The following is a 42,426-nucleotide window of genomic DNA, read 5'->3' on the forward strand; positions in this document are numbered from 1 at the left end:
AGGCCCTGCAAGAGACGGCGCCAACGGCCTCCAAAACCCTCAACCCTGAGACTTTGGCCCGGCACCGCAGCTTTCCCGGCAACCGGCCCAGTACGATGCTGGTGCTGGATCAACTCACCCCTAGCTCCCTGGGCGCATTGATCGCGCTGTACGAGCACCGCGTGTTTGTCAGCGGCGTGCTGTGGGGTATCAACAGTTTTGACCAGTGGGGGGTGGAGTTGGGCAAGGCCCTGTGCAGCAAGTTGCTGCCCCGGCTGGCCAGCGGCGACAGCGCCGGACTGGATTCATCTACCGCTGGTTTGTTGAGTTACTTGCGCGCATGAACAACGATAAAAACGAAAAGCCCCAAAAGCCTGAAAACATTGTTTTTGACTTTGGCGGCGTGCTGTTCCGCTGGCACCCTGCGTCCTTTTTGGCGCGGGTCTGGCCGCATAGGGCGGCTGACGTGGCCCAGGGGGCGGCGCTCGCCACTGACTTCTTTCAGAATTACAGCGGCGATTGGGGGGCGTTTGATCAGGGTTTGATCGATGCACCCACCGTGACGCAGCGCATTGCTGACCGCACCGGTTGGCCGCTTGCGGAAGTGGCGCAGGTGGTGGCCGCGGTGCCGGATGAATTGCAGGTGTTGCCTGACACCGTGCGGCTGATTGAAGACTTCAAGCGGGCAGGGCATCGCTTGTTTTTCCTCTCCAATATGCCGGAGCCATATGCCGATCATTTGGAGCGTCACTACCCGCTGCACGATTGGTTTGAGGGCGGCGTGTTCTCAGGCCGCGTGAAGGTGTCAAAACCTGACCCGACGATCTTCGAGCTGGCGACGGCACAGTTCGAGGTGCCAGCCCAGAGCTGCTTGTTTCTCGATGACCATCCTGCCAATATCGTTGCGGCGCGGGCGCACGGCTGGCAAGCTGAACTGTTCACGACGGCGGCTGAATTGCGGCCCCGTGTGGCGCACCTGGTCTGAGTTACTGGCTCAGTGCGGCAGGTCTTGTGGCAGCGCGTCGGGGTCTTGGTCTTCCAGTGGCGGGCTGACCTCGACACGAAAGCTCTCGCTGGCCCAGGCGCCCAGGTCGATTTGCCTGCAGCGCTGGCTGCAAAAAGGGCGCCAGCTGTTGCTGGGCGCAAAGATGCTGTCGCCGCCACAGGTGGGGCAACGCACGATGCGTGGGGTACTGCTCATGGTGGGTTCCGGTTCAATCGCGCGCTGATCGACTCAATCAGGTGTTCAATCAGGCGCACAGTGTCAGCTCGAAGCTGGCGTCTTGCAGGGCGGGCTTCAGGCGGCCTTCTTCGTCTTGCCGCATCATCCGTATCGAAATCATCAGGCGATGGCCGCTGATCTCAGGGATCAGGCCCAGGCAGGGATCGATGCGCATGCGCAGCAGTTGGTAAACCCGCCCAGCCGGCAGGCTTTGTTGAAATTGCCCGTGCGTGGCGGCCACTTTGTGCGGGGAGCCAGAGTCGCGCAGCAAGCCCAGGAGCACCTGCAGCGCCTCAGCCAAAGGCATCAGGCTCTGGGTCCACTGCATCAGGTCGTTGCGTCGGCGCACGGGCAGGAATTGCTGCCAGGTGTAGTACGCCGGCAGATCGAATTCGCAGGTGCCACCAGGAATGCTGATGCGGCTGCGGATGCTCATCAACCAGTCGTTGGAGGTGAGCGATGCCCCTGCCTTGCCGACCAATTTGTTGAGGCCGTCGTAGGCGTGGTCAATGCGTGTGACGACTTGGTCCAGGGCCGCCTCGGAAACCCCGGGGTTGCCGCGGTAGCTGTTGAGCTGCGCTTTGTGACGCTCCAGCTCTTTGAGCAAGTCGGATTTGAGGTCGGCACGCGAGGCCACGTCCATGATTTCGAACACGGTGACCAGCGCGAAATGATGGTCGAGCGGCGTTTCCCGCTCCATCAGCTGACCCAGACGGTCGAACAGATGTTCCAAGCGCAGCATCGTGCGGATGCTTTCATTGAACGGATATTCGTATAAGACCAAGGCGGCCATCCCTGTCGGTCAGCGTGGATGCGAGCGTTGCGACTCAGAATTTGTCGGCAACTTGATGTTTGGCTGATTGTTTCACAGCCGGAGCCCTTGCTAACGCCGCCCCGACATGGAATCGCTCAGGTCCAACGCCTAAAAAGGCTCAAGACCTGCGCCTGGAGGGCGGTGAGTTCGAGTTGTTCATTGAAGATCACGCCGTCGGCGCAGGCGCGGCGTGCCTGGCGCGAGGCTTGTTGGGACAGCACGGCCAAGACCGCCTCGCGCGGCCAGCCATTGCGCCGCATCACGCGTTGAATCTGGGTTTCTTCTTCGCAATCAACCACGAGCACCCGGTCCACCCGCTGGCGCCAGCGGCCGGATTCAACCAGCAGTGGCACGTCAAACACCAGCGTGGTGTGTGGATTGGCGGTGGTTGCGGCGGCGGCCAGTGCTTCCGTTTGAGCGCCAATCATGGGATGCAGGATGCGCTCTAGTTGCTGCTTGATTTCGGGGTTAGCAAAGACTTGCCCACGCATCCAATCCCGGTTCAGGGCGCCATCAGGTGCGACCGCTTGTGCGCCAAACTGGGCCGAGATGGTCTGCATCGCGGCGCCCTGTGGCGCCGTCAGAGAGCGGGCGATGGCGTCAGTGTCAATGACGGCGGCGCCGAGCTCCTGCAGGCATCTTGCAATGGTGCTCTTGCCGCTACCGATGCCCCCGGTAAGGCCAATACGCAGGCGTGTGGCGCCTTGCTTCAAGCCCATCCCAGCCAACCCAGAACGCGTTGCGATCCGGCAAACAGCACCACAAATCCGCCTCCGGCCAGGAAGGGGCCGAAGGGCACGTAGCGGCCTTCGCGCAGCTTGGCGTTCATCTTGAGCGCGATGCCCACGCCAGCACCAATCACCGAGGCTCCCAGGACAATGGGCAAAATCATTTGCCAACCCAGCCAGGCGCCCAGGGCGGCCAACAGTTTGAAGTCGCCGTAGCCCATGCCCTCTTTGCCGGTCAGCAGCTTGAACAACCAGTAGATGGACCACAGCGACAGGTAGCCGGTCAAGGCGCCGATCATGGCTTCATGCAAGGGTACGGTGAGGCCGGCCAAGGCAGCGGCCAGGCCTGCCCACAGCAGCGGTTGGTTGATGGCGTCCGGCAGCAGGGTGGTATCCCAATCGATGGCAGCCAGGGCCAGCAAGGCCGCGCTGAACCCGCACCACAGTAGGGTGCTGGGCTGGGCGCCAAAGTGCCAGGACAGGGCCGCGAACATCAGCGCGGTGCTCAGCTCGATCAGCGGGTACCGTTTGGAAATGGCGGTTTTGCAACTGGCGCATTTGCCGCCCAGGCGTAGCCAGCCGATCAGGGGCAAGTTCTCATGCCAGGCCAGTTGATGGCCGCAAGCGGGGCAGCGTGAGCGGGGCAGGGCGATGCCCAAGGGCGGCAGCTTTTCCATGTGCGCGCCCAGGGCGGAAGCGGCTGCGGCCAGTTTGTCGGTTTCGGCTTGAGGTCGGCCTGTGGCCCGCGCCAATTCTTTGCCGTCGCTCAGCGTGTGCGTGGCGTCCACCAGCCATTGGCGCTCCATCATCTGGGGCAGGCGGTGGATCACCACATTGAGAAAACTCCCCACGCACAAGCCCAGGAGGCCCAGCGCAAGCGGCGAGAGCAGCCATTCGATTTCAGCAGCGGACATGAAGAAATGTTCTGTAGAAAGGTAAGGTGAGGTGAGGTGAGGTGAGGCGCGGTACTCAGACCACCTGGCCCAGTTTGAAGATCGGCAGGTACATGGCGACCACGATGCCGCCAATGATGGTGCCCAGAATGACGATGATGAAGGGCTCCATCAGGCTGGACAGGGCTTTGACGGCCTCGTCGACTTCGTCTTCAAAGAATTCGGCAGACTTGGACAGCATGTGGTCCAACGAGCCGGACTCTTCGCCGATCGACGCCATTTGCAACACCATGGTCGGGAAGATGCCGGTACTGGTCATCGAGGTGGTCAAGGCGGTGCCGGTCGACACATCACGTTGAATTTTTTCGGTGGCTTCGGCGAATACCGCGTTACCGGCGGCCCCCCCCACGGAGTCGAGTGCCTCCACCAGGGGCACGCCTGCGGCGAACATGGTGGACAGAGTGCGCGTCCAGCGCGCCACGGCCGATTTGTACAGCAGATCGCCGAACACGGGGATCTTGAGCAGCAGTCGGTCCATGGTCTTTTGCATCTTGACCGAGCGCTTCCACGACTGCAGGAAGAAGTAGATGCCGCCGCCGATGCTGCCAAAAATGGCCCACCAGTAGGACACGAAGATCTTGGACATGGCGATCACCATCATGGTGGGCGCTGGCAACTCTGCACCGAAGGACTTGAACACGTCCTCAAAGGCCGGTACCACGAAGATCATGATCACGGCCACCACGATGAAGGCCACCACCAGCACGCCAATGGGGTAGGTTAGCGCGGACTTGATCTTGTTCTTCAGGGCAACGGTTTTTTCCTGATAGATGGCCAAGCGGTCCAGCAGCGTTTCAAGAATACCGGCGGCTTCACCCGCCTCCACCAGATTGCAGTACAGCGCGTCGAAGTACATCGGATGCTTGCGCAAGGCCGTCGACAGGCTGGTGCCTGTTTCCACATCGTTCTTGATGTCGTTGAGCAGACGGGTCAGGCGCGGGTTGGTGCTGCCACGCCCCACGATTTCGAATGATTGCAGCAGTGGCACACCGGCCCGCATCATGGTGGCCAATTGCCGGGTGAACACGGCGATGTCTTTTTGTTTGATGGATTTGCCACCGCTGATCCGGCGCTTCTTGACCTTGGACACCAGAATGCCCTGGCGCCGCAGCGAGGCGCTGACCATGGCTTCGCCACCGGCGCGCATCTCACCCCGCACGAGCTTGCCGTTACGGTCCTTGCCCTCCCATTCGTAGGTGTACTCGGTCGTTCGTCGGGCCGTTGCTGTTGCTGTCGCCATTTCACCTCCGGGGGCCGCTTGTGGCCTTGTTATTCATTGGTCGCCGCCAAGACTTCTTCCAGGGTCGTGACCCCGGCGCGCACTTTCACCAAGCCGAATTGGCGCAGATCCCGTACCCCCTCCTTGGCCGCCTGTGTGGCGATGTCCATGGCGGAGCCTTGGTTCAGGATGATGCGCTGGATGTCTTCCGTGATCGGCATGACCTGATAGAGACCGACCCGTCCACGGTAGCCGTTATTGCAATTCGAGCAGCCGACTGCCCGGTACTGCTTCCAGGAGCCGTCGAGCTCTTCTTCGACAAAACCGGCGCGAAGTAAAGCGTCGCGCGGGTACTCTGCAACCGCCTTGCAGTTCTCGCACAGGCGCCGCACCAGACGCTGGGCCGTGATGAGCAGCACGCTGGACGCGATGTTGAAGGGCGCCACGCCCATGTTCAGCAGACGGCTGAGCGTTTTGGGCGCATCGTTGGTGTGCAGGGTGGACATCACCATGTGGCCGGTCTGAGCGGCCTTGATGGCAATGTCAGCGGTCTCCAGGTCGCGGATTTCGCCGACCATGATGATGTCGGGATCTTGCCGCAAGAACGACTTCAGCGCCGCCGCAAATCCGAGCCCCGCCTTGTCATTGACGTTGACTTGGTTGATACCGGGCAGGTTGATTTCGGCGGGGTCTTCCACCGTTGAGATGTTGACGCCCGGCTGGTTCAAAATGTTGAGGCAGGTGTACAGGGACACGGTCTTGCCCGAGCCGGTGGGCCCCGTCACCAGCACCATGCCGTAGGGGCGAGAAATGGCGGCCAGCAGCCGATCTTTTTCGATCTTTTCGTAGCCCAAGGCGTCAATGCCCAGCTTGGCCGAGGACGGATCCAGGATACGGATCACGATTTTTTCGCCAAACAGCGTGGGCAGGGTGCTGATCCGGAAGTCGATGGCCTTGGCACCGAACTTGAGCTTCATGCGCCCGTCTTGCGGCACCCGCCGCTCCGCGATGTCGAGGCGCGACAGCACCTTGATGCGCGAGGCCAGCTTGTCTTTGATGGCGATGGGCGGCTGCGTGATTTCGCGCAGTTCACCGTCTACGCGAAAGCGCACCCGGTAATGAAATTCGTAGGGTTCGAAATGCAAGTCAGAGGCGCGCAGATTGATGGCATCTACCAGCATCTTCTGCAGAAAGCGCACCACGGGTGCATCTTCCACGTCGGCCAGTTCGGCGGCTTCTTGCTGGGGTGCTTCTTCTTCGGCAATGTCGAAGTCAAAGTCGCCGCCGGCCATCGACTCCAGGGTCTCGCTGGCGCTGCTGCCCGAACCCTGCAACATGCGCGTGAGCTTGTCGTGCTCGACGATGACCCATTCCGGACTCAGCTGGGTGGCGAATTTGATCCGCTCCATCACGTCCTGGTCGGTCGGGTCGGCCCCGCCGATGAAGAGTCGGCTGCCGCGCCGGCCCAGCACCACCACCTGATACTGGTGGGCCAGCTTGGCGTCGACGATGTCGCGCGGCATCCGCTGCGGGTCCATGGCGCTGAGGTCGAGCAGCGGCAACGCCAGAGCAGACGACAGCGTGTGCGCCAAGTCTGTGGGACTGATCACGCCTGCCGCAATCACCGAATTGACGAAGCTGGCCTTTTTCTCGCGGGCCTGGCGAATCAACTCTTCGGCCTGCTTGGGTTGCAGCTTGCCGGCATGCACCAGCATGCGTGCCACGCCGGAAAGGGCAGACTGAGGCGACTCGGCCAGGGTGGGTTCCACAGAGCTTCTCTAGTTTGATGATGCCAATGCGTGTGATTGTCCAGGCGACGGGCCTGGGCGCGAGACTTCAATCGAGCACTGTAAACCTTGCGATCAAGCGCTTGACGGCAAAAAACGTGCGCTTGCGCACGCGGGGTACTGTCCTGAACTTGCACGCGGCGTACAGGCCACCTTGTGTCTGCGTGATTGTCGCTGTTGATTTGTGGCGAATAGACCCTGAAAAGCAGGTAAATCACCTGAAATATCGCCGCGTCGGTTTGTCGCGGTGCCATGGTCGATGGCTGCTAACTGACAATTCAAGCGGTGTAATTCTTTGGCGTAACAGTGCGTAAATCTGGCTGATTTGCGCAGGACTTCCATCGTTCGGGTGGCCATGAAAAAAGGCGCGGGCAGTTTGCCGGCGCCTTCTTGAGTTTTGACTGCGTACGCTGCCCGACGCGTTGCCAGGCACTTATCGTGCGCTGACGGGCAGAAAATACTCAGTACTTTCGCGGCGCTGGCTCGTTCATGGGTGCGGCGGTAACGGCCGGAGCGCGGCTTACGCGCGTTTTGCCGCCAGTCGTCACCAGAATCACCGCCTCGCCGGGCTGCAGATTTTCTTGGCCCTTGGCTTGCACCACGGAGCGGCGTTCGCCATTGCGCAACTGCACAATGATTTCGACCGCGTCTTCGCGGGTGGTGGCACGCTCTACTGCATTGCCGGCCACGGCACCGGCCACCGCACCCAGCACACCGACGATGGCGTTTTCACGCTGTCCGCCCACGGACGAGCCGGCAATGCCGCCGACCACGCCGCCTGCGACGGCGCCGATACCGCTTTGCGAGCCGTCCACCGTCACGGTGCGAACCGACAGTACGGTGGCGTCTTGAATTTGCGCCATGCGTTGGGCGTCTTCACGCTTGATCACATCGGGGCTGGTGGTGGAGCAGGCGCTCAGGGTTGCCAGGGCCACGAGTGTGGTGCTGAGGATGATTTTTTTCATGACGAACATTTCAATTTCTCCGTGGGCAGACCGCTGCCCAACGCCTGTCATTGTGCCGAGGTTGACGGCTTGACACTATTTAACGCAAGGGAGGCGAGCATTCGGCGCTTGATTCAGTTGCCCAAAACGCCCAAAACGCGCAGCCGAGGCCCTTTGTTCAGCCATGCAGTCGGCTTGAGCGCGGCACGCTGGCGAGTAAAAACTCCATTTGATCCACCAAAATGCGGCGCCCGCGCAGAATCATGTCTTCATGCAAATTGGGGACATAGGGCAGGTAGAGCAGGCTCATGTTGGCCTCTTCAGGCATGCGGCTGCCTTTGCGGCCGTTGCAGCCCTTGCAGGCAGTGATGCAGTTCATCCAGTTGTCGCGCCCGCCACGGGAGGTGGGGTGAATGTGCTCCCGTGTCAGGTCATCGGCATGAAAGCTGTGGCCGCAATAGGCGCAGACAAAGCGGTCGCGGGCGAACAATTTGGGGTTGGACAAGGACGGCGCTTGGCGCCAAGCCCGACTTGGCACCGAGCCGCGCACGGCGATGATGGGGTGAACCTCAATGCGGGATTGCTGGCCGGTGCGCCGCTGCAAGCCGCCGCGCAAGGTCTGGCAGGGATCGCCAAGCGTCCAGGCCACACCGTCGCAGGCATAGATGACGGCCGCTTCACGGGTCGAAATCCAAGCTTGCGGTCGACCTGAGCAATCCAGTTGAAGTACATCCACAGCGTGAGACCTCCAAGGCGGAGCGTACTGCAAGTGGCCGCGCCGATTCAAGTTTTCGTCGCTTTCGTGGTGGCCCCGTGCGCGCTAAGCGACAGCGGACGCCCTGCCGGGCGGTGGTGAGGGGGGCTGTCAAGGCGTTGTCATTGCAATTGACCAGACTGTTCGATTTTGTGGGGGTATGCACTGCGCCATGCCGGGGTTTGTGCGCCTGACGGACGTTTCGGTGCCTAGGCAGGGGCCTCTAAAAAAACAGCAAAAAAACTCTCGGTGAACCAAGCAAAAGTTGCAAACTTTCTGCAAAATAGAACGATCGTTCGTTTTATTATTCGCCGCAATTCATTCGCTGTTTCTCCCCGTCCAACCGAAGCCTTTCCGGAATTCGCCCGTGTCCATGACCCTTCCCATCAAACCTGATGTCGACCTGACCGCTGCTGCTGTGGTCAAGCCTGGGCGTGGTGTGCGTACTCTGCAAAAAGGGCAGCACACCCGGGCCGTGATTCTTGAGGCCGCTTTGGGGCTGGCCTCGCACATGGGCTTGGAGGGGCTGTCGATCGGCGCGCTGGCGGACGTCACGAAAATGAGCAAGTCGGGCGTTTTTGCCCACTTCGGCTCGCGTGAAGAATTGCAGATTGCCGTGGTGATGGAGTACCACGCCAAGTTTGAAGAAGAGGTCTTTTTCAGCGCCATTCTCGAAGCCCGTGGCCTGCCGCGCTTGCGTGCTTTGTTCGAGCGCTGGGTGCGCCGCGTTTCGCTGGAACTGGATGCGGGTTGCATCTACATCAGCGGCGCCGTTGAGTTTGATGACCGGCCCGGCCCGGTACGCGACGCCTTGGTCTCGATGGTCAAGGACTGGCATGCGGCCCTGTACAAGGCCATTGTGCTGGCGCAAGAGGTGGGTCATCTGCAAGCTGACGCCGATGTTGAGCAGATTCTTTTTGAGTTGCACGGACTGATTCTTTCCCTTCATCACGATGCGCGGTTCTTGCGCAATCTGGGTGCGCTGGAGCGGGCAAGACTGGGTTTTGACCGTGCGGTGCAATCCTATGCAACCCCTGCCGGCCTGGAGGCGGACGCCTCGGCCAAAAAAGCTGTCACCGCTGCGAGCACTAAGAAGCCGCGACGCTGATTTTCTTCACCTATTTCGTCTTTTTCACCCGGAGTTCGACATGCCCATCTATAACCCGCCCCTGCGCGACATGCAATTTGTGATGCACGAAGTGCTCAACGTGGTGGACCAACTCAAGGCCTTGCCGCAGCATGCTGACATGGACGTTGACACCATCAACGCGGTGCTGGAAGAAGGCGGCAAGTTCGCGGCGGAAGTGCTGGCGCCCTTGAACCTCAGCGGCGACGCTGAAGGCTGCTCGCTGGACAAAGTGACGCACGAAGTCAGCCCCCCAAAGGGCTTCAAGGAAGCCTACGCCCAGTACGTGGAAGGCGGCTGGCCCTCGCTGGGTTGTGATCCCGAGTTTGGCGGCCAGGGCCTGCCCTTGGTGCTGAACCAGGCTTTCTACGAAATGATGAACTCGGCCAACCAGGCCTGGACCATGTACCCCGGCCTGAGCCACGGCGCCTACGAGGCCTTGCACGCGCACGGCACCCCTGAGCAAAAGGCGATTTACCTGCCCAAGCTGACCAGTGGCGAGTGGACTGGCACCATGTGCCTGACCGAGCCGCATTGCGGCACCGATCTGGGCATGCTGCGCAGCAAGGCTGAGCCTTTGGCTGATGGCAGCTACAAGATCAACGGCGCCAAGATCTTCATCTCCGCCGGTGAGCACGACATGGTGTCCAACATCGTGCACTTGGTGCTGGCTCGCCTGCCTGATGCGCCGGAAGGCTCCAAGGGTATCTCGCTGTTCGTTGTTCCCAAGTTCATGGTGAACGCCGACGGCACCCTGGGCAAGCGCAATGGCATCTTCTGCGCCGGCCTGGAGCACAAGATGGGCATCCATGCCAACGCCACCTGCCAGATGGTGCTGGAAGATGCCGTCGGTACGCTGGTGGGGCAGCCCAACAAGGGCCTTGCTGCCATGTTCGTGATGATGAACGCTGCCCGCCTGGGTGTGGGTAACCAGTCACTCGGACTGACCGAGGTGGCGTATCAGAACGCCGTGGCCTACGCCAAGGACCGCATCCAGATGCGCGCCCTGAGCGGCCCCAAGGCGCCCGAGAAGGCCGCCGACCCCATCATCGTGCACCCCGATGTGCGCAAGATGTTGCTGACCGCGCGTGCCTATGCCGAAGGCGGCCGTGCCCTGTCCACCTACGTGGCCGTCACGCTGGACCGCTCCCTGAGCGCCGCCGACGAAGATGAGCGCAAGGAAGCTGATGACGAAGTCGCGCTGCTGACCCCCATCATCAAGGCTTTCATCTCCGACAACGCCTGGATTGCGACCTCGCATTGCATGCAGGTGTTCGGTGGCCACGGTTTCATCCATGAGTGGGGCATGGAGCAATTTGTGCGCGATGCCCGCATCAACATGATCTACGAAGGCACCAACACCATCCAGTCGTTGGACCTGCTGGGCCGCAAGATCCTGGGTGACAACGGCGCCAAGCTCAAGAAGTTCGGCAAGAAGATTGCTCAGTTCGTCGAAGAAGAAGGCACCAACGAGGCGATGCAGGAGTTCATCAACCCGTTGGCTGACATTGGCGACAAGGTGACCAAGCTGACCACCGAGATCGGCATGAAGGCCTTCCAGAACCCCGATGAAGTGGGTGCTGCGGCCGTGGATTACCTGCGCGTCGTGGGTCACATGACGTTTGCCTACTTCTGGGCCCGCATGGCCAAGGTGGCGCTGGAGAAACAAGCCAGCGGCGACACCTTCTACACCGCCAAGTTGTTGACGGCTCGTTTCTATTTCGCCAAGTTGTTGCCTGAAACGGCTTCGCTGATCCGCACCGCGCGTGCCGGTCTGCAACCGTTGATGGCCATGGACGAGGCGCTGTTCTAAACACTTTCGTTGTTGTCAGTGTGAGTGGGCCATCGGTTGGTGGCCCGTCTTTCGGTCGGGAATCATTTCAAATCAAATCAGGAGACGCCCATGAGAAAGTTTGTTGCTGCCGCTGCCATGACCCTTGTTGCCAACCTCGCACTGGCCCAAGCCAGTCCAGTAGGCTTGTGGAAGACCATTGACGACGACGGCAAGACCGAGAAATCGCTGGTGCGCATCACCGATGGTGCAACTGGTCTCACGGGTGTCATTGAAAAGGTTTTTGATCCCACCAAGCAAGATGCCAAGTGCGAGAAGTGCACGGATGATCGCAAGGACAAACCCGTGGTGGGCATGACCATCATCCATGGGCTCAAGCAGGACGCCAGCGACAAGTCTTTGTGGGAGGGCGGTGAAATTCTCGACCCCAACAACGGCAAGTCCTACAAGACTCGTCTCAAGCCGATTGAAGGCGGCAAGAAATTGGAGATGAGAGGCTATATCGGTTTCTTCTACCGCACCCAGACCTGGGTGCGCGTCGAGTAAGCCATTTTTACGGTGGAGTTGCCGCTGAACCGGGCAGCTCTACCTTGTTGTTTTTTTAGGGAGAAGGTTGTGAGTCGATTCCAAGTTCGCAAAGTCGCCGTTCTCGGCGCTGGCGTGATGGGCGCGCAGATTGCTGCGCATCTGGTCAACGTCAAGGTGCCTGTGGTCTTGTTTGACCTGCCCGCCAAGGAAGGTCCCAAGAACGGCATCGTCACCAAGGCGATCGACGGCCTGAAGAAGCTCAAGCCAGCTCCCCTGGGCGACGCCGCCGACGCGGCGTTGATCCAGCAAGCCAATTACGAAGAACATCTGGACCTGCTCAAGGACTGCGACCTCATCATCGAGGCCATCGCCGAGCGCATGGACTGGAAGCTGGACCTGTACCGCAAGATTGCGCCGTTTGTGGCGCCGGGCGCCATCGTGGCCTCCAACACTTCGGGTCTTTCGATCACGAAGCTGGCCGAAGTGCTGCCAGAAGAGTTGAAGCCCCGTTTCTGCGGCATCCACTTCTTCAACCCACCGCGCTATATGTACCTGGTGGAGTTGATCAACACGCCCACCACCCGTCCGGAAGTGATCGACCAGCTGGAAAGCTTCGTCACCAGCGCCGTGGGCAAGGGCGTTGTGCGCGCCAATGACACCCCTAACTTCGTGGCCAATCGGGTCGGCATCGCCGGCATGATGGCTACGATGATTGAAGCTGAGAAGTTCGGCCTGTCCTGCGATCTGGTGGACGACCTGACCGGCAAGAAGCTAGGCCGCGCCTCCAGCGGCACCTTCCGCACCGCGGACGTGGTCGGTCTGGACACCATGGCCCACGTGGTCAAGACCATGCAGGACAATCTGAAGGACGACCCGTTCTTCTCCACCTACGCCACACCCAAGGTGCTGGCGGGCCTGATCGAGAAGGGCGCACTGGGCCAGAAGGCCGGTGGCGGCTTCTACAAGAAGGTGGGCAAGGACATCCAGCGCCTTGACTTCGCCACGGGCGAATACGTGGCCGGCGGCAAGAAGGCTGACGACATCGTCGCCCGCATGCTGAAGAAGCCCGCAGCCGAGCGCATCAAGCTGCTGCGCGAATCCACCAACCCGCAAGCCCAGTTCCTGTGGTCCATCCTGCGCGACAGCTTCCACTACGTGGCGGTGCACCTGGACACCGTGGCTGACACCGCGCGCGAAATTGACTTCGCCATGCGCTGGGGTTTTGGCGCCTCGCAGGGCCCCTTCGAGCTGTGGCAGCAAGCCGGCTGGAAACAAGTGGCCGAGTGGGTGCGTGAAGACATCGCTGCCGGCAAGACCCTGGCCAGCGCTGCGCTGCCCGCCTGGGTGTTTGAAGGCCCGGTCGCCGACAACGGCGGCGTGCACAGCAAGGCCGGCTCGTGGAGCGCCGCTGAAGGCAAGTTCAAGACCCGTGCCGAGTTGCCCGTGTACCAACGCCAGGCCTTCCCGGAAGCGCTGTTTGGCGAAGGTGCGCCCGAGCCGCTGAAGGCCGGCACCGAGTTGTTCAAGAACGAGGAAGTGCGCGTCTGGACGATGGACAACGAAGTGGTCATCGCCTCGATCACCGCCAAGTTGCACCTGATCAGCCCGACCGTCACGGAAGGCCTGATCAAGGCCGTTGAGATCGCCGAAGCCGGCTACAAGGGCCTGGTGGTCTGGTCGCCCGATGAGGTGTTCTCCGCCGGTGCCAACCTGGAAGCGCTGATGCCGGTCTTCATGACCAAGGGCGCCAAGGGCATTGCCCCGGAAGAGAAGAAGCTGCAAGACGCGATGCTGCGCATCCGCTACGCCACGGTGCCCGTGGTGGCGGCTGTGCGCGGCCTGGCACTGGGCGGCGGCTGCGAGTTGGCGGTGCATTGCGCCCGCCGCGTTGCCCACATGGAAAGCTATGTCGGCCTGGTCGAAGTGGGCGTGGGCCTGATCCCCGGCGCCGGCGGCCTGACCTACATCGCTCGCCGTGCCGCTGAAATGGCTGCTGCTGGCAATGCCAATGCCGACATCTTCATGTTCCTGAAAGACGGCTTCACCACCGCGGCCATGGCCAAGGTGGCGACTTCGGCGCTGGAAGCCAAGAAGAACGGCTTCTTCCTCGACAGCGACATCATTGTCCCGAACAAGGACGAACTGCTGTACGTTGCGACGGCCCAAGCCAAGGCCATGTTCGACTCCGGCTACCGTGCGCCGCTGCGTGCCAAGTTCCCGGTGGCCGGCCGTTCGGGCATCGCCACCATCAAGGGGCAACTGGCCAATATGCGTGACGGCGGCTTCATCAGCGCCCACGACTATCACCTGGCCAGCTTGATCGCCGATGTGCTGTGCGGTGGCGCGGTGGAAGCCGGCTCGCTGGTGGATGAGGAATATCTGATGTCTTTGGAGCGCAAGCACTTCTGCTCCTTGCTGGAGCATCCGAAGACGCAAGAGCGGATCATGGGCATGCTCCAAACCGGCAAGCCCGTCAGGAACTGATGGCGCTACTGCGCGAACGCCTGGCGTCGTTGGGCGGTGCACGGAATCCTCACGACCAGGGAGGTCGTTCCGGGTCCTGTGCCCCGCCCGCCCAGCCTGTCGTCCGCTCGCGGCGCTCCCTCAATCCCTGACCCGGCCGTGTGGCCGGGGTACTGAATACAAAGAAATTTACTGGTCATGAAAGGATCAGGATCATGAGCAAGCAAGTTCAAGAAGCCTATATTTGCGCCGCCACCCGCCTGCCTATCGGCAAGTCGGGCCGGGGCTATTACAAGAACACCCGTCCAGACGAGATGCTGACGCGCGCCATCCAGGCTGCGCTGGCGCAAGTGCCGGGCTTGGACCCCAAGGCGATTGAGGATGCCATCGTTGGCTGCTCCTTCCCCGAAGGCGAGCAAGGCATGAACATCGCCCGCGTGGCGGCTGTGTTGTCAGGTCTGCCCAATACCGTGGGCGGCGTGACGGTCAACCGTTATTGCGCTTCCGGCATCACCGCCCTGCAGATGGCGGCCGACCGCATCCGCGTCGGTGAAGCCGAGGTGATGATCGCCGCCGGCGTTGAGTCGATGAGCATGGTGCCCATGGGCGGCAACAAGCCGTCCATGCCGCCTGCGATTTTCGAGCGCGACGAAAACATCGGCCTGGCCTACGGCATGGGCCTGACGGCCGAGAAGGTCGCCACGCAGTGGAAGATCAGCCGCGAAGCGCAAGACGAATTCGCGGTGGAATCGCATCGCCGTGCCATGGCCGCTATCGCTTCGGGGGCCTTCGCCGCTGAAATGACGCCGTTCGAGATCATCGAGCGCACGCCCAATCTGCTGGACGGCTCGATCACCGAGCGCCGCCGCACGGTCAGCATCGACGAAGGCCCACGCGCTGAAACGTCGATGGAAGGCCTGGCCCGCTTGAAGCCGGTGTTTGCTGCCAAGGGCAGCGTCACCGCCGGCAACAGCTCGCAAACCTCTGACGGCTCCGGCGCCCTGATCGTGGCTTCTGAAGCTGCGGTCAAGCGCTTTGGCCTGACCCCGCTGGCACGTTTTGTCAGCTTCGCCGTGCGCGGCGTGCCGCCCGAGATCATGGGCATTGGCCCGATCGAGGCGATCCCGGCAGCGCTGAAGCTGGCCGGCATCACCGCCGCTGATCTCGATTGGGTGGAATTGAACGAAGCCTTCGCCGCCCAGTCGCTGGCCGTGCTGAACGACCTTGACAGCAAGGGCATCGTGATGGACCGCAGCAAGGTCAACCCCAACGGCGGCGCGATCGCCCTGGGCCACCCGCTGGGCGCTACCGGCGCCATCCGCGCTGCCTCGGTGATCCACGGCCTGCGCCGCACCGGCGGCAAGTACGGCATGGTGACCATGTGCATCGGCGCCGGCCAGGGTGCTGCCGGCATCATCGAGCGGCTCTGATCGGCCGAAAAAAAGCGCGGCTCCGGCCGCGTTTTTTTCTTTGCTGGCATGATCTTGCATCTGGAGAGTTTTCTATGAGCATCAAAACTGCAATCGTCAACGGCGTGGCAAGTATCGAAATTGCGCGTCCGGAGAAAAAAAATGCGCTGACCCGCGCGATGTACCAGGAGATGGCGGACATCCTCGTCGCCGTCAACACAGACAAGAGCGTGCGTGCCGTGCTGATCCAGGGCCAGCCCTCGATCTTCACCTCGGGCAATGACATCGAAGACTTCATGGGCAGCCCGCCGCGGGACGAAGACGCCCCGGTGTTCCAGTTCATGCGGGCGCTGCTGGGCTGTGAGAAGCCGGTGGTGGCCGCTGTCACGGGTGCCGCCATCGGCATCGGCACGACGCTGCTGTTGCATTGCGACCTGGTCTACGTGGCAGACGACAGCCGCTTGGCCATGCCTTTTGTGGGCCTGGGCCTGGTGCCCGAGTTCGCCTCCAGCCTGGTCGTGCCGCGTTTGATGGGCCACGCCAAGGCGGCTGAAAAGCTGCTGCTCGGCGACCCCTTCACCGGCGCTGAGGCGGTGGAGTGCGGCATCGCCAACGCAGTGCTGCCGTCTGGCGAGGTCGTGAACCACGCCCGCCGCGTGGCCGAACGTTTCAACACCCTGGCCCCCGGTGCGGTGCGCGACAGCAAGCGCTTGATGCGCCGCCACAGCCAGGAGCAGGTGCTGGAAACCGTGCGCGTGGAAGCCGAAATCTTCGGCGCCCGCCTGCGCTCCCCCGAAGCCATGGAAGCCTTCCAGGCCTTCTTCCAGAAGCGTGCGCCGGATTTTTCGAAGTTTGATTGAGACTTGAGACTTGAGTCGCGAGGCTCAAAAATGAAAGGACCTGTGCCCATGGCCAGGTCCTTTTTTTTATTCCTTTCCGCCGTGCCAGGCACGGCGGAAAGATCAGGCGGCCGCTGCAGCCGCTCCAAAGGGGCGAGGCTTGCCCGTGGCGTCGATCGCCACAAAGGTCAGGTTGGCCTGCGTGACTTTCACCACTTCGGGGGCGGCCGGGTTGCGCTCGGCTTCTACATCCACATGCACGGTGATAGACGTGCGGCCGATGCGGGTGACCTGGGCGTAGAAGGACAGCAGGTCGCCCACCGTGACCGGTTGCTTGAAGATGAATTCATTGACAGCCACCGTGGTCACGCGCCCGCGTGAAATGCGGGCTGGCAACACCGAGGCGGCCAAGTCGACCTGGGCCATGATCCAGCCGCCGAAGATGTCGCCATTGGCGTTAGCGTCCGCCGGCATGGGCATGACGCGCAAGACCAGTTCGCGCTGGTGACCGGGCAGCGCTTGGATGCCGTCTGTTTTGTTGGGTTGGTCGTTGGGCATGGGCTTCCCTGAGAGAATTGACCTCTATTCTCGGTGACATCCGGCCCGCGGCCCGGTGACCCAGCGAAAAGCCCTTGCCTCTTGAACCCTGACCCCCCGCCCATTCATCCCCATGCGAAAACACCCCCCATCACCAGCACCCAGCGGCACCGACCTGAACAGCAGCCCGCGTGGTGACTGGGACACGGTGCGCAAGCTGCTGCCCTATCTGTGGCGCTACCGCTGGCGGGTGGGTATCGCCCTGGGCTTCATGCTGTGCGCCAAGCTGGCCAATGTGGGCGTACCGCTGCTGCTGAAGTCATTGGTGGACAGTTTGGCCATCAAGCCGGGCTCGGTGCAGAGCATGGCGGTGGTGCCCCTGGGGCTGCTGCTGGCATATGGCGCGCTGCGGTTGTCGACCTCCTTGTTTACCGAGTTACGTGAGCTGATCTTTGCCAAGGCGACCGAAGGCACCGCGCGTTCGATCTCGCTACAGGTGTTTCGTCATCTGCACGACCTGAGCTTGCGCTTTCACCTGGAGCGGCAGACCGGCGGCATGACGCGCGATATCGAGCGCGGCACGCGGGCTGTGCATTCGTTGATCTCGTATTCGCTCTACAGCATCGTCCCCACCTTGATCGAAGTGACGCTGGTGCTGAGCCTGCTGGCGATCAAGTTCGACGCGTGGTTCGCCTGGATCACCCTGGCTGCGTTGGTGGTCTACATCGCCTTCACCATCACGGTGACTGAATGGCGCACGCAGTTCCGCAAGCAGCTCAATGAGTTGGATTCGGTGGCGCACAGCAAGGCGATCGACTCGCTGTTGAACTTCGAGACGGTCAAGTACTTCAACAACGAAGACTTCGAGGCGCGCCGCTACGACGAAAGCCTGGAGAAGCTACGCCGTGCGCAGCTCAAGTCGCAGTCCACGTTGTCTCTGCTCAATACGGGGCAGCAACTCATCATCGCCACTGCGTTGGTGATGATGCTGTGGCGTGCCACCGAGGGTGTGGTGGCCGGGCGCATGAGTTTGGGTGATCTGGTGATGGTGAATGCCTTCATGATCCAGCTCTACATTCCGCTCAATTTTTTGGGGGTGATCTACCGCGAGATCAAACAGAGCCTGACCGATCTGGAAAAGATGTTTCTCTTGCTGTCACGCGAGCGAGAGGTGGCAGACCGGCCCGATGCGCAAGTCTTGCAGGTGGGCGCGGGCGCGGTGCGCTTCGAGCACGTGAGCTTCGCCTACGACAAGGCGCGACCCATTCTGCATGACGTGAGCTTCGAGATTCCCGCCGGCAAGAAGGTCGCCGTGGTGGGCCCGAGCGGTTCGGGCAAGAGCACGCTGGCGCGCTTGTTGTTCAGGTTCTACGACGTGGATGCCGGGCGCATCACGATCGATGGCCAAGAGTTGCGCAGCGTGACGCAGTCCAGCCTGCGGCGCGCCATCGGCATCGTGCCGCAAGATACGGTGCTGTTCAATGACACCGTGGCCTACAACATCGCCTACGGCCGCCCAGGCGCCACGCAAGAGCAGGTGGAGGCGGCGGCGAGCGCGGCGCACATCCACCAATTCATTGCCGCTACGCCTAAGGGTTATGCCACCATGGTGGGCGAGCGTGGCCTGAAATTGTCAGGCGGAGAAAAGCAGCGCGTGGCGATTGCACGTACGCTGTTGAAGGACCCGCCGGTGATGATTTTTGACGAGGCCACCTCGGCTCTGGATTCCAACAACGAGCGCGCCATTCAGGCCGAGCTCGACGCAGCAGGCCGAAACAAGACTGTGCTGGTGATTGCGCACCGCCTCTCCACCGTGGTGGACGCCCATGAGATATTGGTGCTGGAAGCGGGCCGCATCAAAGAGCGCGGCCACCATGAACAACTGCTCGCGCAGCAGGGCATTTATGCGCGCATGTGGCGCTTGCAGCAGAGTGGAGGTGCTGCGGCGGAGGCGCCAACGGACACGAGTTCCGCGGTGGCTTGATCCCTGGGCCCCTTGCCGGGCGGGTACGGGGCCTCAGCCCTTGCGTTGCTTGCGGCTCCAGCCCAGGGCGCCCAGAGCGGCCAGGCTCAGCGCCACACTGCTGGGCTCCGGCACATTGCCGCCGCCATCGGCACCCAGGCGAATGTCGTCAAACCAGAAGGCGTTGTTGGTGCCCGAGATGACCACCGATTGGGCCGTGCCGGAGAAATTGATGTCCACGGTGCGCCAGTTGCAGACGAAACCGGTGACAACTTGCTGGGTATCTGGATTCAGACAGGCGCCCGTGCTGCCCAGGCTGACGACGCTGAGGCGACTGCCATGCCCGCCCACATCGTCATAGACAGAAATCGTGCCGGTGGCCTCGCCAGCCGCATACAGCAACTTCAACTCGCTAGAAAAGCCGGCATTGACATCGAAGACCAGGCGGGTCGTTGCGTCATTGCCGCCCGACATGAACATTGCCCCCTTGGTCACCGAGCCATACACGGCCGGATCTCTGAAGAAGTTGCCATCCGCCGTGGGGTCCAGCCAGGCGCTGGTCATGCTCAGGGCGTTGCTGAGGAAGGTGACGTCAGCCGCGTAGGGGTTGTTGGCGGCGACGGTCAGGTCGTTCACCGCGTTGGGAACCGTTTCAAAGTCCATGAAAACGGGCGCCGCAGCCGCGGGCAGGGTGCACGCGGCCAAAGCTGCTGTGATCAAGAAATTGAGGGTCTTCATGATCCTTGTGCTCCAAGATTTGATGCGATTGAACGGGCTTGAACGGGCCACCACAAATGGGCGCTTATCTACTTTAGCCAGCTAAGCGTCAAGCCGGGGTGGCGCGATCCCCTGCAAGTGAGGGGGGGGCAGAGCAATTAAGAGGGCGACAAGGGAGACTTGGGGGGCCTAAAGCGCATCTCAGACGTATCTAAGACGCCTCTGAGGCGCACCTCTTTGGCGCGCGGCTACACTCCCGGGCGTGGAAACCAAATGGTTTGAAGATTTTGTGAGCCTGGCCGAAACGCGCAGTTTTTCGCGCTCGGCTCAACTGAGGCATGTCACCCAGCCCGCCTTCTCGCGCCGCATCCAGGCGCTGGAGGCGTGGGCAGGGACCGACCTGGTGGACCGGTCGTCCTATCCCACCCGGCTCACCGGCGCGGGCCAGACCTTGCTGGCCCAGGCCGTGGAGATATTGGGTCAGTTGCAGGCCACGCGCAACATGATGCGCAGCCACCAGGGTACGGACGAAGACATGATCGAGTTCGCCGTTCCGCACTCCTTGGCGTTCAGCTTTTTCCCGCATTGGTTGATGGACTTGCGCCAACGCTTCGGCGCGCTCAAGTGCAGGCTCAACGCGTCCAATGTGCACGACGCCATGTTGCAACTCAGCGAAGGCAATTGTGATTTACTGATCGTCTATCACCACGCTAGCCAGCCACTGCAGTTGGACCCCGATCGGTATGAAATGGCTTCGCTGGGCCAGGAGACGCTAGCCCCTTACGCCAAGGCGGACGCCCAGGGGCGGCCTTTGTTTCAGTTGCCTTCATATGCCGGGCTGCGTGGCCGCTCCGCGGGGCCTAGCGGCCCGCGGATACCTTTTCTCAGCTACGCATCGGGGGCGTATCTGGGGCGCCTGGTAGAGCTGATCGCCAAGGCCTCGCCGGTGCCGCTGAATCTCGACGCTATCTATGAAACCGACATGGCGGAAAGCCTGAAGGCGATGGCCCTGGAAGGCCATGGGCTGAGCTTTTTGCCGGCCAGCTCGGTTCAGCAAGATTTGCGGGCCGGGCGCCTGGTGCAGGCGTCTGCTGCCGGTGAGTTCGAGCTGACCATGGAGCTGCGCATTTACCGTGAGCGACCCGAGTTATCCCGCCGCAGCAAACCGTCAGCGCTGGCACTTTGGGACTTTCTGGCCGTCGTGTGACGGCGCGGTCATGCTGAAATTCGTGTAATCACGTATTCGGACATGCTTGTCTACGTGTTCTGCTTCGGGTTGTGCCGCTTGTTGAAAGCGCGACTCATTTTTGCGGGTAGCCGCGACCTTGACTTTGGAGTGTTTATGACCAAGAAATCTCTGCTTGTTCTCGCCCTGGCTGCGGCCGCGTTCAGCAGCGTGCATGCTGAAGAAGCCTTGAAAAAGATCAAGAGCAGCGGGTCTGTCACGATGGGTGTGCGCGAGTCGTCAGGCGCCTTGTCCTACACGTTGGGCGATGGCAAGTATGTGGGCTACCACGTCGAAATCTGCCAACGCGTGCTGGCCGATGTGCAAAAGCAGTTGGGCATGCCCAAGCTCGACATCAAGTACCAGCCGGTGACGTCGCAGAACCGCATTCCCTTGGTGCAAAACGGTACGGTCGATATCGAGTGCGGCTCAACCACCAACAATGCCACCCGCCAGAAGGACGTGGCGTTTGCCGTGACCACTTTCGTGGAAGAAGTGCGCATGGTGGTGAAGGCCAGCTCTGGCATTACCGCGGTGAGCCAACTGGCTGGCCGCACAGTGGCCACTACCACCGGGACCACCTCGGTGCAGACGCTGCGCAAGCACGAACGTGCTACGGGCATCGACTTCAAGGAGGTCTTCGGCAAAGACCATGCCGACAGCTTCTTGCTGCTGGAGTCGGGCCGGGCTGACGCTTTTGTGATGGACGGCTCGTTGCTGGCGGGACTGGTGTCGCGCTCGAAGAATCCGGCCGACTACAAGATCGTGGGCGAGGTGTTCTCCGTAGAGCCCATCGGCATCATGTTCCGCAAAGATGATCCGGCTTTCAAGAAGGCCGTGGACGACAGCATCAAGGCCATGATCAAGTCGGGTGAAATCGCCAAGCTGTACGACAAGTGGTTGATGCAAGCCATCCCGCCGTCGAACACCAAGGTGGGTCTGCCCATGAGCGAGAGCCTCAAGGCCGCCCTGGCCAACCCGAACGACAAGCCCGCAGAAGACTACGCCAAGAAGTGATTCCGGGCGTGGTTTGAGCCCTGTTGAAGGCCGCCGTTATGCGGCCTTCATTCTTTGATTGGAGTGAGCCGTGGCGACATGGGATTGGCAGGTGTTCTGCAAGGACACCATCGACGGGGAGGTGGTGCCGCGCTGCTTGGGCAGTGGTGGGTCTGTCACCTATCTAGATTGGTTGATGTCTGCATGGGGCTGGACCTTGAGTGTCTCCGTGCTGGCGCTGTTGGTGGCGCTGCTGGTGGGGTCCTTGATGGGCATCTTGCGGACCACGCCTCACAAAGGCCTGGTCTTCATTGGCGATGCCTGGACCGAGATGTTCCGCAATATTCCGTTGCTGGTGCAGGTTTTTCTCTGGTACCACGTGCTGCCCTCGTTGATCCCGCCCTTGCACGGCGTCCCGAGCTTTATTTTGGTGGTGCTGGCGCTGGGCTTTTTCACCTCGGCACGCGTCGCTGAGCAGGTTCGCGCCGGGATTCAGAGCTTGCCCAAGGGCCAGCGCTATGCCGGCTTGGCCATGGGCATGACCTTGCCGCAAACCTATCGCTACGTGCTGTTGCCGATGGCGTTTCGCATCGTCATCCCGCCACTCACCAGCGAGAGCATGAACATCATCAAGAACTCCTCGGTGGCCTTCGCCGTGAGCATCGCGGAGATGACCATGTTCGCCATGCAAGCGCAGGAAGAAACCTCCCGCGGCATCGAAATTTATCTGGCTGTCACGGGCTTGTATTTCATCTCCGCCTTTGCGGTGAATCGCGTCGCCTTGTTCATCGAACATCGCATGCAGATCCCGGGCACCGCTGGAGTCGGCAAATGAGCCGCGCGCACCTGACGTTGGCGCTGACCGGACCTTGCCGCCACCCTGAGTTCAGCCGACAGGAGGCCACAGCATGAATCTGGACTTCGCGTTTCTCAACTGGGGCGTCGTTTCCAGTTTCATCGTCAAAGGGCTGATTTTCAGTATCGAGCTGACGATGTTGGCCACCCTGGGCGGCATCGTGCTGGGCACGCTGCTGGCACTGATGCGGCTGTCAGGCAAGAAGCTGCTGGTCTGGCCCGCGGCGTTCTACGTCAACACCCTGCGCTCCATTCCCTTGGTGATGGTGATCTTGTGGTTCTTCCTGCTGATCCCCATGCTGGTGGGCAAGCCCATGGGGGCGGAGATGTCGGCCTTCATCACCTTCACGGTGTTTGAGGCGGCCTATTTCTCCGAGATCATGCGCGCCGGCATTCAGTCGGTACCGCGTGGGCAGGTCAGCGCTGGTTACGCGGTCGGCATGACCTATGCCCAGACCATGCAACTGGTGGTGTTGCCGCAAGCGTTTCGCAATATGTTGCCGGTGCTGATGGCGCAGACCATCATTCTTTTCCAAGATACCTCGCTGGTTTACGCGATTGGCGCCTACGACTTGCTCAAGGGTTTCGAGGTCGCGGGCAAGAATTTCAACCGCCCGGTGGAAACCTATCTGGTGGCGGCCGTCGTGTACTTTGTGATCTGTTTTAGCTTGTCGATGCTGGTGCGTCGCCTGCAGAAGAAGATCGCCATCATTCGCTAGAACATGAAGCCCCCCGGGCCAGCGAGTACGCTGGTCCGACCCTGAAGATAGCAGAGCCATGATTGAAATCAAGAACGTCTCCAAGTGGTACGGCCCTTTCCAGGTGCTGACCGATTGCTCCACCCAGATCGACAAGGGCGAGGTGGTGGTGGTGTGCGGGCCTTCGGGCTCGGGCAAGTCCACGCTGATCAAGACCGTCAACGCGCTGGAGCCTTTTCAAAAGGGCGACATCATCGTGGACGGGGTCTCGCTGGCCGACCCCAAGACCAACCTGCCCAAGCTGCGTTCACGCGTGGGCATGGTGTTTCAGCATTTCGAGCTGTTTCCGCACCTCAGCGTGACCGAGAACTTGACGCTGGCGCAGATCAAAGTGCTGGGCCGCACGCCCGACGACGCCAAAGCGCGTGGCCTGAAGATGCTCGACCGTGTGGGCTTGAGCGCGCACAAGGACAAATTCCCTGGCCAACTCTCCGGCGGCCAGCAACAGCGCGTGGCCATCGCCCGCGCGCTGTCCATGGACCCGATCGTGATGCTATTCGACGAGCCCACCTCCGCGCTCGACCCCGAGATGGTCGGCGAGGTGCTCGACGTGATGGTCAAGCTGGCGCAAGAAGGCATGACCATGATGTGCGTGACCCACGAAATGGGCTTCGCCAAAAAGGTCAGCAGCCGTGTCATCTTCATGGACGCCGGCAAAATCATCGAAGACTGCACCCGCCAAGAATTCTTCGGCAACCCTGACGCCCGCTCGGCCCGCGCTAAGGACTTTTTGGACAAGATCTTGCAGCACTGACGGGTGCAGTACGGGCGGGTGGGTGCGACAATTCGGGCATGAATACGCCCCAATCCCTCACCCTCACCCGCCCTGACGACTGGCATCTGCACCTGCGTGACGAAGCTGCCCTGCGCAGTGTGCTGCCTTACACGGCAGCGCAGTTTGCACGTGCCATCGTGATGCCCAATTTGCGCCCGCCCATCACCACGGCGGCGCAGGCGCAGGCCTATCGGGAGCGCATCCTGGGGGCCCGCCCGGAGGGCTCTGATTTCGAGCCGCTGATGACGCTGTACCTCACCGATCTCACTCCGGTCGACGAGATCAAGCGCGCCAAAGACGCAGGTGTGGTGGCCCTCAAGTTGTATCCCGCTGGTGCCACCACCAACAGCGATGCCGGCGTGACCGACATTCGCAAGATCTACAAGACGCTTGAAGCCATGCAGCGCGAGGGCTTGCTCCTGCTGGTGCATGGCGAGGTGACGGACCCCGACATTGATGTGTTCGACCGCGAGGCCGTGTTCATCGACCGGGTGATGCAGCCGCTGCGCAAAGACATGCCGGAGTTGAAGGTGGTGTTCGAGCACATCACCACGCAAGAGGCGGCTGACTATGTGCTGGCCAGCGACGACTTCACCGCCGCCACGCTGACGCCGCAGCACTTGCTCTACAACCGCAACGCCATCTTCATGGGCGGCTTGCGCCCGCATTACTACTGCCTGCCTGTACTCAAGCGCGAGCAGCACCGCCTGGCGCTGCTGAAGGCGGCTACCTCGGGGTCCAAGAAGTTCTTTCTCGGCACCGACAGCGCGCCTCACGCCTCGCAGATGAAGGAAAACTCGGTCTGCGGCGCGGGCTGCTTCACCGCCATGTCGGCGCTGGAGTTGTACGCCGAAGCCTTCGACTCAGTGGGGGCGATGGACCAGCTTGAGGCCTTCGCCAGCTTCAACGGGCCGGATTTCTACAACCTGCCACGCAACACCGGTACCGTCGAGCTGCGGCGTCAGGCCTGGACATTGCCCAGCGCTGTGCCCTTCGGTGAAGCGCAGATCAAGCCGCTGCGGGGTGGTGAGGCGTTGGCCTGGAAACTGGTCTGAGGGGTTGATAGGTTGAGTCGCTGATAGGCTGAAAGTAGCCTGGCTTGTTGATGACCGAGACCTTGCTCGCCGACACCTTTGCGCTGGCGCTGGAGGCCCCCTGGTGTGCGCCTTATCGCCTCCAGGGTCAGCACTTGTTGTCGTCGCTACGGCAAGGCGCCAGCGTCGCCGAGGCCTTGAACGCGAGTTTGGCCGCGCAGGGCGGCTGGGCACTAGCGGCGGGTCCTTTGGGCTTTGTGCCGCAGCAGCTACTGCCCGAGGGGGAGGGCTACGAAGCCTTCATCGCACGCAGCGGCTGCGTGCCTACCCGGGACAACGCGCACGACCTGCTGAATGGTCTGATCTGGCTGCATTGGCCGCAACTCAAAACGCGGCTCAATGCCCTTCATTTGCAGGAATTGCAGCTGCAAGCTGCGGCGCAAATGGGCAATGCACCAGGGCGTGGATGCGTGGGGCAGAGGCGCGGCCCGGTGCGCGACGCCTTGACGGTGCTGGACGAAAACGCTGCCTTCATGGCCGCCCCCGAGCCCTTGTGCCAAGCCCTGCAGGCACGCGACTGGCACCGCTTGTTTGTCGAGTTACGGCCCCTGTGGGCACAAGCCCGGTTGCAGTTGGTGGGGCATGCCTTGCTGGAAAAACTCATGCGCCCGCGCAAGCCCATCTGCGCTCACGTCCTGCTCATGCCCGAGCCTTGCGACGGCGCCGCTGCCGAAACCCTGGGTGACGGGCAGTGGCTGGCCGGCAAACCTTTTCTGCCCCTGCCGGTGCTGGGCGTGCCGGGCTGGTGGTCGGCCAATCAGGCCGGTGACTTTTATGCCGATGTGAGTGTGTTTCGGCCCCCAGTCGTCTCGCCAAGCCCCCCGCTACGCGATCCGCATTGAGGGCTTGCGTGCACCTTGCGCGTAAAAAATCAGGCTAGTATGGCTCGATTGAATCTGCCGGGAGCAGGCCTTTGTTGACCCGCCGTATCCTTACCTTGATGCTTGTCTGGGCCTTGACCGCGGTGGCGCTGTTGCCCCAGGGTGCGCGGGCGCTTGAGCCCGTCCGGCCACCACCTCCGGTACCTGCGCCAATTCCTGCTCCGATTTCCGCTGGCGTGGCCGCTAACGAAGCCGTCGCCGACACCCCCGCCACCGTGTCCGCGACCGCGCGGCGGGTGTATGACGCGAGCCGTGCGCAGCTGCTGCAGATTCGCACCATGCTGAAAGACCAAGACAGCCAGGCTTCGGTGGGCTCCGGTTTTCTGGTCAGCGATGAAGGCCATGTGCTGACCAACTACCACGTGGTTAGCCAAGTGGCCCTGGAACCTGGGCGTTATCGCCTTCGATTCGCCACCACCGATGGACATGAAGGCGCACTGGAGTTGCTCGACTTCGATGTGCGCCGCGATTTGGCCTTGCTGCGGGCGGTGCCCGGTGTCAGCACCAACAGCGGCAACCCGCTGAAGGGGCGCGGCCTCTTGAAATTCCGCCCGGCCGGGCGCCCCCTGGAGAAGGGCGATCGCATCTACGCCATGGGCAATCCGCATGACGTGGCGTTTGCGGTGGTGGAGGGCAATTACAACGGCTTGGTGGAGCGCAGTTTTGACGGGCTGATCTACTACTCCGGCAGCATCAACGCGGGCATGAGCGGCGGCCCGGTGGTGGATGAAGCGGGCCGCGTCGTGGGCGTGAATGTGTCGGCCATGTTTTTCGCCCAGCAGATGAGCTTTCTCGTGCCGGCTGAATATGCCGCGGCCCTGCTGGAGCGTAGCCGCAATGCCAAACCCATCACGGCACCCGCATGGCCCCGCCTGCGCGAGCAACTGATGCGTTATCAGGACGAACTCAGCACGCGCTTTCTCGCCCAGCCCTGGCGGATTGAAGCCCCTTCCACCAACGCCCGCTACCAGCTGCCGGTGCCGCAGGAGTTGTTCATGCGCTGCTGGGGCCGCGGTTCACCCGCCGATGCCAAGGGGCTGGAGTTTCAGCGCTCGCAATGCCGAATGGAGCATGCCTTGTTCATCAACGGCAATCTGCAAACGGGTTTTCTGAGCATGTCGCACGAGGTGTATGACGGCCGCAAGCTGGGCGCTTTGCGCTTTGCCCGGCAGTACTCGGCCAGCTTTCGCAATGAGCAGTTTGGGGCTGAGGACAAAGACCATACGGCGCCCTTTTGCAAAGAAGACTTTGTGACCCGCAATGGGCTACCCTTGCGTGCGGTGGTCTGCCTGCGTGCCTATCGCAAACTGCCTGGCCTGCATGATCTGAGCGTGCTTGCGGTCACCACCGACGCCAGCGTGGAAGGGGCCCTAGGCCGCTTCGACGCCAATGGTGTGAGCTTTGAAAATGCCATGAAACTCAGCAAGCACTATCTGGAAGGCTTTGCATGGACGCATCAGCCATGAATGCCTCGATGAGTGAATCCATGGGCACCTCCTTGAACGGCTCCTTGAGCAGCCCCGTCGCCGTCATCGAGATTCTTGGCCGTGAGGGCCAAGTGCTTCACTGCCATCGCTTCAGAAAATGGCCTGTCTGCATTGGCCGTTCGGCGCGTTGCGACCTGGTGTTGGACGATGTGCATCTGGCCCCCGAGCATGCGGTGCTGGATTGGCCTTCGCTCGTTCTAGAAGTTCCGCACGCGTTGGGCGTTATGCCGCAGGCCACGCTGCGGCTGCTGCCCAGCCTCAACGGCGGCTGGCTCAGCGGGCGCCGCTTGCAGGCGGGCGACACCGTGACCCTGCCCGATGAGGTGCAATTTCAACTGGGTGCCACCTCTTTGCGCTGGCGCAATAGTGCGGCCCCCTTGGCGCCTGAGCAACCGCTGGAGCGGCACCAGCACCCGAGTCATCTGCCGGCGATGGCCGTCAGGCCGGCCTGGGTTCGGGCGCTGCTGATGGTGTTGGTTTGGTTGGCTTTGCTGGGCTTGAATCAATGGTCCTCGCTCAATCCGGGCGCCAAGTTGCTGGACTACGCCGGCAGCGTTTTAGGGCCTTTGAGCTTGCTGCTGGTGTGGACGGCCTTGAGCGCCCTGGTGTCGCAATTGTTTCAACGGCGCTTTCCGTTTTTGGCGCATCTGTGCGTGGTGCTGCCCTTGTTGATTGCGCGCCAGGCGCTCGATCTGGCCGTGCCTTTGCTGGCCTATGCCCTGTCATGGCCTCGCTTGATGGCGGCAACTGAGTTGATCGACATTTTTGGGCTGGCGTTGATGCTCAGCCTGCAGGCCGCCTTGATCTGGCCCCGCCAGCGCACGCGGCGTGTGGTGGCCGTGGTGTTGGCCAGCCTGTGCCTGATGGTGCTGGGGCTGGAGGCGGCGCGCCGGCAAGAGCAGCAATACTGGTTTGGCCCGCCCTACTTGAGCGCCTTGCCGCCGCCGATGTTCCGTTGGGCCAGCCCCAAGTCGCCCGACGCCTTGATCGAGTCCTTGCGGCCGCTTGAGGCGCAGTTGGCGACCCGTGCCGCCAAAGACAACGATCAGGCGGGTGGCGGCGCAGGCGACGACGGGGAGTGAAAACGCTCAGGCAGGCAGAAAGCCTTCAATCGACAGATAACGTTCACCCGTGTCGTAGTTGAAGCCCAGCACCCGCGCATTGGGCGCCAACTCGGGCAGCTTCTGCGCGATGGCGGCCAGCGTGGCACCGCTGGAGATGCCTACCAGCAACCCTTCTTCGCGGGCGCAGCGGCGGGCGTATTCACGGGCGGCTTCGGCCTCGACCTGAATCACGCCGTCCAGTAGGGCGGTGTGCAGATTGGTCGGGATGAAGCCCGCGCCAATGCCTTGAATCGGGTGGGGTGCAGGTGCACCACCGCTGATCACGGGCGAGGCGCTGGGCTCGACCGCAAACACCTTGAGCCCGGGCCATGCTTTCTTCAGTACCTGGGCGCAACCGGTGATGTGTCCACCGGTGCCAACGCCGGTGATCAAGGCGTCCAGGCCCTCGGGGAAGTCGCGCAGAATTTCTTCCGCCGTGGTGCGCACATGCACCGCGATGTTGGCGGGGTTTTCAAATTGCTGGGGAATCCACGCGCCGGGGTTCTCCGCTTGTAATTCAAGGGCACGGGCGATGGCGCCCTTCATGCCTTTTTCACGCGGTGTCAGGTCGAACGAGGCGCCGTAGGCCAGCATCAAACGCCGACGTTCGACGGACATGCTGTCGGGCATCACCAGGATCAGCTTGTAACCCTTGACGGCGGCCACCATGGCCAGGCCGACGCCGGTGTTGCCCGAGGTGGGCTCGATGATCACGCCACCGGGCTTGAGCAGGCCACGGGCCTCAGCATCTTCCACCATGGACAGGGCAATCCGGTCCTTGATGGAGCCGCCCGGGTTGCTGCGCTCCGACTTGATCCACACCTCCTGCGCGGCGCCGGCAATGCCATTGAACAGGCGCTGCATGCGAATGTGCGGGGTGTTGCCGATGGTGGCGAGAACGGTGTTGGCTTTCATGGCGTGAGGGCTCCTGAGTGAGTCGATCGGGGCGGTGAACTGAACATGTTTACCGGCAACAGCCATGGTAGCGTTTTGGTGCGATGTATTGAGACTTCTCTATTGCAAGACACCGAAGCCGGTCGCCCTGAGTTGGTCGAAGGGCTGCTACAGCCTTGGTCTAAAGGCTTCGACAAGCTGGGCCCGAACGGGGTTTGTCATTTCGGATTTCGAAACGTTTAATAGAACGTCACCAGGCTCAACGATCAGCGCATTGCGCCAAAATGGCGCGAACCCATAACCTGCGGAGTACGGCGTGTTCTCACACATCATTCTTGGCGTTAGTGATTTCGAGCGCGCTTACAGCTTCTATCAGGCGTTGATGGATTGCCTCGGTATCGCCCCGCGTTTTTGCGAACGTGAACGGCCGTGGGCCGGCTGGCAGCGCGAGGGCGAGCCGCGCCCCTTGTTCCTGATTGCGCGGCCCTACGACGAACAAGCTCCCGCACCGGGCAATGGGCAAATGGTGGCCTTTATGGCAGCGTCTCGGGCCGTGGTGGATCAGGCGTATGCACTGGCGCTGGCACTGGGCGGCAGCTCGGAAGGCGCGCCCGGCCTGCGCCCCCACTATCACGCCGACTACTATGGCGCCTACTTTCGCGACCCGGATGGCAACAAGCTCTGCGTCGCCTGCCATCTACCGAGTTGAATCGGCGCCTTGCTTCAAGGTTTGCACCCTAAAATTCAAACTCGCGTCGACGCCGGGTTTTCAATCGGGCCGTTCGGCTGAGATTGAACCATCGAAGCAATGACTGAGGCCTTTGTCGCATGACCGTTGAACCATTTGAAATGGGTGTGATCCGACTGCTGGAGGCGCAAGGCTTCTGGGTACGGCGAGGCGTCACAGTGAACTTGACGGTGGACGAAAAGCGCCAAATCGGCAAGCAAGCCAGTGCTCGCCCCATCATTGATGTGCTGGCCCTGCATGTGGGGCGCAATGAACTTCTTGCCCTGGAAGTAAAGAGTTATGCCGATACGCCGGGTGTCAAGCTGGCGCAATTGCAGGAAGTGCATGAGGTGGCCACGGGGCGCTTCAAATTGTTCACCTCGCCCACGTACCGCGACTTGGTGTTGAGCCGATTGCGGCAAGACCTCGTCGAAGGGGGCCGGGCGCCTTCCGGTCTCAAGATTCAGCTCGGCATGGTGGCCGGCAAGATCAGCCAGGGGCAGAGCCAGGCCATTGCGGAGTGGATGGGCGCCCAGGGCTGGCTATTTTGGTCACCTGACGACGTCAAGGCCAAACTCGCTGCCTTGACGGCATGAACCTCACCGCAACGCCGCGCATGGCCTGAGCCGCCCGGTGCTCATCGTGCGCCTTCCTGTGTCTCTCACTGCGCAGCTGGCGCGGCAGGGCGAGGGGCGCCGCTCGAGGGTTCGACTGGGACAATGCCTGATCCTGGCTTTGTTGCTCCATGTGTGGCTGGTGTTGCTCATCGGCAATGCGCCTGGTGGCACCGCGGCGGTCGGTGAGGGGGTGTGGGGCCGCTTGAACGTAACCCTGAGCGGCCCGGAAAACGGCAGCCCGCAAGCCGAACCCAGCGCCGAGCCCTTTCACAGCGGGCCACCCGGGCGCGCCAAGACGGAACGGCATGGCGGCACGGTGCGCAGCGAAGCCCAAAGCCGCAGCGCCCCAAGCGATTCCGGCGCAGCGCAAACGGGGCCCTGGGCACCGCAGGCTGAACCGACGGATGCAGCGACTGTTGCTGCCGATGTTGCGACTGATGTCGCACCTGCCGCTGCGGCGGTGACGGCGCAGCCGCCCACCTTGTCTGCATTGCCCGAGCCGCCCGCCCACCTGGCACCGACGCCATTGGGCATGCCGCAGCCCGCCGCGCTCGACCTGCCGATGGCCACCTCCTTGCCGCAGCTGCCCCCCTTGTCGTCGGCCCCCCGGCTCCAATCTTTTGACCGCGCGCCCGCAGCCGCCGTGGAGCGACTGGCGCCCTATCGACCCGCGCCGATCCGGCCCGTCGATGCGGTGGTGCCCTTGCCATCGCCCCCTCTGGCTTTGCCTCCGCCGCAACGGGCCCCAGCGCCGGCGCCCCCGGCCACATTGGCGCCCCCGATGGATGCCGTTTCAAAAACAACGCGCCTGGCGGTGGAACCCTTGCCCCAGGCCTTGCCGCAAGCGGCCGCAGCCCTGGCGCCGCTGCCGCCTTCGGTGTCCGTGCCGGCCCCTGCCCCTGCCCCTGCCCCAACAGCTCTGCCGACCTCTGCCCCGCCCGAGGCGGCGGCGCTCGCGGCCTCTAGCCCGGTGGCCGCACAAACCGTACAAACCGTACAAACCGCCCAACCGTCACAAGCCCCGCAAGTGCCACAAACTTTGCGGCAGGGCACCTCGCCCAATGAGCCCAGACAAGCGCCCGCGGGCCGCCCCGAGGCGGGGGATCGCCTGGGGCATGACGTGGCTACTGCGCCGTCCGCGCCCGCCACCGTCCCATCGGCCCGCACCCCTTTGAACTTGTCGCTGCCCACGCGGCCGCGCGGTGGGCCCTTGGCTGCGCAGGCCTCGCACAGCGTGCTGGATCTGCTGCCGCAACCGCCGGAGCGCAAATCCAAGCTGGAAGAGGATTTGGACAAAGCCGGCAAACAAGACTGCCGCCAGGCTTATGCCGACAAGGGCTTGTTGGCCGCGCTGCCCTTGGCGGCGGATGCGGTGCGCGGCAAAGGCTGCCGCTGGTGAATGTTTGCCGGTGGCGCGCCTTGGTGCACCAATTTTTGGGCCCTGCGGTGCCGCACAATGCTGGACTCAATGCCGCCGCGCTGCCTATGACACAGTCCAACCTCCGCGCTACTTCAGCCCCCACTTCACCGCAGGCTAAGCCATGATTTCAGCGGACATAGCGACCTCGGCCTCGTCCATCACCCCGGGCCTGTTGGTGCTGCACGGCAACCGGGCGGAGAGCCTGGGTGAGGCCGTCTTCGAGTGGTTGCGCCGCCAACCTCTTGCGCCGCTGGAGGAAGAGATTTTTCTGGTGCAGAGCAACGGCGTGGCGGAGTGGCTGAAGATGAGCTTGGCCGCTCAGACCGGTATCTGCGCCGCCACGCGGGTGGAGTTGCCGGGCCGTTTCTTGTGGCGGGCCTACCGTCAGCTGCTGGGCCGTGCGGCGGTGCCGTCAGAGTCCAAGCTCGACAAACTGCCCTTGACCTGGCGCCTGATGCAGTTGTTGCCGGAGGTGCAGGCGCTGCCCGGCTACGAGCCCCTGGCGGGGTTTTTGCGCCTGGGGGGCATGGAGCGGCGTTTGCAGCTGGCGCAACGTCTGGCCGATTTGTTCGATCAATATCAGGTCTATCGCAGCGACTGGCTGGACGCCTGGGGCCAAGGGCATTCGGTGCTGATCAGCCAGGTGGGGGAGGCGGCGCAGGCCAGCCAGCCCTTGCCGTCCGAGCAGCGCTGGCAAGCGCTGCTCTGGCAAGCCTTGCAGGCGCCCCTGACGCCGGTTGAACGTGCCGCCAGCCGGCCGCAGCTGCATCAGCGTTTTGTCGCCGCGCTGCATGCAGGTGCGCGTGAGGTGAGCGTTAGCCCCTTGCCGCGTCGCGTGGTGCTGTTTGGCATGACCCATGTGCCCATGCAAACGCTGGAGGCGCTGGCGGCACTGTCAGCGCGCTGCCAGGTGATCTTGGCCATTCCCAATCCTTGCCGCTACCACTGGGCGGACATCATGGATGGCCGCGAGTTGCTCAAGGCCACGCGCCGCCGTCAACCCCTGCGCGGCGGGCTGGATCTGGCCACGCTCAGCTTGGCGTCCATGCACCAGCACGCACACCCGCTGCTGGCCAGCTGGGGTCGGCAGGGGCGTGACTTCGTGCGCCAGCTCGATGCTTTTGACGATGCCTTGCAGACACAGCAACGTTTTGCGCTCGCCAAAATTGATCTGTTTGATGAAGGGGAGGGCGACACCCTGTTGAGCCAGGTGCAGGCCCGCATCCGTGATCTGGTGCCGCTGGCTGAACACCCGCAAACCGCGCTGGCCGAGAGCGACCGCTCCATCGTCTTCCACGTGGCCCACGGCGCGCAGCGTGAAGTTGAAATTTTGCAAGACCAGTTGCTTGACCTGCTGGCGCGCAGCGCTGAAGAGGGCAGCGGCCTGCAGCCGCGTGACATCGTCGTGATGGTGCCTGACATTGATGCCTTCGCGCCGGCGATCCGCTCGGTGTTCGGCCAATACGGACGGGGCGATGCGCGCTTCATCCCCTTCGACATTGCTGATTTGAAAGACCGTGGCCACAACCCGCTGATGATCGCGTTGGAGTGGTTGCTGCGCCTGCCGCAGCAACGCTGCCGCTTGAGCGAGTTGCGCGACTTGCTGGATGTGCCCGCCGTGGCCGCACGCATGGGCTTGAAGCCTGAAGACCTGCCGCGCCTGACGCAGTGGATGGAGGGTGCGGGCATCCGCTGGGGCTTGCATGCGGCGCAGCGTGCCGAGCTGGGCTTGGCCGCCTGCGGTGAACAGAACAGCGGCCTCTTCGGCCTGCGCCGCATTTTGATGGGCTATGCCGTTGGCGACACCACGGTGCAGGCGCCGCCCTTTGAGGGCATTGCCGCCTATGCCGAAGTGGGAGGGCTGGACGCGGCGCTGGCCGGCTCGCTGTCAGACTTGTTTGCGGCGCTGGAGCACTGGTGGCAGGCCTCGTCCACGCCGGCCTCTCCCCAAGCCTGGGCGGAGCGTGGCCGCGCCTTGCTCGACGCTTTTTTCCTGGCGCAAGACGAGCCGGAGCGCCAGACCCTGGCCGCCTTGCAAGCCGCCCTGGCTCAGTGGCTGGGCGCCTGCGACACGGCAGGATTCATGGCAGACATCGACCTCGCCGTGGCCCGCGAAGCCTGGTTGTCGGGGGTGGATCTGCCCACGCTCAACCGCCGCTTCAAGGCGGGCGGCATCACCTTTTGCACGCTCATGCCCATGCGTGCCGTGCCCTTTGAGGTGGTTTGCCTGCTGGGCATGAATGACGGTGACTATCCCCGCCGCAGCATGCGCAGCGACTTCGATCTGATGAGCCTGGCCGGCCAGCAGCGCCCCGGCGACCGCTCCGGTCGCGACGACGACCGACAGCTGATGCTCGAAGCCTTGCTGTCGGCGCGGCGCTGCCTTTACATCAGCTGGAGCGGGCGCAGCGTGCGCGACAACAGCGAGCAACCGCCTTCCGTACTGGTGTCGCAGCTGCGCGACTATCTGGCCACCAGCTGGGGCGCCGACGCCGTGCGGGCGCGCACCCTACAGCACCCGCTGCAGCCCTTCAGTCGGCGCTACTTTGAGATCGCGGCGCCTGATGCCTCCGCGTCAAATGCCGCTGCCTCAGTTGCCGCTGAACCTCGCCGTTCGGCACTGTTTACCTATGCCCGTGAATGGCGTCAGGCCCATCTCACGGTCAGCGCAGACACCGGCCTGCCGCCCTCGCCGGCTGCTGTCGAGGCCTTGCCTTTAACCATCAGCGCACTGAGCAGTTTTTTGAGCAACCCCGTCAAAGCCTTTTTCAAGCAGCGGCTGGACGTGCAGTTCCGCGATGACGAGCTGGCGCTGGAGGATGACGAGAGCTTCGGCCTGGACGGCCTGCAGGAATGGGCCTTGTTGAACGAGGTGCTGCAAGAAGTTTTGAAGGCGCTGGAGGCGCTGCCCGCCGACCAGCAACCAGCCGCAGCCGCGCTGCGGGTGCAGGAGCAAGTGCGCCGCATTGGCGAGGCGGGGCGTTTGCCTATCGGCGAGTTGGGTCGCCGCACCGAACGCTTGATCGTCGGCGCCCTGCAGCCGATGCTGACGGCGTGGCTGACGTTGCGGGCGACGTTTTCTGACCAAGCGCAGCGGGCACGTTTGCAGTTTGAAGAGCCGTTTCCTCTGGGCGCCCATCCTTCCGAAAAGTCGGCGGGCAACCCAGTTTTGCCGCTGCTCAAGCTCGACGATTGGCTCGATGGCCTGCAGGCTTCATCGGGCGGCAATGAGCTGGTGTGGATGGAGGTGACGCCAAGCAGCCTGTGTGCAGACCCCAAGACGAACTCGCCGCGTGCTGAAAAACTGCTCACCGCCTGGGTGCGCATGTTGGCGGCCAGTGCCTGTGGCGAATCGTCCATCGGCTTGATGGTGGGCCGTGACGCCACTTTGTTCATCGAAGCATTGGACCAGGACGAGGCCACAAAGATCTTGCGAGACCTGCTGCAAGCCTGGGGCGAGGGCATGCAAACGCCCTTGCCCTTCGCGGCCAGAACCGCGCTGGCCCAGGTCACCGAAGCGCGCGATGTGGCCGCCATCTATGAGGGCAGCTACTTCTCTGGCGGGCGCGGGGAGGGCGCGGATGCCGCGCTGGCACGGTGTTATCCCGACTTCGCCTCACTCAGCGAAGACGGTCGGTTTGATGCATTTGCCAAGCGTCTGTTCGAGCCGTTGGTGGATTGGATGAAAGCCCATGTTTCGATGAGCCAGCATGGCGACGCGCCAGCCGGTAGCACGGAGTCTCCCCATGTCTGAACGTCTCGACCCTTTGAAATTTCCGCTATGGGGCAGTCGGCTGATTGAAGCCAGCGCCGGCACCGGCAAGACCTGGACCATCGCGGCGCTGTATGTACGCCTGGTCTTGGGGCATGGTGAATTGCCACAAGACACTGGCGATGGCGCGCATACGGCCTTTATCCGCCCGATGCTGCCCAGTGAAATCCTGGTGATGACCTTCACCCGTGCCGCCACGCGTGAATTGTCTGACCGGATTCGGGCGCGCCTGCTGGAGGCGGCGCGCAGCTTTCGGGCCGAGACACCCGATGAAGACGAGGCTGACGACTATCTGCGTGAGCTGCTAACGGCTTACCCACGCGGCCCGGTGCGCGAGCGCGCAGCCTGGAACTTGAGCCTCGCCGCCGAAAGCATGGACGATGCGGCGGTGCACACCATCGACGCCTGGTGCCAGCGCGTGCTGCGCGAGCATGCCTTTGACAGCGGCTGCCTGTTTGATGAAACCCTGCAAGCGGACGAAGCCGAGCTGCAAGAGCTGGCCGCACAAGACTATTGGCGCGCCGAGCTGTACCCCTTGCACGGCGAGTCGCTGGAACGTGCCATGGCAGTTTGGCCTCATGTGCAGGTGCTGACCGACAGCGCGCGGCAATTGCTTGGCTTCGACATGCCCGCCAACGCCGGCGACGGCAGCCTGGCCGACGTGATCGAGGCCAGCCACGCCAATCTGGCCGCAACGCTGGGCGAGCTGAAACAAGGCTGGGCCGAGCGTGCCGCTGAAATACAGCGTTGGCTGGACGGGCTCTACGCCAGCAAGACCTGCCCCTTCAACAAAACAAAACTGGCGCAACGCCATTACACCAACTGGCTTCAGGCGCTGGCTGATTGGGCTGGCGATGTTGGCGCCGTGCAGCCCGAGCTCTCACCTGCCGCCCGCCACCGCCTGACACTCGCCGGCATGGCGGAGGCCTGGAAGCCGGGCCTTGTCTGTGAGCTACCGGAAGTCTTTGACGCTTTCGGGCAACTCATGATGGCGCTGACGCAGTTGCCGCAGCCTGAAGTGCGTTTGCGTGTGCACGCCACGGCGCGCATTCAGCAGCGCTTGGCTGAACTCAAGCAGAAGGCGGGCAGCTTCGGATTTGCCGACATGCTGGTGCGCCTGGACCGCGCATTGGACCCTGCACTGAACGGTGCCAACGCACAGCGCTTGCGCGAGCGGTTGTTGGCGCAATACCCGGTTGCCTTGATCGATGAGTTTCAAGATACAGCGCCCTTGCAATTGCGCATCTTTGACCGGATTTACCGCATTGCTGAGCCTGTGCCCGACCGCGCCTTGTTCTTGATTGGCGACCCCAAACAGTCGATCTACGGATTTCGTGGCGCTGACATTTACAGTTATTTGAGCGCACGACGAGCCACGCAAGGCCGCCATTACGTGCTGGGCACCAACCACCGTTCCACCCAGGATTTGGTGCGCAGCGTGAATCGACTGTTCTCCTCGGCGGAGCAACGGCCGGGGGAAGGCGCGTTCAAATTTCGCGCCGCTGAAGCGGGGGGGGCGGATGAGGCCGGCAACCCCCTGCCATTCGAGCCCGTGGAGGCCCGAGGTCGGCCCGAGCGCTTGGTCAGCGGTGCGCGGCAACCCGTGGCGGCGCTAGATTTCGCGGTGGACGCCGAGATGCGCGACACCCAAAACAGCCAGCGCTTGTTTGCCTCCCATTGCGCAGAGCGCATCGTGACCCTGCTGAATGACCCCGGCGCAGGTTTTTTCGACAAGGCACAGCAGCGCTTCACACGGTTGCGGCCGGCGGACGTGGCGGTGCTGGTGCGCACCGGGCGCGAGGCTGCCGCGGTGCAGCGCGAGTTGCGGCGCCGGGCGATTGCCTCGGTGTATTTGTCCGACAAGGATTCGGTCTTCACCAGCGACGAGGCGCAAGATTTGCTGCGCTGGCTGAAGGCCGTGGCCGCGCCGCTGGACAGCCGCCTGGTGCGGGCCGCCCTGGCCACGCGCCTGCTTGCTTTGCCGCTGGAAACATTGGCCCATCTCGCGGCTGACGACGAAGCGTTTGAAGCCCGCAGCGAGCAACTGAAAGCCCTGCGCCAGATCTGGCTCCGGCAAGGTGTGCTGGCCATGCTGCGGCAGACCTTGCACCGCCTGGATCTGCCGGCGCGCTGGCTCAACAGTGGGCCCGCCCATCAAGTCGATGCAGCTGAGGCCCCCCCACGCGTCGCGCCTTCAGCCCCACCCGCCACAAACGGCGAACGTCGACTGACCAATTTCCTGCACCTCGCTGAATTGCTGCAGGCCGCCAGCCGGCAGATGGAGGGCGAGCAAGCCTTGATTCGCTGGCTCAGCACCGAGATTGAAGCGGCCAGCGGGCGTGGTGGCGACGATCATGTCTTGCGCCTGGAAAGCGATGCCGACCTGGTCAAGGTGGTGACGGTGCATAAATCCAAGGGGCTGGAATATCCCTTGGTGTTTCTGCCCTTCGCTTGCAGCTATCGCGCCGAGCAGGCCCGCAAGGGCTTTGTGAAATTGGCCGATGGCGACGGGACCACGCAGTTGCATTTGCAACCAGGCGACGAACTGATTGAGGCGGCCGATCAAGAGCGCCTGCGTGAAGACCTGCGCTTGCTCTACGTCGCGCTGACCCGTGCGCGGCATGCCCTGTGGGTGGGCGTGGCGGCGTTGAAGGTGGGCAACAGCCGCGATTGCATGGCGTATCGGAGTGCCTTGGGCTATTTGCTGGGCTTGCTTGAAAAGACGGACGGGGCCCGCTTGCAAACCGAAGTTGAGCAACTGTTGGCGGGCCAGGAGGCAATGTGCCTGACGGTGGTGTCGGGGCAGATGCCGGCCGCGACCCCGTTGCAGTCGCGCGCGGTGCCGCCGCCATTGCGGGAGTTGCCGCCCTATGCCGCGGCGTTCGAGCGGCAGTGGACGATTGGCAGTTTCTCCGCGATGGTGCGCGGCCTCGGCTCGGGCAACAGCCACGCCGCGGCCGCAACCACTGTGGTCACCACGGCCACGGCGACCGCAACTGCAGTCAGCGTGGCCAGCGCCCGCAGCGATGAAACGCTGGACGGGGCCCCAATGGCGCCAGACGTTCCGGCTTTTGGCGGCGTCAGCCTGAGCGCGTCTCTTGAGCCTTGGCACACCTTTCCACGTGGCGCCTTGGCGGGCAATTTTCTGCACGACCAGCTGGAATGGTTGATGAACGAGAAGGCCCCTGGTGAAGGCCTGTTGCAATCGCCGGAGCTGCAGGAGCAATTGCGTCGCCGCTGCGAGCGCCAGGGCTGGGGCCACCGTGCACCTGAGGCGTTAGCCTGGCTGGCGCAGGTGTGCGCCGCTGAATTGCCGCCCCTGGGGCAATCGCTGGACGCCATCCACCGGCCACTGCCTGAGATGGAGTTCTGGTTCCCCAGCGAAGGGCTGCTTGTGGATGAACTGGACGCGCTGTGCCGTGAGCACCTGCTCTCGGGCCGGGACCGCCCCGCGGTGTCGCAGCGTGAGTTGCGCGGCATGTTGATGGGTTTTGCCGATCTGGTGTTCGAGGTGGATGGGCGTTACTTTGTGCTCGACTACAAATCGAACGCCCTGGGCACGGCCGATGCCGACTACGACAACGCTGCGCTCGAGGCGGCCATGGCCAGCCACCGCTACGACCTGCAGGCGGCCCTGTATCTGCTGGCGTTGCACCGTTTGCTGCAGGCGCGCCTGGGCGCGGCGTACCAGCCGGCGCAGCATCTGGGCGGGGCGGTGTTTTTGTTCTTGCGCGGCATCAAAGGGCCGCAGCGCGGCTGCCATCACATTCGCCCCAGTTTGAGCTTGTTGAATCGCATGGATGAATTGTTCCGGCAAGACCGTTTGAGCGAGGCGCAAACCGCATGAACGCAGCCCTCCTGATTGAATTGAAAGCCTGGCGCGAAGCCGGCTGGCTGCGCCGCCTGGATGCGGCGTTTGCAGGCTTCATGGCTGAGCTGGACCCGCAAGCCGCGCCCGAGCTGCTCTTGGCCAGCGCCTTGCTGAGCCACCTGGAGGGCCAGGGCCACAGTTGCCTGGATCTCGCCGTGTTGTTGAGCGACCCCGATACCCTGCTGGGCTGGAATCTGGAGGGCCAGCAGCGCCTGCAGGCCCAGTTGCAAAACCTTGCGCCAAACGTGGCTGCCTGGCGGGCCGTGCTGTGTGCGAGCCCTCTGGTGGCCTTGGATGCGCACGCCCGCATCGACACTCGCGACCAGGCCAACGCCAACGCCAACTCGCCGCTGGTGATGCGCGGCACGAGGCTGTATTTGCGGCGTTACTGTGCATATGAGCGGCGTGTGGCCGGGCAGGTGATGTTGCGTTGCCGAGCCGATCTGGCCGGTGATGTTGGGCAAGGCGCGCAAGATGTTCAGGGTGCGGGCTTGAACGAGTCTGCGCTGGCGGCCCGGCTGGCGACGCTGTTCCCTGCGCGTGGCGAGTTTGACTGGCAGGCCTTTGCCTGCGCGGTGGCGCTGCGCTCCCGCTTCACTGTGATCACCGGCGGGCCGGGCACCGGCAAAACCTACACCGCCGCGCGGCTGCTGGCCTTGATGTTCGCGTTGGATGAGCAACCCCGGCGCCTGCGCGTGGGGCTGGCGGCGCCCACGGGCAAGGCGGCGGCCCGGCTCAAACAGTCGATCGAGACAGCGCTGGTTCAAATCCCCGCCGACTTTGATTGCGGCCTGCCGCGTGCAGACTTGCTCGGCGCCCTGGGTGCGGCGCGTACCTTGCATGCCTTGCTCGGCGCACGCCCGGACACGCGCAAGATGCGGGCCGACGCGGCGAACCCCTTGTCGCTGGATGTGTTGATCGTGGACGAAGCCTCCATGATCCATCTGGAAATGATGGCGAACCTGCTGGACGCGCTGCCGCCGCAGGCGCGCGTGATTTTTCTCGGCGATAAAGACCAACTGGCCTCCGTGGAGGCGGGTGCGGTGCTGGGTGATTTGTGCAGTGACGCACAGGCAGGGCGTTATGACGCCGCCACCGCGCGCTTTGCGCTGGCGGCCACCGGCGTGGCGCTGCCGGTGCAGACCCTCGACGCGCAGGGCAGCGCCTTGGCGCAGCAAACCGTGATGCTGCGGGAAAGCCGCCGCTTTGGCGGCCCGATCGGCGCGCTGGCCTTGGCCGTCAATCGTGGGGACGCGGCTGCCGCCATGGCGTTGCTGCGTACTGAGGAGTCCCAGGTGCTGCGCTGGACTGAAGCCTCTTCGGCTCACGCCGTGCTGCCCTTGGCCTTGCACGGCCGAGAGGGCGCACCGGGCGGCTACAGCCGCTACCTTGCACATCTGAGCCGGCGGCCGATTGAGGGTGACCGTGCTGCGTTCGAGCAGTGGGCGGGCGAGGTCATCCAGGCGTTCGAAACCTTTCGCCTGCTGTGCGCCGTGCGGGAGGGCGACTGGGGCGTGGCCGGGCTCAACCAGGCGGTTGAGCGGGCGCTGCAGGTGCAGGGCCTGCTGAGCAAATCGGGCGAGTGGTATGAGGGCCGGCCCATCATGGTGACTCGCAACGACAGCGGGCTGGGTGTTTTCAACGGGGACATCGGCATTGTGCTCAGGTCGTGGGCCGCGGGGCCACAGGCAGGGAGTTTGCGGGCCTACTTTGCCGACGGAGCGGCCTTGCGCTCGGTGGCCGTGAGCCGCCTGGCTGATGTGGAAACCGCATTTGCGATGACGGTGCACAAATCGCAGGGTTCGGAGTTTGAGCACACGGTGCTGGTCTTGCCGGACCAGGCCAGCAACACCTTGTCGCGCGAGTTGGTGTACACCGGCATCACCCGTGCCCGCAAGGCGTTCACGCTGGTCAGCGGGCGTTCACAGAGCTTTGCGCAGGCGCTGGGGCGGCGCACGCGGCGGGCCAGTGGCTTGCTGGACTTGTTGAACGGGGGCGGACAGTGAAGCGGTGAGGACTTTGGTTCGACCTCAAAGCCCAAACTCACCAAACATCGATTTAGCCCGTCCCCTAAAGCCGGGACAAACGCCCTCAAACACCCCACATCCCCCCAAGTTGACGCGCACCTGAGCGCTGTGTCGCCTTGACCGGCTCCGCTTAGCTCTCTACGGTCATTG

At 62.9% G+C, this 42,426-nt stretch carries 35 protein-coding genes (1 of these 35 running past the window's edge); 24 read left to right on the plus strand and 11 right to left on the minus strand.

All coding sequences use genetic code 11. The features are described 5' to 3' along the window. A protein-coding gene (gene pgi / locus PRZ01_RS09905) for a glucose-6-phosphate isomerase (RefSeq protein ID WP_273596612.1) crosses the window boundary here: on the plus strand, window positions 1-323 show its 3' portion. The gene continues 1,303 nt to the left of window position 1, outside the view; 323 of the gene's 1,626 nt are visible here — the last part of the coding sequence; its start codon lies off the left edge, out of view; its stop codon occupies window positions 321-323. Beyond that, window positions 320-964, plus strand: a complete 645-nt coding sequence (locus PRZ01_RS09910) for an HAD family hydrolase (protein WP_273596613.1) — start codon at window positions 320-322, stop codon at window positions 962-964. The genes pgi and PRZ01_RS09910 overlap by 4 nt, the downstream gene beginning before the upstream one ends. A 9-nt stretch (window positions 965-973) precedes the next feature. On the opposite strand, the gene PRZ01_RS09915 is transcribed toward PRZ01_RS09910, so the two are convergent. From PRZ01_RS09915 to PRZ01_RS09950, 8 genes are all read right to left on the minus strand, one after another. Further along, complete coding sequence (locus PRZ01_RS09915; protein WP_273596614.1) at window positions 974-1,180, minus strand: DNA gyrase inhibitor YacG; 207 nt, start codon at window positions 1,178-1,180, stop codon at window positions 974-976. Window positions 1,181-1,229: 49 nt separating this feature from the next. Next, window positions 1,230-1,985 (minus strand): cell division protein ZapD, encoded by a 756-nt coding sequence (gene zapD, locus PRZ01_RS09920; protein WP_273596615.1) that lies wholly within the window; start codon window positions 1,983-1,985, stop codon window positions 1,230-1,232. A gap of 125 nt (window positions 1,986-2,110) precedes the next feature. Continuing rightward, the gene (gene coaE, locus PRZ01_RS09925) at window positions 2,111-2,734 is read right to left on the minus strand and encodes a dephospho-CoA kinase (protein WP_273596616.1); all 624 of its coding nucleotides are present in this window, start codon (window positions 2,732-2,734) and stop codon (window positions 2,111-2,113) included. After that, window positions 2,725-3,657 (minus strand): prepilin peptidase, encoded by a 933-nt coding sequence (locus PRZ01_RS09930; protein ID WP_273596617.1) that lies wholly within the window; start codon window positions 3,655-3,657, stop codon window positions 2,725-2,727. Before PRZ01_RS09930 ends, coaE begins: the two co-directional genes overlap by 10 nt. Window positions 3,658-3,712: 55 nt before the next feature. Further along, on the minus strand, window positions 3,713-4,936 hold the full coding sequence (locus PRZ01_RS09935; RefSeq protein ID WP_273596618.1) for a type II secretion system F family protein: 1,224 nt from the start codon (window positions 4,934-4,936) through the stop codon (window positions 3,713-3,715). A 29-nt stretch (window positions 4,937-4,965) separates the two neighbouring features. Further along, window positions 4,966-6,630, minus strand: a complete 1,665-nt coding sequence (gene pilB, locus PRZ01_RS09940) for a type IV-A pilus assembly ATPase PilB (protein WP_273596659.1) — start codon at window positions 6,628-6,630, stop codon at window positions 4,966-4,968. A 533-nt stretch (window positions 6,631-7,163) separates the two neighbouring features. Next, window positions 7,164-7,667, minus strand: coding sequence for an outer membrane lipoprotein (locus PRZ01_RS09945; protein ID WP_273596619.1), 504 nt, complete (start codon window positions 7,665-7,667; stop codon window positions 7,164-7,166). A 157-nt stretch (window positions 7,668-7,824) separates the two neighbouring features. Continuing rightward, complete coding sequence (locus PRZ01_RS09950) at window positions 7,825-8,382, minus strand: HNH endonuclease (protein ID WP_273596620.1); 558 nt, start codon at window positions 8,380-8,382, stop codon at window positions 7,825-7,827. Between the two features lie 391 nt (window positions 8,383-8,773). On the opposite strand from PRZ01_RS09950, the gene PRZ01_RS09955 reads away from it, so the two are divergent. The 6 genes from PRZ01_RS09955 (at window position 8,774) to PRZ01_RS09980 (ending at window position 16,578) form a co-directional block, all read left to right on the plus strand. Then, window positions 8,774-9,508 carry a TetR/AcrR family transcriptional regulator gene (locus PRZ01_RS09955; RefSeq protein WP_273596660.1) on the plus strand — a complete coding sequence of 245 codons (735 nt, stop codon included), beginning with the start codon at window positions 8,774-8,776 and terminating at the stop codon, window positions 9,506-9,508. A gap of 40 nt (window positions 9,509-9,548) precedes the next feature. Continuing rightward, window positions 9,549-11,339, plus strand: coding sequence for an acyl-CoA dehydrogenase C-terminal domain-containing protein (locus PRZ01_RS09960; RefSeq protein WP_273596621.1), 1,791 nt, complete (start codon window positions 9,549-9,551; stop codon window positions 11,337-11,339). 90 nt (window positions 11,340-11,429) lie between these two features. Then, window positions 11,430-11,864: a DUF2147 domain-containing protein gene (locus PRZ01_RS09965; protein WP_273596622.1), complete on the plus strand. Its 435-nt coding sequence runs from the start codon at window positions 11,430-11,432 to the stop codon at window positions 11,862-11,864. Between the two features lie 69 nt (window positions 11,865-11,933). Next, on the plus strand, window positions 11,934-14,330 hold the full coding sequence (locus PRZ01_RS09970) for a 3-hydroxyacyl-CoA dehydrogenase/enoyl-CoA hydratase family protein (RefSeq protein WP_273596623.1): 2,397 nt from the start codon (window positions 11,934-11,936) through the stop codon (window positions 14,328-14,330). Window positions 14,331-14,524: 194 nt separating this feature from the next. After that, entirely contained in the window at window positions 14,525-15,739 is a 1,215-nt protein-coding gene (locus PRZ01_RS09975) for an acetyl-CoA C-acyltransferase (RefSeq protein ID WP_273596624.1), read from the plus strand. A 74-nt stretch (window positions 15,740-15,813) separates the two neighbouring features. Beyond that, window positions 15,814-16,578: an enoyl-CoA hydratase gene (locus tag PRZ01_RS09980; RefSeq protein ID WP_273596625.1), complete on the plus strand. Its 765-nt coding sequence runs from the start codon at window positions 15,814-15,816 to the stop codon at window positions 16,576-16,578. A 102-nt stretch (window positions 16,579-16,680) separates the two neighbouring features. On the opposite strand, the gene PRZ01_RS09985 is transcribed toward PRZ01_RS09980, so the two are convergent. Beyond that, window positions 16,681-17,115 (minus strand): acyl-CoA thioesterase, encoded by a 435-nt coding sequence (locus PRZ01_RS09985; protein ID WP_273596626.1) that lies wholly within the window; start codon window positions 17,113-17,115, stop codon window positions 16,681-16,683. 112 nt (window positions 17,116-17,227) lie between these two features. On the opposite strand from PRZ01_RS09985, the gene PRZ01_RS09990 reads away from it, so the two are divergent. Continuing rightward, window positions 17,228-19,078, plus strand: a complete 1,851-nt coding sequence (locus PRZ01_RS09990) for an ABCB family ABC transporter ATP-binding protein/permease (protein WP_273596627.1) — start codon at window positions 17,228-17,230, stop codon at window positions 19,076-19,078. 33 nt (window positions 19,079-19,111) lie between these two features. On the opposite strand, the gene PRZ01_RS09995 is transcribed toward PRZ01_RS09990, so the two are convergent. After that, window positions 19,112-19,795: a PEP-CTERM sorting domain-containing protein gene (locus PRZ01_RS09995; protein ID WP_273596628.1), complete on the minus strand. Its 684-nt coding sequence runs from the start codon at window positions 19,793-19,795 to the stop codon at window positions 19,112-19,114. Between the two features lie 241 nt (window positions 19,796-20,036). Between PRZ01_RS09995 and PRZ01_RS10000 the strand changes: the two genes are divergently transcribed. From PRZ01_RS10000 to PRZ01_RS10040, 9 genes are all read left to right on the plus strand, one after another. Beyond that, a complete protein-coding gene (locus tag PRZ01_RS10000) occupies window positions 20,037-20,981 on the plus strand; it encodes a LysR substrate-binding domain-containing protein (RefSeq protein WP_273596629.1) in 945 nt (314 codons plus the stop codon). Window positions 20,982-21,116: 135 nt separating this feature from the next. Further along, on the plus strand, window positions 21,117-22,016 hold the full coding sequence (locus PRZ01_RS10005) for an amino acid ABC transporter substrate-binding protein (RefSeq protein WP_273596630.1): 900 nt from the start codon (window positions 21,117-21,119) through the stop codon (window positions 22,014-22,016). A 70-nt stretch (window positions 22,017-22,086) separates the two neighbouring features. After that, complete coding sequence (locus PRZ01_RS10010; protein WP_273596631.1) at window positions 22,087-22,830, plus strand: amino acid ABC transporter permease; 744 nt, start codon at window positions 22,087-22,089, stop codon at window positions 22,828-22,830. Window positions 22,831-22,903: 73 nt separating this feature from the next. Continuing rightward, the gene (locus PRZ01_RS10015; protein ID WP_273596632.1) at window positions 22,904-23,569 is read left to right on the plus strand and encodes an amino acid ABC transporter permease; all 666 of its coding nucleotides are present in this window, start codon (window positions 22,904-22,906) and stop codon (window positions 23,567-23,569) included. Between the two features lie 58 nt (window positions 23,570-23,627). Continuing rightward, window positions 23,628-24,362, plus strand: a complete 735-nt coding sequence (locus PRZ01_RS10020) for an amino acid ABC transporter ATP-binding protein (RefSeq protein WP_273596633.1) — start codon at window positions 23,628-23,630, stop codon at window positions 24,360-24,362. A gap of 38 nt (window positions 24,363-24,400) precedes the next feature. After that, window positions 24,401-25,438: a dihydroorotase gene (gene pyrC / locus PRZ01_RS10025; protein WP_273596634.1), complete on the plus strand. Its 1,038-nt coding sequence runs from the start codon at window positions 24,401-24,403 to the stop codon at window positions 25,436-25,438. A gap of 50 nt (window positions 25,439-25,488) precedes the next feature. Continuing rightward, on the plus strand, window positions 25,489-26,319 hold the full coding sequence (locus PRZ01_RS10030; protein WP_273596635.1) for a DUF3025 domain-containing protein: 831 nt from the start codon (window positions 25,489-25,491) through the stop codon (window positions 26,317-26,319). A 74-nt stretch (window positions 26,320-26,393) separates the two neighbouring features. Continuing rightward, window positions 26,394-27,824, plus strand: coding sequence for a S1 family peptidase (locus PRZ01_RS10035; RefSeq protein ID WP_273596636.1), 1,431 nt, complete (start codon window positions 26,394-26,396; stop codon window positions 27,822-27,824). Then, entirely contained in the window at window positions 27,806-28,927 is a 1,122-nt protein-coding gene (locus PRZ01_RS10040; protein ID WP_273596637.1) for an FHA domain-containing protein, read from the plus strand. The genes PRZ01_RS10035 and PRZ01_RS10040 overlap by 19 nt, the downstream gene beginning before the upstream one ends. A gap of 6 nt (window positions 28,928-28,933) precedes the next feature. Here PRZ01_RS10040 and cysK read toward each other — a convergent pair whose 3' ends face one another. Next, window positions 28,934-29,863: a cysteine synthase A gene (gene cysK / locus PRZ01_RS10045; protein WP_273596638.1), complete on the minus strand. Its 930-nt coding sequence runs from the start codon at window positions 29,861-29,863 to the stop codon at window positions 28,934-28,936. 295 nt (window positions 29,864-30,158) lie between these two features. Between cysK and PRZ01_RS10050 the strand changes: the two genes are divergently transcribed. The 6 genes from PRZ01_RS10050 (at window position 30,159) to recD (ending at window position 42,255) form a co-directional block, all read left to right on the plus strand. Continuing rightward, on the plus strand, window positions 30,159-30,551 hold the full coding sequence (locus PRZ01_RS10050; protein ID WP_273596639.1) for a VOC family protein: 393 nt from the start codon (window positions 30,159-30,161) through the stop codon (window positions 30,549-30,551). Window positions 30,552-30,670: 119 nt separating this feature from the next. Then, on the plus strand, window positions 30,671-31,165 hold the full coding sequence (locus tag PRZ01_RS10055) for a hypothetical protein (protein WP_273596640.1): 495 nt from the start codon (window positions 30,671-30,673) through the stop codon (window positions 31,163-31,165). A 58-nt stretch (window positions 31,166-31,223) separates the two neighbouring features. Further along, window positions 31,224-32,585 (plus strand): hypothetical protein, encoded by a 1,362-nt coding sequence (locus tag PRZ01_RS10060; RefSeq protein ID WP_273596641.1) that lies wholly within the window; start codon window positions 31,224-31,226, stop codon window positions 32,583-32,585. 142 nt (window positions 32,586-32,727) lie between these two features. Beyond that, on the plus strand, window positions 32,728-36,360 hold the full coding sequence (recC, locus tag PRZ01_RS10065) for an exodeoxyribonuclease V subunit gamma (protein ID WP_273596642.1): 3,633 nt from the start codon (window positions 32,728-32,730) through the stop codon (window positions 36,358-36,360). Then, on the plus strand, window positions 36,353-40,225 hold the full coding sequence (gene recB / locus PRZ01_RS10070; RefSeq protein ID WP_273596643.1) for an exodeoxyribonuclease V subunit beta: 3,873 nt from the start codon (window positions 36,353-36,355) through the stop codon (window positions 40,223-40,225). Before recC ends, recB begins: the two co-directional genes overlap by 8 nt. Continuing rightward, window positions 40,222-42,255: an exodeoxyribonuclease V subunit alpha gene (gene recD, locus PRZ01_RS10075; protein ID WP_273596644.1), complete on the plus strand. Its 2,034-nt coding sequence runs from the start codon at window positions 40,222-40,224 to the stop codon at window positions 42,253-42,255. The genes recB and recD overlap by 4 nt, the downstream gene beginning before the upstream one ends. Window positions 42,256-42,426: the final 171 nt, after the last annotated feature.

This window comes from Roseateles koreensis (assembly GCF_028595305.1).
Taxonomy (GTDB): Bacteria; Pseudomonadota; Gammaproteobacteria; order Burkholderiales; family Burkholderiaceae_C; genus Paucibacter_A; species Paucibacter_A koreensis.

Excerpts from the sequence above, each read along its gene's own strand:
- PRZ01_RS09965 (WP_273596622.1), top strand. The coding sequence starts at position 11,430 with ATGAGAAAGTTTGTTGCTGCCGCTGCCATGACCCTTGTTGCCAACCTC.
- PRZ01_RS09945 (WP_273596619.1), bottom strand. The coding sequence starts at position 7,667 with ATGAAAAAAATCATCCTCAGCACCACACTCGTGGCCCTGGCAACCCTG.
- PRZ01_RS09985 (WP_273596626.1), bottom strand. The coding sequence starts at position 17,115 with ATGCCCAACGACCAACCCAACAAAACAGACGGCATCCAAGCGCTGCCC.
- pyrC (WP_273596634.1), top strand. The coding sequence starts at position 24,401 with ATGAATACGCCCCAATCCCTCACCCTCACCCGCCCTGACGACTGGCAT.
- PRZ01_RS10040 (WP_273596637.1), top strand. The coding sequence starts at position 27,806 with ATGGACGCATCAGCCATGAATGCCTCGATGAGTGAATCCATGGGCACC.
- PRZ01_RS09975 (WP_273596624.1), top strand. The coding sequence starts at position 14,525 with ATGAGCAAGCAAGTTCAAGAAGCCTATATTTGCGCCGCCACCCGCCTG.
- PRZ01_RS10030 (WP_273596635.1), top strand. The coding sequence starts at position 25,489 with ATGACCGAGACCTTGCTCGCCGACACCTTTGCGCTGGCGCTGGAGGCC.
- PRZ01_RS09980 (WP_273596625.1), top strand. The coding sequence starts at position 15,814 with ATGAGCATCAAAACTGCAATCGTCAACGGCGTGGCAAGTATCGAAATT.
- PRZ01_RS10055 (WP_273596640.1), top strand. The coding sequence starts at position 30,671 with ATGACCGTTGAACCATTTGAAATGGGTGTGATCCGACTGCTGGAGGCG.
- PRZ01_RS09935 (WP_273596618.1), bottom strand. The coding sequence starts at position 4,936 with ATGGCGACAGCAACAGCAACGGCCCGACGAACGACCGAGTACACCTAC.
- PRZ01_RS09910 (WP_273596613.1), top strand. The coding sequence starts at position 320 with ATGAACAACGATAAAAACGAAAAGCCCCAAAAGCCTGAAAACATTGTT.
- coaE (WP_273596616.1), bottom strand. The coding sequence starts at position 2,734 with ATGGGCTTGAAGCAAGGCGCCACACGCCTGCGTATTGGCCTTACCGGG.
- recC (WP_273596642.1), top strand. The coding sequence starts at position 32,728 with ATGATTTCAGCGGACATAGCGACCTCGGCCTCGTCCATCACCCCGGGC.
- PRZ01_RS09955 (WP_273596660.1), top strand. The coding sequence starts at position 8,774 with ATGACCCTTCCCATCAAACCTGATGTCGACCTGACCGCTGCTGCTGTG.
- PRZ01_RS09990 (WP_273596627.1), top strand. The coding sequence starts at position 17,228 with ATGCGAAAACACCCCCCATCACCAGCACCCAGCGGCACCGACCTGAAC.
- PRZ01_RS10015 (WP_273596632.1), top strand. The coding sequence starts at position 22,904 with ATGAATCTGGACTTCGCGTTTCTCAACTGGGGCGTCGTTTCCAGTTTC.
- PRZ01_RS10005 (WP_273596630.1), top strand. The coding sequence starts at position 21,117 with ATGACCAAGAAATCTCTGCTTGTTCTCGCCCTGGCTGCGGCCGCGTTC.
- recB (WP_273596643.1), top strand. The coding sequence starts at position 36,353 with ATGTCTGAACGTCTCGACCCTTTGAAATTTCCGCTATGGGGCAGTCGG.
- pilB (WP_273596659.1), bottom strand. The coding sequence starts at position 6,630 with ATGCTGGTGCATGCCGGCAAGCTGCAACCCAAGCAGGCCGAAGAGTTG.
- PRZ01_RS09960 (WP_273596621.1), top strand. The coding sequence starts at position 9,549 with ATGCCCATCTATAACCCGCCCCTGCGCGACATGCAATTTGTGATGCAC.
- PRZ01_RS09930 (WP_273596617.1), bottom strand. The coding sequence starts at position 3,657 with ATGTCCGCTGCTGAAATCGAATGGCTGCTCTCGCCGCTTGCGCTGGGC.
- cysK (WP_273596638.1), bottom strand. The coding sequence starts at position 29,863 with ATGAAAGCCAACACCGTTCTCGCCACCATCGGCAACACCCCGCACATT.
- recD (WP_273596644.1), top strand. The coding sequence starts at position 40,222 with ATGAACGCAGCCCTCCTGATTGAATTGAAAGCCTGGCGCGAAGCCGGC.
- PRZ01_RS09995 (WP_273596628.1), bottom strand. The coding sequence starts at position 19,795 with ATGAAGACCCTCAATTTCTTGATCACAGCAGCTTTGGCCGCGTGCACC.
- PRZ01_RS09915 (WP_273596614.1), bottom strand. The coding sequence starts at position 1,180 with ATGAGCAGTACCCCACGCATCGTGCGTTGCCCCACCTGTGGCGGCGAC.
- PRZ01_RS10020 (WP_273596633.1), top strand. The coding sequence starts at position 23,628 with ATGATTGAAATCAAGAACGTCTCCAAGTGGTACGGCCCTTTCCAGGTG.